Source organism: Pleomorphomonas sp. NRK KF1 (assembly GCF_023721755.1).
GTDB lineage: Bacteria > Pseudomonadota > Alphaproteobacteria > Rhizobiales > Pleomorphomonadaceae > Pleomorphomonas.
Map to the genome: position 1 here is coordinate 276585 of NZ_JAMDLH010000007.1, position 55382 is coordinate 331966.

At 64.5% G+C, this 55382-nt stretch carries 55 protein-coding genes; 26 read left to right on the forward strand and 29 right to left on the reverse strand.

From position 1 onward, the window contains the following. Window positions 1–311 precede the first annotated feature (311 nt). Entirely contained in the window at window positions 312–1250 is a 939-nt protein-coding gene (locus M4J39_RS18145; RefSeq protein WP_251729865.1) for a helix-turn-helix domain-containing GNAT family N-acetyltransferase, read from the forward strand. A gap of 75 nt (window positions 1251–1325) precedes the next feature. On the opposite strand, the gene M4J39_RS18150 is transcribed toward M4J39_RS18145, so the two are convergent. The 11 genes from M4J39_RS18150 to trxB form a co-directional block, all read right to left on the reverse strand. Then, window positions 1326–2501: an ABC transporter permease gene (locus M4J39_RS18150; protein WP_251729867.1), complete on the reverse strand. Its 1176-nt coding sequence runs from the start codon at window positions 2499–2501 to the stop codon at window positions 1326–1328. Between the two features lie 4 nt (window positions 2502–2505). Then, complete coding sequence (locus M4J39_RS18155) at window positions 2506–3648, reverse strand: ABC transporter permease (RefSeq protein WP_251729869.1); 1143 nt, start codon at window positions 3646–3648, stop codon at window positions 2506–2508. Further along, entirely contained in the window at window positions 3648–4355 is a 708-nt protein-coding gene (locus tag M4J39_RS18160) for an ABC transporter ATP-binding protein (RefSeq protein WP_251729871.1), read from the reverse strand. Before M4J39_RS18160 ends, M4J39_RS18155 begins: the two co-directional genes overlap by 1 nt. Beyond that, window positions 4352–5407, reverse strand: a complete 1056-nt coding sequence (locus tag M4J39_RS18165; RefSeq protein ID WP_251729873.1) for an efflux RND transporter periplasmic adaptor subunit — start codon at window positions 5405–5407, stop codon at window positions 4352–4354. Before M4J39_RS18165 ends, M4J39_RS18160 begins: the two co-directional genes overlap by 4 nt. Window positions 5408–5520: 113 nt before the next feature. Further along, a complete protein-coding gene (locus M4J39_RS18170; RefSeq protein ID WP_251729875.1) occupies window positions 5521–6540 on the reverse strand; it encodes an AraC family transcriptional regulator in 1020 nt (339 codons plus the stop codon). A 164-nt stretch (window positions 6541–6704) separates the two neighbouring features. After that, complete coding sequence (locus M4J39_RS18175) at window positions 6705–7907, reverse strand: pyridoxal phosphate-dependent aminotransferase (RefSeq protein ID WP_251729876.1); 1203 nt, start codon at window positions 7905–7907, stop codon at window positions 6705–6707. Window positions 7908–8053: 146 nt separating this feature from the next. Beyond that, on the reverse strand, window positions 8054–8356 hold the full coding sequence (locus tag M4J39_RS18180; RefSeq protein WP_251729878.1) for a type II toxin-antitoxin system RelE/ParE family toxin: 303 nt from the start codon (window positions 8354–8356) through the stop codon (window positions 8054–8056). Beyond that, window positions 8353–8613 carry a type II toxin-antitoxin system ParD family antitoxin gene (locus M4J39_RS18185; RefSeq protein ID WP_251729887.1) on the reverse strand — a complete coding sequence of 87 codons (261 nt, stop codon included), beginning with the start codon at window positions 8611–8613 and terminating at the stop codon, window positions 8353–8355. The genes M4J39_RS18180 and M4J39_RS18185 overlap by 4 nt, the downstream gene beginning before the upstream one ends. An 84-nt stretch (window positions 8614–8697) precedes the next feature. Further along, window positions 8698–10368 (reverse strand): methyl-accepting chemotaxis protein, encoded by a 1671-nt coding sequence (locus M4J39_RS18190; protein WP_251729888.1) that lies wholly within the window; start codon window positions 10366–10368, stop codon window positions 8698–8700. A 626-nt stretch (window positions 10369–10994) separates the two neighbouring features. Then, window positions 10995–11885, reverse strand: coding sequence for a LysR family transcriptional regulator (locus tag M4J39_RS18195; RefSeq protein ID WP_251729890.1), 891 nt, complete (start codon window positions 11883–11885; stop codon window positions 10995–10997). A 277-nt stretch (window positions 11886–12162) separates the two neighbouring features. Beyond that, window positions 12163–13125 carry a thioredoxin-disulfide reductase gene (gene trxB / locus M4J39_RS18200; RefSeq protein ID WP_251729892.1) on the reverse strand — a complete coding sequence of 321 codons (963 nt, stop codon included), beginning with the start codon at window positions 13123–13125 and terminating at the stop codon, window positions 12163–12165. Window positions 13126–13409: 284 nt separating this feature from the next. Between trxB and M4J39_RS18205 the strand changes: the two genes are divergently transcribed. From M4J39_RS18205 to M4J39_RS18255, 11 genes are all read left to right on the forward strand, one after another. Next, window positions 13410–13871, forward strand: a complete 462-nt coding sequence (locus M4J39_RS18205) for an Lrp/AsnC family transcriptional regulator (RefSeq protein ID WP_251729894.1) — start codon at window positions 13410–13412, stop codon at window positions 13869–13871. A gap of 139 nt (window positions 13872–14010) precedes the next feature. After that, entirely contained in the window at window positions 14011–15828 is a 1818-nt protein-coding gene (locus M4J39_RS18210) for an ABC transporter ATP-binding protein (protein WP_251729895.1), read from the forward strand. 144 nt (window positions 15829–15972) lie between these two features. Then, complete coding sequence (gene gmd, locus M4J39_RS18215; protein WP_251729896.1) at window positions 15973–17043, forward strand: GDP-mannose 4,6-dehydratase; 1071 nt, start codon at window positions 15973–15975, stop codon at window positions 17041–17043. A 1-nt stretch (window position 17044) separates the two neighbouring features. Then, entirely contained in the window at window positions 17045–17986 is a 942-nt protein-coding gene (locus M4J39_RS18220; RefSeq protein ID WP_251729898.1) for a GDP-L-fucose synthase, read from the forward strand. Between the two features lie 73 nt (window positions 17987–18059). Continuing rightward, window positions 18060–18944: a hypothetical protein gene (locus M4J39_RS18225; protein WP_251729899.1), complete on the forward strand. Its 885-nt coding sequence runs from the start codon at window positions 18060–18062 to the stop codon at window positions 18942–18944. A 132-nt stretch (window positions 18945–19076) separates the two neighbouring features. After that, on the forward strand, window positions 19077–20102 hold the full coding sequence (locus M4J39_RS18230) for a glycosyltransferase family 10 domain-containing protein (RefSeq protein WP_251729901.1): 1026 nt from the start codon (window positions 19077–19079) through the stop codon (window positions 20100–20102). Window positions 20103–20175: 73 nt separating this feature from the next. After that, window positions 20176–21288, forward strand: coding sequence for a glycosyltransferase (locus tag M4J39_RS18235; protein WP_251729902.1), 1113 nt, complete (start codon window positions 20176–20178; stop codon window positions 21286–21288). 74 nt (window positions 21289–21362) lie between these two features. Beyond that, window positions 21363–22184, forward strand: a complete 822-nt coding sequence (locus tag M4J39_RS18240; RefSeq protein ID WP_251729904.1) for a glycosyltransferase family 25 protein — start codon at window positions 21363–21365, stop codon at window positions 22182–22184. Window positions 22185–22232: 48 nt separating this feature from the next. Continuing rightward, window positions 22233–23084: an alpha-1,2-fucosyltransferase gene (locus tag M4J39_RS18245; protein WP_251729905.1), complete on the forward strand. Its 852-nt coding sequence runs from the start codon at window positions 22233–22235 to the stop codon at window positions 23082–23084. 188 nt (window positions 23085–23272) lie between these two features. Beyond that, window positions 23273–24106, forward strand: coding sequence for an FkbM family methyltransferase (locus M4J39_RS18250; protein ID WP_251729906.1), 834 nt, complete (start codon window positions 23273–23275; stop codon window positions 24104–24106). Between the two features lie 174 nt (window positions 24107–24280). Further along, entirely contained in the window at window positions 24281–25075 is a 795-nt protein-coding gene (locus M4J39_RS18255) for a DUF268 domain-containing protein (RefSeq protein ID WP_251729907.1), read from the forward strand. 4 nt (window positions 25076–25079) lie between these two features. On the opposite strand, the gene M4J39_RS18260 is transcribed toward M4J39_RS18255, so the two are convergent. The 7 genes from M4J39_RS18260 to rfaD form a co-directional block, all read right to left on the reverse strand. Continuing rightward, entirely contained in the window at window positions 25080–25892 is an 813-nt protein-coding gene (locus tag M4J39_RS18260) for a hypothetical protein (RefSeq protein WP_251729908.1), read from the reverse strand. A gap of 202 nt (window positions 25893–26094) precedes the next feature. Continuing rightward, complete coding sequence (locus M4J39_RS18265; protein ID WP_251729909.1) at window positions 26095–27177, reverse strand: glycosyltransferase family 4 protein; 1083 nt, start codon at window positions 27175–27177, stop codon at window positions 26095–26097. Then, window positions 27174–28286, reverse strand: a complete 1113-nt coding sequence (locus M4J39_RS18270) for a glycosyltransferase family 4 protein (protein WP_251729910.1) — start codon at window positions 28284–28286, stop codon at window positions 27174–27176. The genes M4J39_RS18265 and M4J39_RS18270 overlap by 4 nt, the downstream gene beginning before the upstream one ends. A gap of 3 nt (window positions 28287–28289) precedes the next feature. Further along, window positions 28290–29036 (reverse strand): glycosyltransferase family 2 protein, encoded by a 747-nt coding sequence (locus M4J39_RS18275; RefSeq protein WP_251729911.1) that lies wholly within the window; start codon window positions 29034–29036, stop codon window positions 28290–28292. Then, window positions 29033–30046, reverse strand: coding sequence for a lipopolysaccharide heptosyltransferase I (gene waaC / locus M4J39_RS18280; protein WP_251729912.1), 1014 nt, complete (start codon window positions 30044–30046; stop codon window positions 29033–29035). Before waaC ends, M4J39_RS18275 begins: the two co-directional genes overlap by 4 nt. Further along, the gene (gene waaF / locus M4J39_RS18285; RefSeq protein WP_251729913.1) at window positions 30043–31038 is read right to left on the reverse strand and encodes a lipopolysaccharide heptosyltransferase II; all 996 of its coding nucleotides are present in this window, start codon (window positions 31036–31038) and stop codon (window positions 30043–30045) included. The genes waaC and waaF overlap by 4 nt, the downstream gene beginning before the upstream one ends. After that, entirely contained in the window at window positions 31017–31964 is a 948-nt protein-coding gene (gene rfaD / locus M4J39_RS18290) for an ADP-glyceromanno-heptose 6-epimerase (protein WP_251729914.1), read from the reverse strand. Before rfaD ends, waaF begins: the two co-directional genes overlap by 22 nt. A gap of 119 nt (window positions 31965–32083) precedes the next feature. Here rfaD and rfaE1 point away from each other — a divergent pair, with 119 nt between their 5' ends. The 3 genes from rfaE1 to M4J39_RS18305 are packed head-to-tail and all read left to right on the forward strand — an operon-like array spanning window position 32084 to window position 34763. Then, window positions 32084–33544, forward strand: coding sequence for a D-glycero-beta-D-manno-heptose-7-phosphate kinase (rfaE1, locus tag M4J39_RS18295; protein ID WP_251729915.1), 1461 nt, complete (start codon window positions 32084–32086; stop codon window positions 33542–33544). Window positions 33545–33561: 17 nt separating this feature from the next. After that, window positions 33562–34137 carry an SIS domain-containing protein gene (locus M4J39_RS18300; protein ID WP_251729916.1) on the forward strand — a complete coding sequence of 192 codons (576 nt, stop codon included), beginning with the start codon at window positions 33562–33564 and terminating at the stop codon, window positions 34135–34137. Then, window positions 34134–34763 (forward strand): HAD-IIIA family hydrolase, encoded by a 630-nt coding sequence (locus M4J39_RS18305; RefSeq protein ID WP_251729917.1) that lies wholly within the window; start codon window positions 34134–34136, stop codon window positions 34761–34763. The genes M4J39_RS18300 and M4J39_RS18305 overlap by 4 nt, the downstream gene beginning before the upstream one ends. 6 nt (window positions 34764–34769) lie before the next feature. Here M4J39_RS18305 and M4J39_RS18310 read toward each other — a convergent pair whose 3' ends face one another. From M4J39_RS18310 to carB, 3 genes are all read right to left on the reverse strand, one after another. Then, window positions 34770–35555 (reverse strand): hypothetical protein, encoded by a 786-nt coding sequence (locus M4J39_RS18310; protein ID WP_251729918.1) that lies wholly within the window; start codon window positions 35553–35555, stop codon window positions 34770–34772. A 128-nt stretch (window positions 35556–35683) separates the two neighbouring features. After that, window positions 35684–36157 carry a transcription elongation factor GreA gene (gene greA / locus M4J39_RS18315; protein WP_251729919.1) on the reverse strand — a complete coding sequence of 158 codons (474 nt, stop codon included), beginning with the start codon at window positions 36155–36157 and terminating at the stop codon, window positions 35684–35686. Window positions 36158–36356: 199 nt separating this feature from the next. Further along, on the reverse strand, window positions 36357–39851 hold the full coding sequence (gene carB / locus M4J39_RS18320) for a carbamoyl-phosphate synthase large subunit (protein ID WP_251729920.1): 3495 nt from the start codon (window positions 39849–39851) through the stop codon (window positions 36357–36359). A 222-nt stretch (window positions 39852–40073) separates the two neighbouring features. Here carB and M4J39_RS18325 point away from each other — a divergent pair, with 222 nt between their 5' ends. Both M4J39_RS18325 and M4J39_RS18330 read left to right on the forward strand, forming a co-directional pair. Then, on the forward strand, window positions 40074–40559 hold the full coding sequence (locus M4J39_RS18325; RefSeq protein ID WP_251729921.1) for a GNAT family N-acetyltransferase: 486 nt from the start codon (window positions 40074–40076) through the stop codon (window positions 40557–40559). Between the two features lie 5 nt (window positions 40560–40564). Continuing rightward, the gene (locus tag M4J39_RS18330; RefSeq protein ID WP_251729922.1) at window positions 40565–40882 is read left to right on the forward strand and encodes a hypothetical protein; all 318 of its coding nucleotides are present in this window, start codon (window positions 40565–40567) and stop codon (window positions 40880–40882) included. 30 nt (window positions 40883–40912) lie between these two features. Here M4J39_RS18330 and M4J39_RS18335 read toward each other — a convergent pair whose 3' ends face one another. After that, window positions 40913–41143, reverse strand: coding sequence for a helix-turn-helix domain-containing protein (locus M4J39_RS18335; RefSeq protein WP_251729923.1), 231 nt, complete (start codon window positions 41141–41143; stop codon window positions 40913–40915). A 164-nt stretch (window positions 41144–41307) separates the two neighbouring features. Between M4J39_RS18335 and M4J39_RS18340 the strand changes: the two genes are divergently transcribed. Beyond that, window positions 41308–41763 carry a DUF5680 domain-containing protein gene (locus M4J39_RS18340; RefSeq protein ID WP_251729924.1) on the forward strand — a complete coding sequence of 152 codons (456 nt, stop codon included), beginning with the start codon at window positions 41308–41310 and terminating at the stop codon, window positions 41761–41763. A gap of 64 nt (window positions 41764–41827) precedes the next feature. On the opposite strand, the gene M4J39_RS18345 is transcribed toward M4J39_RS18340, so the two are convergent. The 4 genes from M4J39_RS18345 to M4J39_RS18360 form a co-directional block, all read right to left on the reverse strand. After that, window positions 41828–43135 (reverse strand): TRAP transporter large permease, encoded by a 1308-nt coding sequence (locus M4J39_RS18345; protein ID WP_251729925.1) that lies wholly within the window; start codon window positions 43133–43135, stop codon window positions 41828–41830. Between the two features lie 3 nt (window positions 43136–43138). Continuing rightward, complete coding sequence (locus M4J39_RS18350) at window positions 43139–43648, reverse strand: TRAP transporter small permease (protein WP_251729926.1); 510 nt, start codon at window positions 43646–43648, stop codon at window positions 43139–43141. A gap of 120 nt (window positions 43649–43768) precedes the next feature. Beyond that, window positions 43769–44770, reverse strand: coding sequence for a TRAP transporter substrate-binding protein (locus M4J39_RS18355; RefSeq protein ID WP_251729927.1), 1002 nt, complete (start codon window positions 44768–44770; stop codon window positions 43769–43771). A gap of 69 nt (window positions 44771–44839) precedes the next feature. Further along, window positions 44840–45700: a GntR family transcriptional regulator gene (locus M4J39_RS18360; RefSeq protein ID WP_251729928.1), complete on the reverse strand. Its 861-nt coding sequence runs from the start codon at window positions 45698–45700 to the stop codon at window positions 44840–44842. Between the two features lie 414 nt (window positions 45701–46114). On the opposite strand from M4J39_RS18360, the gene M4J39_RS18365 reads away from it, so the two are divergent. From M4J39_RS18365 to M4J39_RS18385, 5 genes are read left to right on the forward strand one after another with little or no spacing between them, the layout of a single operon-like run. Continuing rightward, window positions 46115–47254: an extracellular solute-binding protein gene (locus M4J39_RS18365; protein WP_251729929.1), complete on the forward strand. Its 1140-nt coding sequence runs from the start codon at window positions 46115–46117 to the stop codon at window positions 47252–47254. Between the two features lie 9 nt (window positions 47255–47263). Next, window positions 47264–48121: an ABC transporter permease gene (locus M4J39_RS18370; protein ID WP_251729930.1), complete on the forward strand. Its 858-nt coding sequence runs from the start codon at window positions 47264–47266 to the stop codon at window positions 48119–48121. Beyond that, window positions 48118–48987, forward strand: a complete 870-nt coding sequence (locus M4J39_RS18375) for an ABC transporter permease (protein ID WP_251729931.1) — start codon at window positions 48118–48120, stop codon at window positions 48985–48987. The genes M4J39_RS18370 and M4J39_RS18375 overlap by 4 nt, the downstream gene beginning before the upstream one ends. A 28-nt stretch (window positions 48988–49015) precedes the next feature. After that, window positions 49016–50089 (forward strand): ABC transporter ATP-binding protein, encoded by a 1074-nt coding sequence (locus M4J39_RS18380; protein WP_251729932.1) that lies wholly within the window; start codon window positions 49016–49018, stop codon window positions 50087–50089. Continuing rightward, window positions 50082–50981, forward strand: a complete 900-nt coding sequence (locus tag M4J39_RS18385) for a glycerophosphodiester phosphodiesterase family protein (protein ID WP_251729933.1) — start codon at window positions 50082–50084, stop codon at window positions 50979–50981. Before M4J39_RS18380 ends, M4J39_RS18385 begins: the two co-directional genes overlap by 8 nt. Before the next feature lie 193 nt (window positions 50982–51174). Here M4J39_RS18385 and M4J39_RS18390 read toward each other — a convergent pair whose 3' ends face one another. Beyond that, window positions 51175–51981 carry an inositol monophosphatase family protein gene (locus tag M4J39_RS18390; protein WP_251729934.1) on the reverse strand — a complete coding sequence of 269 codons (807 nt, stop codon included), beginning with the start codon at window positions 51979–51981 and terminating at the stop codon, window positions 51175–51177. A 130-nt stretch (window positions 51982–52111) separates the two neighbouring features. On the opposite strand from M4J39_RS18390, the gene M4J39_RS18395 reads away from it, so the two are divergent. Further along, window positions 52112–53023 carry a neutral zinc metallopeptidase gene (locus tag M4J39_RS18395; protein ID WP_251729935.1) on the forward strand — a complete coding sequence of 304 codons (912 nt, stop codon included), beginning with the start codon at window positions 52112–52114 and terminating at the stop codon, window positions 53021–53023. 5 nt (window positions 53024–53028) lie between these two features. Here M4J39_RS18395 and M4J39_RS18400 read toward each other — a convergent pair whose 3' ends face one another. Beyond that, the gene (locus tag M4J39_RS18400) at window positions 53029–53322 is read right to left on the reverse strand and encodes an XRE family transcriptional regulator (protein WP_251729936.1); all 294 of its coding nucleotides are present in this window, start codon (window positions 53320–53322) and stop codon (window positions 53029–53031) included. A gap of 28 nt (window positions 53323–53350) precedes the next feature. Then, window positions 53351–53551 (reverse strand): type II toxin-antitoxin system RelE/ParE family toxin, encoded by a 201-nt coding sequence (locus M4J39_RS18405; RefSeq protein ID WP_251729937.1) that lies wholly within the window; start codon window positions 53549–53551, stop codon window positions 53351–53353. Between the two features lie 287 nt (window positions 53552–53838). On the opposite strand from M4J39_RS18405, the gene M4J39_RS18410 reads away from it, so the two are divergent. After that, complete coding sequence (locus tag M4J39_RS18410) at window positions 53839–54111, forward strand: hypothetical protein (protein ID WP_251729938.1); 273 nt, start codon at window positions 53839–53841, stop codon at window positions 54109–54111. Then, window positions 54104–55327, forward strand: coding sequence for an MFS transporter (locus M4J39_RS18415; protein ID WP_251729939.1), 1224 nt, complete (start codon window positions 54104–54106; stop codon window positions 55325–55327). Before M4J39_RS18410 ends, M4J39_RS18415 begins: the two co-directional genes overlap by 8 nt. Window positions 55328–55382 lie beyond the last annotated feature (55 nt).

Below are 55382 nucleotides of genomic sequence, written 5' to 3' on the forward strand. Positions count from 1 at the left end.
CGCCGAAGCCGGGATTGAGGTGGGTGACGGGAGATGTCGTGGCGATTTCGTGGCGGGGTTAACACTTGGGCGGTGGAGCGCCGGTGGAGAAGATTGAGCGTTTTGGAATTCCGATTTCTTTCAATGACTTGCATGGTAAAGACCGCGTCGTCTGGTTAACGATCCGTAAATCCGAAGGGTCGCTTTTTCGGCATCTTTTCGGGGCCGAGGGGCGCTGCCGTCCGCTTGCCCGATCGCCCGGGGCGCAAGAGCGACCATTGCATTCTGCGACGATATGGTTGTACGATACAACTATATCGTCGGAGCTTGCCATGCATATCGACCTTGCCGTCATCGAGGACATTCGCGCCCTGTCGCGTGCCCTGGTTCGCGACTGGGGGTTCATGGGCGGCGCCTTCGCCGGCACCGATCTGTCGCCGTCGGCCGTCCATGCGCTGATCGAGATCGAGAAGGGCGGTCTCACGGCGCGCGACCTCGGCGGTCGCCTGCGCCTCGAAAAATCCAGCGTCAGCCGCATGCTGCGCAAGCTGGTCGCCTCGGGTGACGTGAGCGAGACGCCCGACGCCACCGACGGCCGCATCAAGCTGCTGTCGCTCACCAGCGAAGGGCGCGCGCGCGTGGCGGCCATCCACGCCTTTGCCCGCCGGCAGGTCGCGGGCGCCCTGGAGCGTCTCGGGGCGGGCGAGGATCGAATCGTGCTCGACGGGCTGCGGCTCTACAGCAAGGCCCTGGAAAGGCGAGCGGATGGCGATGGCGTTTCGGCGATCGAGATCGTCGCCGGCTATCATCCGGGTCTCGTCGCCCGCGTCACCGACATGCACATGCGCTACTACGCCCGGGAACACGGTCTGGGCCGGCGCTTCGAAGCTTTGGTGGCCGGCGGGCTCGCCGACTTCTGCCTGCGTCCGGACAATCCGCGCAACGGGATCTGGACGGCACGGCGGGACGGGATGATCGTCGGCTCGGTGGCGGTCGACGGCGAGGACATGGGTGAGGACGTCGCCCACCTGCGCTGGTTCATCGTCGCCGACGGTCTGCGCGGTGGCGGGGCGGGAAAGCGGCTGCTGGACGCGGCGCTGGCCTTTGTCGACGGGCACGGCTTTGCCGAGACGCACCTTGCGACCTTCGCCGGCCTCGACGCCGCCCGCCATTTCTACGAGTCGCGCGGTTTCGTGCTCGTCGAGGAGAAGGTCGGCGCGCAATGGGGGCGGGAACTGGTGGAGCAGCGCTTTGTTCGACGCTCAAAATGAAAAGGGACCGGAGCCGACGTCCGATCCCCGTACTGCCTCCGCGTCGTGCGAAGGTCCTTGGTTGCGACGCCCCGATCAGCGCCGCCGGGTGGCGGCGATGGCCGGAAGAGCGCCGCCGATCGCACCGATCGCCAGACCGAGAAGGGCGGCCATCGTCATCACGTCGCCGGTGACGGCGAGCTGGAACATCATGCGGGTGTTGTTGACGCCGACGGTGCTCGCCTGCCAGCCGTTGAAAAGGGCCCAGGACGCGGCGACGCCGATGGCGGCTCCGGCCAGCGACAGCAGCACCGCCTCGATCCAGGTCGAGGCGAAGGCTGCCATGCGGCCGAACCCCAGCGTCCGGACGACGGCGATCTCGCTGGCACGGTCGGCGACCGAACTCATCATCGTGTTGAGAGCCCCGGCGCCGGCGCCCACCGCCATCAGCAGCGCCAGAGGCCAGCCGAACAGGCGGATGAGGTCGGAGGTGCGGCCCGACTGGCCGGCGTAGAGATCGGTTTCCGACGTGATGACGAGCGGGGTCTCCGTGACGTCCGACAGGGCGTCTCTCAACGTCGCGATGGAAGCGGGGCTTTCGAGGCGCAGACGCAGCGTCTGCACCTCGCCCTGCCGGTCGAAGCCGGCGCGGACGGCATCGAGGTCGGCCCACAGCTCGGATTCGAAGGCGCTGCCGCCAGCGGAGAAATGTCCGCTCACCGTCCAGTCCACCGCGCCGAGACGCACTGTGTCGCCGACGCCGAAGCCGGGAACGTCGTGCGCCAGACGGTCGCCAACGAGGATTTCCCGACTGCCCCTTGCAAACGGCCGGCCGGCCGAGAGCGTGACCCCGTCGCGCAGCGAAAGGCCGGAGAGGTCCATCCCGCGCAGCGCCATGGTTTGCCCGAGGTTGTCTCCGGGGTGGCGGACATCGACCGGGACGACGATTTCCCGCGATGCGACCAGTTCGCCCGCCGCGTTGCGAACCAAGCCGAGATCGCTTCGCTTGGCCGCGATGGAGCGGACGACATCCGGCGGGATATCCGAGCCGGTTTCCTGGTTGGTGCCGCCGCCGAGGATGACGGCTACGGCGGAGGAGCCGGTTCCCTTCAGCGCCTGCTCGAAGCCCTTGGCCATGGACAGGAAGCCGGCGAGCACCATGACGACCAGCGCGATGGACAGGCTCATCGACAGGGAGATGGCACGGCGCCGGGGCAGGCTGAGCAGGTTGGCGCGGGTCATGACGAGGGTTTGTCTGATGAGGGAGGCCATGGGTTCACCTCGTTCGGAAGGCTGCGGTGACGGGGGTGCGCATCGCGTTGGCTGCCGGCAATGCGCCTGTGGCGAGACCGAGGCCCAGGATCAGCGCCAGCGCCTTGGCAAGCACGAGGAGGGAGAGCACCAGGCCGAGCGTCGGACCGGCGATCCCCGAGCCGAGCCTTGCCAACGCCAGGCCGAGGATGCCGCCGACAAGGAAGATCAGCAGCGTTTCGCCGAGAACGAGCGAAAGGATGCGCCGGCGCGAGACACCGAGCGTCTTCAACAGGCCGATCTCGAAGGTCCGCTCGCGGATGGCGAAGACCATGGTGTTGACGACGATCAGCAGCAGCGTCGTGAAACTGGCGCCGACCACCAGATCGATGATCAGGCCGACGTCGGCATATTGGCGGAGAAAGGCCTCGAGAAACTGCTTTTCCGACTGGGTGCGCGTCGGCGAGGCGGAGTTGGCGAACGCGGCGTCGATGCGGGCGACCAGCTCGCTGGTCGAGACGCCGTCACGCGGACGCAGGATGAAGGCGTCCACCGTGTCCTTGTCCCGCGCCCGCGCCGTGTTGATGTAGTCGTAGCGGCCGATCATGAAGTAGGTGTCGGTGCTGGCGTTTCCACCTTCGAAGATGCCGGCGATCTCGAAACGCCAGTCGCGGCCGCCGTCCTGTCGGGCCATCCGGAAGGCGGTGATGGCGACGTGTTGGCCGACGGTCCAGCCTTGCGCGTCGGCCAGCGCCCGGCCGACCAGCACCCGATCGCGCGCCGCGCCGAGCGACCCCACCAGCTCTGCCGTCAGGCCGAGCTCGCGACCGTTGATGGCGAGAAGCGCTGCCGGATCGGTCGCGGTCAGGCTGACCACGTTCTTCTCGACGCCGACGAAGCCGCGCAGGCGCGTGGTGTAGGTGACCGTCGCGACGCCGGGGGTGCTGGCGATGCGGGCCATCATGGCCTGCGGCATAGGGGTAGACCGACCGGCGGCGCTCATCACGCCGAGGATGTCGTCGCTGCCGCCGGCCGCACCCTGCGAGCCGGCGAGAAAGCTCGCCGTCAGTCCGTAGATCAGGAAAGCCACGGTGACGCAGACCACCAGCAGCAGGGTTCGAAGCGGCTTGCGCCAGGCGTTTCTCCAGGCGAGTCGAAAGAAGGTCATCAGGCGGCGCTCCGTTCCTCGACGAACTCACCCTTGTCGAGATGCAGGGTTCGGCTGGCGTGGCGGGCGGCTTGGGGATCGTGCGTCACCATGACGATCGTCTTGCCCATCTCCTTGTTGAGGAAGCCGAGCATGGCCAGGATCTCGTCGGCCGACTTGCGGTCGAGGTCGCCGGTGGGCTCGTCGCAGAGAAGAAGGCCGGGGTCGGAGACGATGGCGCGGGCGATGCCGACCCGCTGCTGCTGGCCGCCGGACATCAGGGTCGGGTATTGCTTTTCGCGCCCCGCCAGCCCGACGAGGTCGAGCACCTTCTCCGTCCGAATTCGCCGTTCCCTGGCGGAAAGGGGCTTGAGAAGCAGAGGCAACTCGACGTTCTCCGCCGCCGTCAGCATCGGCAGCAGGTTATAGAACTGGAAGACGATCCCCATGTTGTGGGCGCGCCACGCCGACCGGGCGGATTCGCCCATCTGGTCCAGCCGCTTGCCGCCGATGCGCAACTGTCCGCCGTCCGGGCCGTCTATGCCGGCGAGCATGTTGAGCAGCGTGGACTTGCCGGATCCGGACGGGCCCATGATGGCGACGAACTCGCCGCCGGCTATGGCAAGGTCGAGGCTTGAGAAGATCGACACCATCTCGGCGCCGATCCGATATCCCTTCCGGATGCCCTTCAGGTCGATGTAGGGGGGCTGGTCGTTCGTGTCGGTCATCGGTCCTTTGCTCCTCGTTGCGGATCGGTGGTGGCGAGGCGGATGCGCGCGGCCATGCCGGGACGCATGCCCTCCGGCGGCGCCTTGGGCAGGAGGCGCAGGCCGACCGTGCCCTTCTCGGGGGAGACGGAGGGAGAGACGCGCAGGACTTCGACCGCGAAGGGGCGGTCGGAAAAGCCGTCGAGCACCGCTTCGCCCAGGAGACCGGGCCGAAGGAGAGCCATGTTGGCTTCGGCGACGTCGGCCTCGATCACCATGCTGTTCGTGTCGACGATCGTCGCAAGGCTCAGCCTTTCCAGCGTGCTGTCGGCGCGGGCGAGCACCGTGTCGCCAACGTGGGCGCCGAGCCGCGTGACGACGCCGGCGATCGGAGCCCGCACCGTCAGGGCATCGATCCGCTCGCGGGCGATGGCGACGGAGAGCTTGGCCTTGTCCACGTCCTGCTCGGCCTGCGCCACGTCGTTGCCGGCCCGCGCCAAGGCGGTTCGGGCGTCCTCGACCTCCTGGCGGGAGAGGACGTTGGCCAGCGCTTCCTTGCGTTCCAGCGTGGCACGCGCCTGATCTGCGGTGATGCGCCTTGCCGCGAGCGCGAGCCTGGCCGATGCCTGGCCGATCCTCGCCTCATCAAGGGAGAACCGGGCGCCGGCGTCTTCGAGGACCACCAGCGGCTGGCCGGCCGCCACGCGGTCGCCGATCTCGATGGCCACCTGGGTGATCCGCCCCTCGTATTTGGCGAAGACCGTCGTGGAGTGCGGTGCGATCAGGTAGCCGGAGCCGGTCACTTCGTGGACGGGGACAGGTGGCGGCGCGCCCGTCGTCGTTGCGTCGGCCGGCTCCGTTCGCGTCTGGCTTCCACCGGTCGTGGCGGGGCTCTCCCAATAGGCCGAAGCCTGTGGCCAGAGGGCGATGGCAAGACCGGCGGCGACCGCGAGGATGACGCCGGACAGGAGGGCGAGCCGCGGCAGGCGGCCGGTGGATGCGGCGGGAGCATCCAGGGAGAGCGACCTCAGCGTCTCCGAGAGTTTGCGGTCGTGTTCGGTGAGCGTGTTCATGCCGCAAGCATGACCGGCCGGGCCGCGTTTTCGACCTCGAACGCCTTTCAGGACGGACTGAAACGCGTTTTAGTCCCTTGCGCCTATCCGCGGGTAAGCTGGTCTCGGGGGGCTCAGGTCGGCTTGGCCGTCTTGCTCCGCCAGGCCTGCGGCGTCGTGTCGGTGACGCGGCGGAATTCCCGGTTGAAGTTGGATTTGGTCAGGAAGCCCACGTCGAGCATGATCGCCGTCACCGGCTTGTCGGTCTCGCTCAGCAGGGCGCAGGCCTCGGCGATCCGGTAGTCGTTGACATATTGCGACACGTTCTTGCCCGTCGCCCGGTTGATCGCACTGGAAATCTGGCGAACCGGAATGCCGGCCTTGCGCGACAGTCTGTCGAGGTTGAGGTCGGGGTCGCGGTAGACGTGCCTGTCCTCCATCAGCGCCCCGACCCGCGCGATGGTCTCGTTGTCCTGTTCGGCCGGTGGCGGTGCCGGGACTGGCTCGGCGCTATCGGTGGGGGTTCGGCTTCGGCTGGCCGCAGCTCCGGCGATGGCGATGATGATCAGCGCCACCACGTTGCCGACGCTGACCAGCTGGGGCGTATGCCGCCCGCCGCTCAGCGCCAGATCGACGATGACGAGGATGTCGATCGTCGACGACAGCAGCAGGGCCGCCGCCGCGAAGATGATGGCGCGATAGGCCGGAACCGCGCCTTCGAAAGGCGCGATGCGGAGGGCGTCGGTTCCCGGGCGCATCAGAAGCAGGATGGTGGTCGCATAGCCGATGAAGATCGCGATGAGCGCCGCGTCGATGGCGTCCCGCCTGACAACCAGCAGGATCGCGACCCCCACGGCGGGCAGGGCGTGCAGGCCGATGCGTTGCCAGAGGCGGAAGCGGCTGCGACGAACCAGCTGCGCCACGCCGCAATAGGCCAGCGGCGGCACCGAGGCGGCGATGATCGGGGTGAGGTACGTGACCTCCCGCACGCCGTAGCCCCAACGCAGGCCGAGCAGCGTCGATTGCACGGCGCTCGCCAGGACGAGGATCAGAAAGGGCAGGTTGGCCGGTTCGCCATCGGTGCGCCGCACCACGGCGACCAGCAACACCACGAGCAGGATGGCGACGACGAATGGAAGCGGGATGAAGACCATGCCTGCGTCACGGGAAAGAGAGATCTTGCGGCGAAAGGCGACCGTAGCAGAGATTGTCGCGGGGCGCGACGGCGCGCCTCAGGGCGTGTCCGGCACGGTCCGGATGCGAAAACGGCCCGGCAATGCCGGGCCGCTCATTGAGGTCTCGGACCGCCGTCCGAAGCTTACGACAGCGAGGAGGCGAAGCGCTGGATGCGGATGCAGGCTTCCTCGAGGTCCTTGGTGGCGGTGGCGTAGGAGATGCGGAAGTTGGGGCCGAGGCCGAAGGCCGAACCCTGCACCACGGCGACGCCCTCGGACTCCAGGAGTTCGGTGACGAAGTCGTCGTCGGAGGCGATCGCCTTGCCGGCCGCCGTCTTCTTGCCGATCAGGCCGGCGCAGGACGGGTAGACGTAGAAGGCGCCTTCCGGTGTCGGACAGTGGATGCCGGTGGCCTGGTTCAGCATGGACACCACGAGGTCGCGACGCTCCTTGAACACCTTGTTGTTCTCGGCGATGAAGTGCTGCGGGCCGGTGAGGGCCTCAAGCGCCGCATACTGCGAGATCGACGAGGGGTTGGAGGTCGACTGCGACTGGATCGTGGCGATGGCCTTGATCAGCGCGGCCGGGCCGCCGGCGTAACCGATACGCCAGCCGGTCATGCAATAGGCCTTGGACACGCCGTTGACGGTGAGCGTGCGTTCCATCAGCGCCGGCTCGATCTGGGCGGGCGTGGTGAACACGAAGTCGTCGTAGACGAGGTGCTCGTACATGTCATCGGTCATGATCCAGACCTGCGGATGACGGACGAGCACGTCGGTCAGCGCCTTCAGCTCCTCGCGGGTGTAGGCGGCGCCCGACGGGTTGGACGGCGAGTTGAAGATGAACCACTTCGTCTTCGGGGTGATCGCCTTCTCAAGCGCCTCGGCGGTGAGCTTGAAGTTGGTCTCGATCGACGCCTCGACGAAGGTCGGGGTGCCGCCGGCGAGCAGCACCATGTCCGGGTAGCTCACCCAGTAGGGCGCGGGGATCAGCACCTCGTCGCCGGGGTTCAGCGTCGCCATCAGCGCGTTGTAGAGCACCTGCTTGCCGCCGGTGCCGACGGTAATCTCGGCCGGCTTGTAGACGAGGCCGTTCTCGCGCTTGAACTTGTCGACGATGGCCGTCTTCAGCTCTGGAATGCCGTCGACCGCCGTGTATTTCGTCTTGCCGTCGCGGATCGCCTTGATGGCGGCTTCCTTGATGTTGTCCGGTGTGTCGAAGTCCGGCTCACCGGCGCCGAGACCGATGACGTCACGGCCGGCAGCCTTGAGCTCACGCGCCTTGTTGGTGACGGCGATGGTGGCGGAGGGCTTCACGCGGGCAAGCGACTGGGCAAGGAAAGACATTGAAAGGCGTCTCCGAACGGTGAGGAGGTCAATCGTATCGGTTTAAATACGACCTCTTTGATCTATTGCGGTGCGCCCGGTTGCGCAAGGTCAAACCGCACCGTGGAGGCAGTCGCCGGCCTGAAACGTCCCCTTCGGAGGTTCCGTTACTCAGTCTCCCGGAACAGCATGCCTTCATAGTCCCGCGCGGCGTGAAGGACATGCAGGATCTCAACGGCATCGTCGTTGACGTGGTAGAAGATCAGATAGTCCCGATAAGGCCGGCGGCGCACACCGCTCAGTTCATAGCGGGGCACCAGCGGGAAGGCCTCGGGCGCGTTGGCGAGTGACAAACACTTTTCATGCAGTGTTCGGACGAAGGTGACCGCCCGAAGCGGATTGTTCTCGGCGATCCAGTCGCCGATTTCTTCCAGGTCTGCTTCCGCCTCGCCGGTAATGACGACGATCATTGCCCCTTGGCATCCGCCATCGACCGATACTTCGCCTCAAGGCGGTCGAACACTTCGTCCGCCGGCTTGACCCTCCCGGCCGCGGAATCGGCCTGGCCACGCCGGATCGAAGCATCAAGGGCGGCGAGCTTTGCTTCGCGTTCCTGCACCAGACGGACGCCCTCTCGCAGCACTTCGCTCTTGGAATTGTAGCGTCCGGTTTTCACTAGTTCGGCAACGAAGCCTTCCAGACTTCCAAGATCGACACTCTGCGCCATGGCGATGGTCTCCACGCGTCCATCATGACACGGGCCAATAACTATTATCAAGCCCGAGGTGAGGGACCGGCGAGACTCCGCCGATCAGGCGGCGCGGATGCCGTCGAGCAGGGCCTTGAACTGCTCCTTCAGCTTCGTCGCGTTGTCGGCCAGCATGTGTGCGGTCGACTGCATCTTGTCGGCGCCGGTGCCGGTCTCGGCGGCGTTGCGATAGACGGTCTCGACGCGCTGGACGACGCCGTTGGTGCCGCTCGCCACTTCGGAGATGGAGCGGGCGATTTCCTGCGTCGCCGCCTGCTGCTCCTCGGCTGCGGCCGCCACGTCGTTCGAGGCGGTGTGCATGCGCTTGATGGCCTCGCCGATGCCCTTGATGTTGCCGACGGCGTTGTGCGTTGCGGCCTGCAACTGGTCGATCTGGGCGGAGATCTCCTCGGTGGCCTTGGCCGTCTGGCTGGCGAGCGTTTTCACTTCCTGGGCGACGACGGCGAAGCCCTTGCCGGACTCGCCGGCCCGAGCCGCCTCGATGGTGGCGTTGAGGGCAAGAAGGTTGGTCTGTTCGGCGATGCCCCGGATCAGCTGGACGATGTCGCCGATGGTCTGGGAGCCGCTGGCCAGCGTCTGGACGTCGTGATCGGTGCGGTCGACCTGACCCACCGCCTCGGCGGCAAGCCTGGAAGCCGTCAGGATGCGGTCGCCGATCTCGCGGGCGCTGGTCGCCAGCTCCTCGGTGGCGCCGGCCACGGTCTGGATGTTGTCGGTGGTCTGGCCGGCGGCCTGCGACAGTTCGCCCGCCGCGTTGCTCGTCTCGCCGGCGCTGCCGGACATGGCGATGGCCGTCGCCTGCATGTCGGTGGCGGCGACGGAGAGCGAGGAGACCAGTTCGCCGACCTGGCGCTCGAAGTTGGCGGCGATCTCTTCCATCATGCGGCGACGCTCAACCGCCTGTTCGCTGTCCCGCCGTTCGGCCTCGCGTTGCAGGCGATGGCGCTCGGCAAGATCGTTTCGGAAGCTGGTGACGGCGCCGATCATGGCGCCGATTTCGTCGCGGCGGTCGGCGGCGGGCAGCTCGACGGCGAGGTTGCCGCCGGCCATGCGGTGCATGGCGTCGGTGATGGCGACGATCGGCCGGGCGATGCCGCGATTGGCAAGCAGCAGGCTGACGCCGATGCCCACGAGGATGGCCGCGGCGGCCGTGGCCATGAGGACGATGGCCGAGCGATCGGCCTTGGCCGTGGCGTCGGCGCGGGCGGCGGCCATCTTCTCCGAGGAGTAGGTGCTGTAGACCTTCACCTTGGCCGTGACGTCCTTCTGGCCGTCCAGCGCCTTGGCGAGCGCCGGCGCGATGGCGGCCGGGTCGCCGGCGGCGGCCACCTCGACCATGGCGTCGATGGCCTTGAAATAGGCCTGAAGCGAAGCACGAATATCCGACAGCTGCGTCTTCTCGGCGGCGTCGGCGACCGCTTCGAGCTTGGGCAGGCGGTCGAGCATCTCGGCCGAGCGCTTGGCGGCCTCGGCCTTGAAGTCCGCCGCCTTCTCCGGAGCGAGGGCCAACTGGTAGGTCATGCGGCTGATGGCGATGATGTCGACGCGCAGGTCCATTGCCTCGCGGGCGGCCTCTTCCGAGCGTCCGACGTCGGCGTAGGTCTCGGTTGTCGACTTGAGCTCGGCCCAGCCGAGGATGGCGATGGCCACCGCGACGAGACCGACCAGAAGCACGACGGCCAGGATCTTGCGGGCAATGGAGATGTTCTTCATCGGCTGGCGCCTTCGGTCGATAGAGTTCGGCGGATGGAACGATGATTGCCGAAGATGTCTAATTCGAGGTTAATCAATAGCTTCGGAGAACAACTTCTGCGGCTAACCTTCTCTTGGATAAAGGCGGGATCGACTTCCCGAGGCCGTGGTTCGACCCGGCGGTTGGCAGGCGCCGGTAATCCGGGGCTGCTCGATGCCAGAGGCGGGGAGAGGCGGGCTTTTGAGGGCAAAAAAAAGCCGGGCGTGAGCCCGGCTATTAAGTTTTGGAATGCGGATCGCAGGGACGATACCGCACCTTCCAGAGGGGAACAGCTGAAGATTCGCTTTCGCCGGGAGGATGGCGAGGGAACCAACACATCAGCTGAGGTCTATATGCACCCGCGCCCGGTGCAAAACAAGGAGGCAAACTGCAAATCTGCTATGCAATATCCCGGTTATTTTGCCCAAACCGTAACATCCTCGTGAAGTCTTTACGGTTTGTTGGTGTTTTCCATTAGGGGGAAACGCGAGTATTGCACGAGGCGCACAACGTTACGTGGGGTTGTTCGCCGAACCGAATGTCGTCCGCCCTGCGCGCGCCGAGGCGGCGGCGACTGAGTTAGCCGGGACGGGCTTGCAGACGATCCTCAGTAGGACCAGCGCTGGGCCTTGGACACCAGGAAGTCGCGGAAGGCGTGGACACGCGCCGAGTTCCTGAGTTCGTCGGGGTAGACGAAATAGGTGTCGTAGGACAGGAGATCGACCTCGGGGATCAGCTGCTGCAGCCCTGAGTCCTCCTCGACCAGATAGTCGGGCAGAAGGGCGATGCCGACGCCGCGCTGCACCGAATGCTTGATGGCGACGAGGTTGTTGACGCGGAGGGCCGGCAGGCGCGGGTTGTCGTAGGGGCGGCCGACGCTTTCGAGCCAGTTCATGTCCCTGAGATAGTTGGGCGCGGCGACACCGAAGGTGATGATCCGATGCTCGTCGAGATCCTCGATGGTCTTCGGGCTGCCGAAACGCTTGATGTAGGCGGGCGAGGCGAACAGGTGGAAGTGCACCGTGAACAGCTTGCGCTGGATGAGGTCGGGCTGTGTCGGCTGGCGCAGGCGGATGGCGACGTCGGCCTGCCGCATGGCGAGGTCGAGCTCGTCGTCGTTGAGGATGAGCTGCAGCTGGACGTCGGGGTAGAGGTCGACGAACTCGTCGACGCGCGAGGTCAGCCAGGTCGAGCCGATGCCGACGGTGGTGGTGACGCGCAGCGAGCCGGAGGGGCGTTCGCGGCTGTCGGTCAGCCGGCCCTGCACGTCCTCGAGCTTCAGTAGCACGTCATGGGCGGCGCGGTAGAGCAGCTCGCCCTGTTCGGTGAGGATGAGGCCGCGGGCATGGCGGTGGAACAGCGGTACGCCGAGATCCTGTTCGAGGGCGCTGACCTGACGGCTGACGGCGGACTGGCTCATGTTCAGCGTGTCGCCGGCGTGGGTGAAGCTCCCGGCATGGGCGGCGGCATGGAATATTCTGAGCTTGTCCCAATCCATCGCTACCCCCTTTGCCGCCCCCTTGATGGCGCTGGCCGCTGTCGGCCATCGCTTGCTCGTATCGGGCAGGGGCCGGTCTAGCGGGCCGGCCTTGCCGCGTCCTTGTTCTACCGCATTCGCTTGTCCGAAAAGTTTGGCGACTTTTCGAACGGGCTCGTCATTTCTTCCTATGACACCCATTTATCCGAAAAGTGTGAAAACTTTTCGGGCTCATGTTTCTACCTTGGCGCATCCGCGTTCTGGTGCAAGCCCTGAAATGCGTCGCCCTGCCAGTTGGTTACGCAACCTTGGTATCAGTTTCGAGGGCGCCGACGTAGCGTTCGGCCTCCAGCGCCGCCATGCAGCCCATGCCGGCTGCCGTCACCGCCTGGCGAAAATGCTCGTCGGTGACGTCGCCGGCCGCGAAGACGCCGGGCACCGAGGTGGCCGTCGAATCGGGCGCCGTCCAGATGTAGCCCGACGACTTCATGCGAACCTGACCGGTGAACAGCGAGGTGGCCGGTGCGTGGCCGATGGCGACGAAGACGCCGTCGGCGGCGATGTCGCGCACGTCGCCCGTGACGACGTTCTTCAGGCGGACGCCGGTGACGGACGGCGGGAAGCCCTCCTTGCCCAGCACCTCGTCGACGACGCTGTTCCAGACCACCTCGATCTTCGGGTGGGCGAACAGGCGGTTCTGCATCACCCGCTCGGCGCGGAAGGCCTCGCGGCGGTGCACCACCGTGACCTTGTCGGCGTGGTGGGTGAGATAGAGCGCCTCCTCGACGGCGGTGTTGCCGCCGCCGACCACCACCACGTTCTTGCCGCGGTAGAAGAAGCCGTCGCAGGTGGCGCAGGCGGAGACGCCGAAGCCCTGGTACTTCTGTTCCGACGGCAGGCCGAGCCAGCGGGCCTGGGCGCCGGTGGCGATGATCAGCGCATCCGCCGTGTAGGTATCGCCGGAATCGCAGGTGAGCGCGAAGGGGCGCTTGGAAAGGTCGACCGTGGTGACGATGTCGGAGACGAGGCGGGTGCCCATGTGCTCGGCCTGGGTGCGCATCTGCTCCATCAGCCAGGGCCCCTGGATGGCCTCGGCGAAGCCCGGATAGTTTTCGACGTCGGTGGTGATGGTGAGCTGGCCGCCCTGCTGCAGGCCGGCGATCAGGATCGGCTCCAGCATGGCGCGGGCGGCATAGATGGCGGCGGTGTAGCCGGCCGGGCCGGAACCGATGATCAGGACCTTGGTGTGGGTGTGCGTCATGCTCGTCTCGTTTCGTTCGCCGGCCCCGCGAGGCGGGTGGCAGGGCGCCGGTCGGCGGCGTCCGGAATCGATGGAATGGTAGGTGTCCGGCTCCCCGGTTTCAAGGCGGTGGAGCATCGGCGGGGCCAGGCGCGGTGCGTCGTCCCCTGCCGAATGGCCCCAGCCTTCAGGCGGCGTCCTTATAATATGTGTTCGTGCGCCTGAAAGATGCTTTCGCGGCGGCGACCGGAACGGTATGTTCCGGACCGAAGCGAGGGCCTTGCGAGTCCTCCGGAGGATGCGACATGAAGGCCCGTCTCGACGCCATCGACTGGAAGATCCTGCGCGAGTTGCAGGCCGACGGGCGCATGACCAACGTCGAGCTGGCGAGCCGCGTCGGCATCTCGGCGCCGCCGTGTTTGCGCCGCGTGCGGGCGCTGGAGGAAGCCGGCGTCATCCAGGGCTACCGCGCCCTGATCGACGAGAAGACGCTGGGCTTCGACGTGACGCTGTTCGCCTTCATCTCGCTGACCTCGCAGTCGGAGGCGGAGATTCTCGGCTTCGAGGCGCGGGTGAAGAACTGGCCGCTGGTGCGCGAGAGCTGGATGCAGTCGGGCGAGATCGACTTCATCCTGAAATGCGTCGCCCCCGACCTCAAGACCTGTCAGAACTTCGTGATCGAGCAGCTGACGGCGACGCCCAACGTCGGCCAGGTGCGCACCAGCCTGACGCTGAGGCAGATCAAGAACGAGCCGGTGGTGGTATAAGCGTTCGCCGCGCGGTTGACAGGCGCCGTCGGGCGTAGCATGTCCCGGCGACTTGTGTTGCCGCCCAGGCAGACGGGCCGGTTTCCCGGCCCCGCGGGCGGATGCCTTGGCCCTGGCGGGCCAGACCTGGAGTGTGCACTTGGATTTCCTGAAGGGCCGTTTCGCCAGTCTCCTCGGGCCGGATCAGAAGCTTGGTCCGCTGGTGCGCCTTTTCCGCTCCAACTTCCGCCCCTATGCCGGTCGCTATGCCTATGCGCTGGCGATGATGCTGATCGTTTCGGCGGCGACGGCCGGCAGCGCCTACATCATCAAGGAGATCATCAACAAGATCTTCATCGACAAGAACGAGGGGCTGATCTTCACCATTGCCGGCGTCATCGTCGGCATCTATCTGATCAAGGGCTTCGCCACCTATTTCTCGTCGATCACTCTGACCAAGATCGGCAACAGCATGGTGGCGCGGTTGCAGCGGCAGCTCTACGACGCCGTGCTCCGGCAGGACATCGCTTTCTTCCAGAGCCACGCGCTCGGCGACATCATGGTGCGCATCTCGCAGAACGCGGGCGCGGCGCGGCAGGCGATCGACCTCATCGTGATGAGCCTCGGCCGCGACCTGTTCACGCTGATCTCGCTCGTCGCCGTGATGGTGATCCAGAACCCGGTGATGTCGTTTCTGTCGCTGCTGATCGCCCCGCCGGCCATTTTGGGCGTCACCTACCTGCTCAAGAAGGTGCGGACGGCGGCCCGCAAGGAGGTGATGACTTCGGCGCAGATCGTCACCATCGTGCAGGAGAGCGTGCAGGGCATCCGAGTGGTCAAGTCCTTCGGCCTGGAAGACCGGCTGCGCGCCGCCTTCAACGTGGCGACGACCAACGTCGAGAAGCTTTCCAACCGCATCGCCATGCTGGGCGCCCGCTCCAGCCCGCTGATGGAGACGCTGGGCGGTTTCGCCATCGCCTTCGTGGTGATGTTCGGCGGCTACCAGATCGTCCACTACAACGCCGACCCCGGCGCCTTCTTCTCCTTCATCACGGCGCTGCTCTTGGCCTACGAGCCGGCCAAGCGCCTCGCCCGCTTCAATCTCGACCTCGAAAAGGCGCTGGTGGGCGTGCGCATGATGTATGAGGTGATGGACCTGGTGCCGGAGCTGCAGTCGGCGCCCGACGCGGTGGAGGCGACGTTCGACCGCGCCATCGTGACGCTCGACCGCGTCGACTTCGCCTATGGCGAGGCGCCGGTGCTCAAGGGCCTCAGCCTGACGGCGCCGGAGAACTCGGTGGTGGCGCTGGTCGGCCCCTCGGGCGCCGGCAAGTCGACGGTGTTCTCGCTGGTGGAGCGCTTCTACGACCCGACGGCCGGCGCCGTGCTGATCAACGGCACCGACATCCGCCGCTTCACCGTCGAATCGCTGCGCCGGCACGTGGCGCTGGTGACGCAGGACACCTTCCTGTTCGCCGGTACCGTGGCCGCCAACATCGCCGACGGTCGGCCGGAAGCGAGCCGCGCCGAGATCGAGGCGGCGGCGCGCGACGCCAACGCCTACGACTTCATCATGGCCATGCCTGGCGGTTTCGACGCGCTGGTGGGCGAAGGCGGCGGCAACCTCTCGGGCGGCCAGCGCCAGCGCATCGCCATCGCCCGCGCCATCCTCCGTCAGGCGCCGATCCTCCTGCTCGACGAGGCGACCTCTGCCCTCGACGCCCAGGCCGAACGCGACATCCAGGAAGCCCTCGCCCGCCTGATGAAGGGCCGCACCACCTTCGTGATCGCCCACCGCCTTGCCACCGTCCGCGATGCCGATATCATCTACGTCATGGACAAGGGCGAGGTGGTGCAAAAGGGCACGCATGAAGAGCTGATGGCGGAAGGTGGGCTTTACGCGCACCTGAGGGCGTTGCAGTTCCGGGAGGGCGGAGAAGCAAGTCGCGCTGGAGTGACTGATGCATTCCCGGCGTAACGCGCTGGTCGCGCGATCCGATGTTCAGTTGTCGGATTCCTAGGAGAACCTGGCACGCTGTTGGCGCCGTCGGCGAGGAACGTTCAAAGGGGTGCTTGCGTCATCGTGATGACAGCCCGAGGCCCTGGGTAAGGAGTTAGGTGAATGCCCGTGGACAAGAAAGTTGCGCTCGTTACTGGTGTAACCGGCCAGGACGGTGCCTATCTTGCGCAGCTCCTGCTGGACAAGGGTTACATCGTCCACGGCATCAAGCGTCGTTCGTCGTCCTTCAACACGGGGCGCATCGAGGGCATCTATCAGGATCCGCACGTCGAAAATGCCCGCTTTCACCTCCACTATGGTGACATGACGGATTCGACCAACCTGATCCGCATTGTCCAGGAAACGCAGCCTGACGAGATCTACAACCTTGCGGCTCAGTCGCATGTGCAGGTCTCCTTCGAGACGCCGGAATACACGGCCCAGGCCGACGGTATCGGCACGCTCCGGCTTCTCGAAGCCATCCGCATCCTCGGCATGGAACAGAAGACGCGCTTCTATCAGGCGTCAACCTCCGAGCTTTATGGCCTCGTTCAGGAAGTTCCGCAGCGTGAGACAACGCCCTTCTACCCGCGCTCGCCTTACGCGGCCGCCAAGCTTTACGCCTACTGGATCGTCGTGAACTACCGAGAGGCCTATGGTCTGCACGCTTCGAACGGTATTCTTTTCAATCACGAGAGCCCGCTCCGCGGTGAGACGTTCGTTACCCGCAAGATCAGCCGCGCCGCTGCCGCCATCCGGCTGGGCAAGCAGGAAAAGCTCTATCTCGGCAACCTCAGCGCCAAGCGCGACTGGGGGCACGCTCGTGAGTATGTGCGCGGCATGTGGTTGATGCTGCAGCAGGACCAGCCGGACGACTACGTGCTCGCCACCGGTGCGACCACGGAAGTTCGCCAGTTCGTCACCTGGGCCTTCGAAGATGTCGGCATTCACTTGGAATGGCGTGGCGATGGTGTTGAGGAAAAAGGTATCGATAGCCTCACGGGTAAGGTGATCGTCGAGGTCGATCCGCGTTACTTCCGCCCGACTGAGGTCGAGCTGCTAATCGGTGATCCGACCAAGGCACACACCAAGCTCGGCTGGAAACACGAGACGAGCGTGCGCGAACTCTGCCGCGAGATGGTCAACGAAGATCTCAAGGTGATGCAGACCGCGACCGTGATGAAGGAGGCCTGAGATGGCGTCCTACGATCTCATGGGCAAGAAGGTCTGGGTGGCCGGTCATCGCGGCATGGTCGGCTCGGCCATCGTCCGCCGGCTTGCCTCGGAACACTGCGAGATCCTGACGGCCGATCGCAGCGAGCTTGACCTAAAGGATCAGGCCGCGGTTCGAGGCTGGGTCGACCGGCGCAAGCCCGACGCGGTGTTCGTGGCCGCCGCCAAGGTGGGCGGCATTCTCGCCAACAATACCTATCCGGCGGATTTCCTCTACGACAACCTGATCATTGAGGCCAACGTCATCGAGGCGTCGTTCCGGGCCGGCGTCGAGAAACTGTTGTTCCTCGGATCATCCTGCATCTATCCGAAGTTCGCGCCCCAGCCGATCGTCGAGAGCGCACTGCTTACCGGCGAGTTGGAGCCTACAAACGAATGGTACGCGATCGCCAAGATCGCCGGCATCAAGCTCTGTCAAGCCTATCGCAAGCAGCACGGCGCCGATTTCATCTCCGCCATGCCAACTAACCTCTACGGCCCCGGCGACAACTACGACCTCAACTCCAGCCACGTGATGCCGGCGCTGATCCGCAAGGCGCACGAGGCGAAGCTGCGTGGCGACAAGGAAATTACCGTCTGGGGCACTGGCAAGCCGCTTCGCGAGTTCCTGCATGTCGATGACTGCGCCGACGCTTGCGTGCACCTGATGAAGGGCTATTCGGACTCTGAGCATGTGAACGTGGGCTCGGGTGAAGATCTTTCCATCCTCGATCTCACGAAGTTGATTTGTAAGGAGGTGGGATTCAAAGGCGACCTTGTTCACGACCTGAGCAAGCCGGATGGAACTCCAAGGAAACTGATGAGCATAGAGAAAATCATCGAGACCGGCTGGCGTCCCAAGATATCCCTCGCAGAGGGCATCGCGTCAACGTACGCATGTTTTGTCCAGGCGGGGCTCCAGTGAGATTTGCAGCGTCGATTATGCCTGCACATACTCGCTGCCAACCATGCGATGGGCGCGAAGGGAAGAGGTGACTATGCGAGGACTTAAGCGTCTTCTGCGCAAGCATGGGCTGCCGCAAAAGGTCGGCCCTAGAACACTTCTTCAATTGGTGAAGCTTCCCCGAAATACGTTCACGAGTTGGCTATACTGCAAATTTCAGGCGCGCGGACTGCAGAGCTTCCTGGCTGCTCTTGATCGAGAGGGGCGGCGGAAAGTGCTCTGTGTTATTTCATTCAACCTGCCATGGGCAGTGGATTTGATGATCCGAAGCTGCAGCCGTTTCTTGCCGGATTGGCAGTTGGCCATCTTCGATAACTCAAATGACAAAGCGGCGCGGGCGGAAATCTCGGCAATTTGTGCAAGATATAATACGCCGTATCTGGGCTTGCCTAAGAACCCCGAGTGGAGCCCAAATCGCTCGCACGCGCTTGCGCTAAACTGGGTATACAGGAACATTATCTCGGTGGTGCGTCCGCTCCGCTTCGGCTTTCTGGACCATGATTGTTTTCCGATTGCTCCTCCATCCATAGACGCACGGCTTGATGAGCAGTTGGCATATGGCGACCTCCGTCCTTCAAAAATAGTGGAGGGGGTATGGAATCTATGGGCCGGCTATATGTTTTTTGACGGTGCAGTTATCGAGCGATTTCATCTCGACTTCAATCACGATCAGATGCGGCGCCTGGACACAGGGGGGCGAAACTGGGCTGGCCTATACAGGCATCTGCCCAGAGAGAAAATGAGTTTCGCAACCTCTTCGGGAAAAACGATTCTCTCTCATAATCTGGATGTCAGCTATGCACTTCAGTGCCTCGACTTGTCCTTCTGCCATGTCGGTGGTGCGTCTTATGATCATTCTGATGCGGTTGGTCATGAGTACGTTTCGTCTGTCCGTGACTTCTTAGAAAATATTTCGTGAGGGCGTGCTTTGCTCCGCGGGGAAACTTCTCTCGCACAGCCAATTCTTTCGAATCATGCTATTGACTTACAAGGTCTTGTATAGTTAATCGCCTTGCGGGCACCTACCAACAACAAGCTGAATGAAAATAGCATGACCCGAGTCGCTCTTTCCACCCAACACGACAAGGCGCCCTTTCTTCGTCAGACGCCCAACGGCAATGGGCGGTGGGGGGACTTTGTCTTCCAGATGGTACCCTCACAAGATCTCCAGCGTGGCTATAGCCGGGCGGTGGGCGACGATTGGCTTGTCGTTTATGATAATCCCCATGATCCAGTGGAAACCGACCTGCCTCGTTCCCGGCGCGTAATAGTCATTACGGAGCCACCTGGGCTGAAGAATTACTACGATGGCTTCCTGAAACAGTTCGGAGTCATGCTGTCTCCCTTTCCCGTTCCCGGTTTTGAAGGGCGGTTCATTCAAACCGATGTTGGCTTGCCATGGCATATTGGTCTGAACTTTTTGGATCCGTCTTATCCGGTGCCGTCACGTTGGACGTTTGAAGAACTGGAAGCGATGCCCGTTGGCGAGAAACAGCATCGGCTGTCCGCGGTCGTATCAACAAAAAGCAAGCTTCCTCGACACCGTCGGCGTGTCGAGTTCGTGTTAGCGTTGGCGGAGCAGATGGGGGACCAGTTTTGTCTGTTTGGACGCGGCTTCTCACGTATTGAGGACAAAGCTGAAGCCATTCTGCCTTATACCCATCATCTTGTGATAGAGAACAACACAGAAGATAGCTTCTTCACGGAGAAGACCGCTGATGCATATCTCGGCTGGGCGCTCCCGATCTTCTCCGGTTGCAAGAACATAAATGACTTTTTCCCGGAGGACTCGATGATCTGCTTCGACCTTGATTCCCCGGACGCCGTTGAGAGAGTTGTTGCTGGCTTCGAATGCCCCATCAATCAAGATCGGCTTGCAGCGATAGCGGAGGCGCGTCGTCGCGTGATGCACGAGGCCAATCTATTCTCGAAGCTTGCCGATGTCCTCGGGGGCATGGACGCGCCTCCTCCCATCCGGGTTCACGCAGTGGTCCTTCCGAACAATGACTTCAAGAATGCTCGTCGGAGGCTAAAGAGGCGACTCTGGCTTTTGGGTAGAGGATTTATACGGCCGTGAGCTTACTCGATTATGCTTCGCTTGAGCCGGAACGCATGGATTTCGTCGATATGAACTCCGCAGGGGGGCGGAAGTGAGGTTTCTTTTTTTCATTCCCAACCTGGCTGGAGGCGGAGCTGAACGGGTTGTTCTGACTGTGGCAGGGACCTTGGCGGAGCGCGGACACAAGGTTAAAATACTGGTGGTAGAATACGTTGTTGCTTATGACGTGCCGCGCGGCGTCGTCGTGGAGAGCCTTCTCCGCCCCGGCAAGAGATTCAGCAGCGGCCTGCTTGCGAAAATCGGCCTGGCGTTTCGGTTGCGTTGGCATCTTTGGAAGATGTTCAAGGAGCACCCCGCTGACCTTCATGTGGCGTCCTTGCCGTTCGCCTACGAGATTTGCCACTTGGCGCGTGTCGCCGGTACCGTTTTTCATGTTCATAACACTCTGTCTGTCCCTCTCGGCCGGTTGGCGCTTCGTCGACCGCAGAAGGCCGCGAGGCAGCGGGCCAGGCTGGTTCGGCAGTTTCGCGAGCGCCATCTAGTGGCGGTATCTCGTGGGGTGGCTCAGGACTTGTCGCGTGAGTTTTCCGTTCCGGCTAATAATATCGATATTGTTTATAACCCATTTGATCTTCAGAAAATTATGATAATGGCAAACGGAGCGGATGCTGATATCCCTCATGATAAGTTTATATTGTTCGCTGGAAGAAACAACTCCCAGAAGAGGATAGACTTGCTGATCGAGTCCTTCTCGATGATGGAGGGGGATGAGAAACTAGTGCTTCTAACCGAAACGGACGACCGGCTTAAGAGCTTGATCTCTTCTTCTCCACGGACTGACTCGATAATCGTCGCTGGATTTAGGTCCAACCCCTACGCATGGATGGCGGCAGCCGAGTTGCTCGTCTTGTGCTCCGATTGGGAGGGTTTTGGCAATGTGTTGGTTGAGGCGCTGGCTTGTGGCACCAAGGTGGTGTCAACCGATTGCCCGTCTGGGCCATCAGAAATACTGATCGGGGATTTGTCGGCCAACTTGGTGCCGGTGGGAGACGCTGTTGCATTGGCTCGTCGCATGCGGGCGGTTCTAGATGAGCCGCGTATCGGAGTAACCGATTTGTCACGATTCTCCGTTGAGGCGGCGGCCACCGCTTTTGAGCGACTTGCTGAGGCCGCGTCTGTTTCTCGTTGCGCAAATACAGCCTGATTTCGAGCGACGCTTTCCTTATCGTCTCGTTCCCGCTAGACAGTGCGTGCATGAAGGGAGAGCGGTTCGGAAAGATGAAGGGCTACGTCATCAACTTAGATCGGTCTGTCGAGCGCCTCACTCTCTTTCGGGAACGAGCAGCGAGAGTCGGCCTCAACTTCGAGCGGTTTCCGGCAATTGACGGGAAGCAGCTTTCGGACGATGTCGTAGATTTCTGGCAACAGCGCTCGAGAATATGGGGGCCATTGTTGCCCACGGAAGTCGCCTGCTTTCTATCCCACCGTGGCGTCTGGCAGAAGATTGCTTCTGGCTCCGATCCATGGGCGATGGTGGTCGAGGATGACGTGGTTTTCTCTCCGGACGCCGGTGAGGTGCTCTCCTCTTCCGATTGGTTTCCTCAAGGTTCTCATGTCGTGAAATTTGAAACCATGGGGAATCGGGTCGAGCTCTCAGCACGAGTGTATGCCCGAAAGGACGGGTATAAGTTGCGACGCTTGAAGGATGACCATATCGGTGCCGCAGGATACATTCTCGACAGGGAGAGCGCACAGTTTCTGGTGGAATGGACGCGTGACCGCTGTGAGCCCGCTGACAAACTTCTCTTTCACCCGTCGCAGCTTTCATCCGCCGGCTATCCCATTCTTCAAATGACGCCGGCTCTCTGCATGCAGGATTTCCATTTGCTCACGAAGCAAGAGCTTCAGGTCGCAACCAGTTCGATTGGACCGATTCTCAACCGGCGCCAGGGGCAGCCTCCACGTGATCGTCGGATGGGTTCTCGCCTAGTGCGGGCTCTGCGCAGAATTCTGAGGGATGTTGGCCGTATTGGCCTGCGCCTTTCAGGCATATCCGTGTTCGAGAAAATTAGGGTCCCTTCCTATCCGCCCCAGCGTTGAATTTTCTGTCCAGGTCGGTTTCCCAGTCTACTTATGGATGAAATACTCATGATCGTGACCCGTATCCACGGTGGGCTCGGAAACCAAATGTTCCAATATGCTGCTGGAAGGCGTGCGGCCATCTCTGCGGGAGTATCTCTGGGAATTGACCTTACTGCTATGGCAGATTACGACAAACGCATATATGGGCTCAACCAGTTTGTCCTAACGCCCAACGCAAGGCCGATCGACGGAAAAGCCTTTTCCAAGGGAAGGGGACTCGTACATCTTTGGCGTAAGGTCACAAAGACGTACCGAGATCGTCGCGAGAGAGGTTTTCGATTTGATCCGGATATTCTGAACCTAAAACCTCCGGTTCGTCTTATCGGTTACTGGCAAAGCGAAAAATATTTCTCCGATGTGGCAGACACGATCCGGGCAGACTTTGCCTTGGTGCGTCCGATGGCATCCAAGCGACAAGCCGTGCTAGATCGAATTTCGGCCTGTAATTCCATATCCGTTCACGTCAGGCGGGGTGACTATGTAAGCGTTCCGAAGTATGCGAGTATATTTGGAACATGTACTCCCGAGTGGTATCGACGCGCTGTCGCTATTGCGTCCGAAGGGCTGACAGACGTGGTCTTTTTTGTGTTCTCCGACGATATGCAATGGGCGAAGGAGAACTTGGGCCTGCCAGGCAGGGTCGAATGGGTGGAGCCTCTACCCGATAAACGCGACGCCGAAGACCTTTACCTCATGGCTGCATGCCGCGCTCACGTGATTGCAAATTCTTCCTTCAGTTGGTGGGGGGCTTGGCTAGATCCGCGTGAAGACTCTCGAGTTGTGGCGCCTTCCCGTTGGTTTTTGTCGGACAATTTCGATGCTCGCGATCTGGTTCCTGAACGCTGGGTTCGACTTTGACGGGTATCTCGAGCACCTATGTTTTTACCAACGGCCTGACTAACTTGTAGGGTTGGTTAGCGTTGAGCGAGTTTAGGCGTGTAAGATAACAGGATGGTCGGGATCTGCGGTAGGCTGGTCGGAGCGGACAAGTAGCAGTGAACGGGAAATACGGTTGACGAGGTCACTGCTTCGGCGGATAGTTTGTAATGAAACAAATGGGACTGCGTAGCGTCATGTTGGCACGGATTAGAGATAGTATTCTTAGAAAAATACTCCGTCGACTAGATTTTGATGAGGCAATGTACTTTTCAAAATACCTGATGCTGCGGCAAGGTTTCGGATCTGGTGGGGCGGCCCAAAAAGGTGGGGAGGCTGGGATCCTAAAGCTAATCTCGCGACGGGACCCTGTTGTCTTTGACGTTGGTGCCCACGTCGGCGAGTATGCGGCTATGGTTCTCGAAAATCTGCCATCGGCAACCGTTTACGCCTTTGAACCTTCCGACGCGCACTTTGCAAGATTACAGAATGCCCTTTCGGGTGACTCCCGCGCCAAGCTTTTTAATGTCGGGTTGGCCGAGAAAGTGGGGCGTCGAAACTTGTTTAAAGCCAGCGAAGTGTCTGGACTGGCCTCCTTTGCTCAGCGTCGACTCGATCATTTCGATATAAAGATGGATCTTGTTGAAGATGTCACCGTGACGACCGTGGATGAGGTGGTGGCAGAGATTGGAATTGCCAAAATTGATCTGCTCAAAATTGATGTTGAGGGATTCGAAATAGACGTCCTAAAGGGAAGCGTCAATTCACTTGCCTCTGGCATTATTGACTTTGTCCAATTTGAGTTTGGTGGAACCTATCTGGATACGCATACCAATTTTCAGGATATGTTTTACCTTTTTGAGAGGTATGGAATGGTGTTGGGCATAATTAAGCCAGACGGTTCCGTTCATGTAATAGATAGGTATAGAGAGATTTACGAATACTATAATGGTGCATCGAATTGGATCGCGGGAAACCGTGATCGCCTCTCTGCGTTGGCTTGAACACTGCCGTCAATCGTTGCGGAACCGTTCGACGTAATAGTGAGTTCTAGGACTTTTGTTCGTCGTGTTGTTTTCACTGTGTTAGATGTGGCGGTTCTACGTCTCGCTTGTGATCTGAGTATCTTATTGTTGGTCAACGTTCGGCGTCGGTCCGCCTCCGAGGGGTATTAGCTAATGAGTGGTCGTCTTAGCTTCAGGAAGTATCTGAAATTATCCGGATTGGACTTCCGCAAATTCTTCCGCTCTTGGGCGCTATGGTCTATTTACCGAGCTAATCGAAAAGCTTTTTTCAAACAAGCCAAAACGTCGAGCCATTTTTTTTCTACCGGAAGCGCTCTTCCGTGCCTTTGGGATCGTATGGATAAAGGGGGGATCGCGCGAGGCCAGTATTTCTTTCAAGATCTTTTGGTGGCGAGACGGATCTATGAGAGAAGACCGACCTCACATGTTGATATCGGGTCCAGAGTTGACGGCTTCGTAGCCCATGTCGCTGTTTTTATGAAAATACTCATTTTCGACTTGAGAGATGTCGATAGCACGGATGTAAATATTGAGTTTCAAAAGCGGGACATAATGCTTGATGACCCGAAGTGGTGGGATTCGGCTGAATCGTTGTCGTGTCTGCACGCGCTTGAACACTTTGGTTTGGGGCGCTATGGCGATTCCATTGACTTCGAAGGGCACGTTGTCGGGTTTAGAAACATGGCCAAGATGTTGAAGCCTGGTGGAGTTTTCTACTTCTCGGTCCCAATCGGAGCCAAGCAGCGTATTGAGTTTGACGCGCACCGCATTTTCTCATTGCCGTATCTTTTGTCGCTAATCGGCGATAACGGTCTCTCGGTTGCGGATTTTCACTATATTGATGATAAAGGACTTCTACATGCTAACGTCCCGGTCCACTCTGACGATGCCTCTCTCACGTTTAATTTGCGCAATGGTTGCGGGATATTTGAGCTCAGAAAGAGCTGACGTTTTATTCAATTTCTGATTTAAATATTTTCCATCGCTTGTGTTTCCGTCTTAAAATGAGGTAGTTTGTATTGAATAGGCTGAACTGTATTGTCTTTACCCTTTTGGACCTGTTGCGGAGGACTAGGAACGGCTTATCCATGATCGTGTCGAGATCGAATTCGCTTGCATTCAAGACTGCGACGTTTTTCCAATCCCTTGCAATTGCAGTAAGGCAAGCCTGATCATGACGATGTTCCTGAAATGTTGAGTCATTTGGCATTGTAGAGGGTGAGTCATCGAGGTAACGATACTCGTTCTGACAGCATAGGTTGAACCACCGAGACACGAACTCTCTGCTCCGCGGACCAATTTTTATGCCAATCACCCCGCCCATAAATTGATTATGCCCTCGTACACCAGGGAACAGGTGCAGTAGGTCGCCTTTTGTCCATGATTCCGCGGGTAAACCTAGTTCAAATATTAGTATATCTCTATCTTCTATCATTGAATTGTAGTAATCAAGTCTCCTTTTGCCGAATTTATTGACCTCGCAGCCGACGTCAATATAATATAATATGTCCCCATCGGGAATTTTTTTCATTTGTTGAATTAGTATGTATGGCTTCCAGAGCCAGTACCCATAGCCCTTTGGATTTTTCTCTATAAAATCACCGTGACTCTGCCAGAAGGATTCCTCTCTTCTGATATCAATATCGCTCACCGTTGTTACTGATGAGAAAAACTGAGATCTCTCGGCTTGACGACTGCGGCTCTTGAGCGCCTTCCTGAACGAGGGGCGTCCTCCACCGAATGTTAGGTAGTGAATATTAGGCATTACTGTATCCGTGCGACTCGACCTAGCGATGCATACCACGTTTCCGGTAATTTCGAGGATCACCGTTGTCCTTGCCCTTTTTCCAGTCGAAGGGCGGCTAGTCTCGTAAGAAAAATGGGGAGCATGAGCGCAGGGTCAAAATGCAATTCCCTGTGCTGTTATGGATGGGCGTTCCTCGCTATTTGGAAGAGCCGATTGGTCTTTAACGTTCAACGAATCTCCCCCCAACAGCCCGATACATCCCCTCCAGCGAGTGCCGCTCCACCGCTCGGTCGCGTCGAATCACAGGCGTCGGCGCCGCCGCAGGCGCGGCCGCCAGCGCCCTCGCCAGCTCCCCCGAATCCTTCGGCGACACCAGCGTCACGCCGGCCAGCCCTGCCGTGCACTCGGGGATGCCGCCGATGGGGCAGGAGATGATGGGGAGGTCGACGGACATGGCTTGGAGGACGGCCTGGGGGATGCCTTCGTTGGCGTAGCTTGGCAGGACGAAGACGTCGAGGGCGCGCAGCCAGGGGACGACGTCGGACTGGCGGCCGGCCATGGTGACGCGGTTGGCGAGGTTGAGTTCGGCGATTCGGGCCTTGAGGTTGGTTTCCTGCGGGCCGTCGCCGACGATCACCAGGTGGCTGTTGGGCACGCCTGTGGCCGCGAAGGCGTCGAGGAGGTAGGCGTGGCCTTTCCAGGAGCGCAGCGTGGCGACGATGCCGAAGATAAAGGCGTCTTCCGGCAGGCCGAGGGCGCGGCGGGCTTCGTGCTTATCGCCCGGCGAGAATCGGTCGGTGTCGATGCCGGTGGGCACCGAGGCGACGCGCTCTTTCGGCAGGAAGCCGTCGGCGGTGAGCTGTTCGACGATGGCCTCGCCGGTGGTCATCACGAAGTCGCAGCCGTGGCGGTAGATCCAGCGGCTGGCGAAGTTGCGCGGCACGTTGGCCGAGATGTGGCGGGTGCGTACCACACGCGGCCGGGGCTTGAGGCCGAGGCGGGCCAGCGCCACTACCCAGGAATCGATCGACGAGTGGGTGTTGACCACATCCGGCCGCATGTCGGCGAGAAGGCGCCGCATGGCGTGCACGGCGCCGAGGCCCTTGCTCCGGAGCGGCATGGCGATGGCCGGCACGCCATAGGCGGGAGCCGCCTTCAGGATCTCGGAGGTGGGATTGGCAGCGATCGTTACCTTGTGGCCGTGCTTGATGAACACGGCGGCCTCGGTCAGCACGCGGATCTCCTGGCCGCCCCAGCCCTCGGACGCCTCGGTGTGCAGGATGGTGAGCGGTCGGTCGGTCATTGGAAGTCCCGGTAGAGGTCGCGCCAGCGGTTCGTGGCGGCGGTGAGGTCGAAGCGGGTGGCAAGTGTCCGCGCTTTGTTGGCGCGGGCCGGCAGGTCGGCGATCACCGTGGCGAGCGCAGCGGAAAGATCGTCGGCGTCGCGGCTGGCGACGGCGCCGGCGCCGGTTGCCGCGATGTGCGAGGCGATGCCGGTGTCGGGCGTTACCACGGCCGGCAGACCGGAGGCGATGGCCTCTAGCGCCGCGTTGGGCATCGGGTCGTAGAGCGAGGGCAGGGCGAAGAGGTCGGCGGCGGCGTAGACCGGCCTGACGTCGTCGAGGCCGCCGAGCAGGCGGACGCGCTTGGCGAGGGCGAGCCGGTCGATGCGCTCGGCCAGCGCCTTGGCCCGGCGGTCGCGGCCGGCGATCAGCAGATGGGCGCCCGCAAGGCTGGGTGCGCGCAGCGCCTCAACGAGCTTGAAGGCGCCCTTGCGCTCGAAGCCGGAGCCGACGAAGGCGATCACCGGAGCGTCGTTCGGCAGACCGAAGCTTTGGCGCGCGGCCGCCTTTTCCTCAGCGCTTGCCGGCCGGAAGCGGTCGAGGTCGACGCCGTTCTCGATGACGCGGAGGCGCTGTTCGGGGACCTGGAGCCAAGTGCGCAGCTCGTCGGCGACCAGCTCGCTGTTGGCGACGAACAGCGTGCGTCCGTCGGCCACCATGCGGCGCTCGGTGTCCATCACCAGGCGATGCATGGGGTCGAATTTGAGGGCTAGGGCGCCGAGCGGGCCGCGCTCGCGGCCGAGCCGGTCGACCCAGGCGGCGTGCACGCCGTCGCCGGCCCGGAAGATGTCGGCGCCCACCAGCCGCTCGTGGCTCTGTACGAGATCGAAGCCGCCTTCGGCGATGAGGTCGCCGACCGCCCTCTGGAAGTGGCGGTTGCGGCCGGCGCGGGTGAAGCCGCCGCGCGCCACCTGTCGCCGCTCGAGGCCGGATGCGTCGCCGCCGGCCCAGTCCTCGGCGATCACCGTCACGCTCTCGCCGGCCGAAATCAGCGCGCCGGCGGCGGTCAGGATGAAGCGCTCGGCGCCGCCGTGCGGATCGAATCGCTTGCGGATGATGGCGAGCCGCATCGCTCAGCGCTCCCAGCCGACGGCGAGATAGCGCCAGAAGGTCTCCTGCGCCTTGGTGGCGGCGGCGGCGAAGCCGCGCGCGCCGTCGAGAAAGCCGGCTTGCAGGATGTAGTGCTTGAAGAAGGCGAAGACGCAGCGGACGATGGCCGGGCCGAGGCCGCCGCGCTTGCCGCGGGCACGGCGCACGCTGGCCGAGGCCAGGGCATAGCGGCGCTGCTTGTCGAGCACCTCGTCGATGCCGCGATAGCTCAAGTGATCCATGGCGGCGGCGAGGTCGGCCACCTTGCCGTCGACGATCAGGCTCTCGTGGACGATATCGGTCGAGAAGCGGGCGCGGTCGCGGCGGGCGAGGCGCAGCACGCGGTCGGGCGACCAGCCGCCATGGCGCATGACTTGGCCGAGGAACTGGTTGCGACGGTCGATGCGATAGCCGTCGGCGGCCGGCGCCGCGATGGCGGCGCGGATCTCGGCGGCAAGGTCGGGCGGAATGCGCTCGTCGGCGTCGATCGACAGCACCCAGTCTCCGGTGGCAAGGTCGAGCGCCCGCTGCTTCTGCGGTCCGAAGCCGGGGAAGTCGGGCGTCTCCAGCAGCGTGGCGCCGGCGGCGCGGGCGATCTCCTGCGTGCCGTCGCGGCTGCCGGAATCCACCACCACGATCTCCTGGCAGAAGGCGAGCGAGGCGAGGCAGTCCGGCAGGTCGCGCGCTTCGTCCTTGACGATCAGGATGGCGCTGAGGCGGGGAGCGGTCATGGCGCGTCTCCCAGGAGACTGTGGAGGCTTTGGAGCACGCGCGGCGGCGGCAGGCTGTCGACGCAGGGCTGCACGGTGCCGGGCGGCACAAGCGGGCAGTCGCGCTTGCGGCAGGGGGCGCAGTCGATGGCGGCCTCCAGCACGGTGGCCCGGCGGCCGGCGACGCCGGTGAGGCCCGGCTTGGTGCTCAGGAAGAGGGCGACGGTCGGCCGGTCGAGGGCGGCGGCGAGGTGAGTAAGGCCGGTGTCGCAGCCGACCACGGCGCTGGCGCGGTCGATCAGGCTGGCCACCTCATCGAGTGGCGCGCGCGGGATCAGCTCTGTGCCGGGCGCCCCAGCGGCAATGGCGCGGGCGGTGGCCTCCTCGGCGGCGTCGGCATAGGTCACCTGCGGCCGCAGCCCTTGGGCGGTCAGCGCATTGGCGAGCTCGATCCAGCTTTGCGTCGACCAGCGCTTGCTCGCCCATGTGGTGCCGTGCAGCAGGACGACGGTGGGGTCGGGCTCGCCTGCTCCCCTGGCGATGCCGTAGTCGAGGGTGGCAAGGTCCGGCTCGTAGCCCAGGATGGCGCTGAACAAGAGGCGCAACCGGTCGATGGCGTGGCGGTCGCGGGCAATGGCGTGGCGCTCGCCGTAGAAGCGGGCGGCCAGCGGCTCGCGGGCGCTCGCCGCGTCGAGCCCGGCGACTTTCGCACCGGCGATGCGGGCGACCAGCGCGCTCTTCAAGAGCCCCTGGGCGTCGATGACGAGGTCGTAGCGCTCGGCGCGGATCGACCGGATCAGGGCGCGGGCGGCGCGCCAGCTTTCGGCCTTGAACGGCGCCTTGCGCCAGGCGCGCAGGCGGATCTCGTGGACGTGGCGGACGCCGGGATGCAGGCGAACCAGCGGCGCGAAGGCAGCCTCGACGCACCAGTCGACGACGATGTCCGGCCGTGCCTTCAGCGCATCGGTCAGCGCCGGCAGGGCGTGGACGACGTCGCCCATCGACGACATCTTGACGACCAGAATTTTCATGAGGGGACCGCCAGCAGGCGGTCGGCCGCCCCGGCGACGGCGTCGACGCCGAGCTTTTTCAGGCAGTCGAGGTGGCCGAGCGGGCATTCGCGCTTGTGGCAGGGCGAGCAGGCAAGGTGCAGCGAGATGAGCTCGCGCCGGTCGGTTAGCGGCGGCGTGTTGTCGTAGGAGGTGGAGCCGTAGACGCCGACCACCGGCACGCCGACGGCGGCGGCGACGTGCATCAGGCCGCTGTCGTTGGCAACCGCGATGCGGGCGGCACCCAGGAGGTCGATGGCGTCCTCGAGGCGGGTCTGGCCGGTGAGGTCGATCGCCTCGGGCACCAGCGCGGTGATCGCCGCGCCCACCTCCCGGTCTTTGGCCGAGCCGAGCAGGATGGTCTTGAGGCCGCGGTCGGCGAAATGGCGGGCAAGGCCGGCGTATTTGTCCTCCGGCCAGCGCTTGGCCGGGCCGAACTCGGCGCCCGGCATCAGCGCCGCGTAGCCGCCGGCTTCAAGGCGATGGCTGGCGAAAAGGGCGGCCTGATTGGCGGCGTCGATGGCAAGATGCGGCTGCCGGAAGGCGCCCCCGCCGGCAAGCAGGTGGAACATTTCCGCCGTGCGTCGCTTGCGCTCTTTGGGCAGCGGCACGATGGCGTTGAGGAGGCCGTAGCGCATCTCGCGCCGGAAGCCGACGCGGGTGGGGATGCCGGCGAAGAATGGCACCAGCGCCGACTTCCAGCTGCCGGGCAGCACATAGGCGCGCCCGTAGCGGCCGGCGAGGGAGCGACCGACCCGGAAGCGTTCGCCAAGGCCGAACTCGCCGGGCTTGAAGGGGGCGTCGATGCGGTCGCGCGCCTCCGGCATGCGGCTGATCAGCGGCGCGGCCCAGGCCGGCGCCATCACGTCGATCGGCGCGGCCGGGTAGAGCTCTTTCAGTGCCGACAGAAGGCACTGGGCCATGACCATGTCACCGACCCAGCGCGGCCCGATTACGAGGATGCCTTCAGCCATTCCATATACTCTTTCACCCCGGTCGCCACGTCGCGGAAGGCGCCATTGTAGCCCACCCCGCGCAGCCGGCTGAGGTCGGCTTCGGTGAAGCTCTGGTAACGCCCCTTGAGATGCTCGGGGAAGGGAATGAACTCGATGGCGCCCTGGCCGAGCGATCCGATTACCGCCTCGGCGACGGCGCGGAAGGGCTCGGCCCGGCCGGTGCCGCAGTTGAAGATGCCCGACACGCCGCGCTTCCAGCACCAGAGGTTGACGTCGGCGACATCGGCCACATGGACGAAGTCGCGCCGCTGCTCGCCGGGGCCGTAGCCGCCATAGGCGTCGAACAGCTTGGGGTTCTCGCCGGCCTTGACCTGGTTGAACAGGTGGAAGGCCACCGAGGCCATGCTGCCCTTGTGGCCCTCGCGCGGGCCGTAGACGTTGAAGTAGCGCAGGCCGACCACCGGCGAGTGCTCGGCGGCGGTGAAGACGTTGCGCCGCACGTAATCGTCGAACAGCTTCTTGGAATAGCCGTAGACGTTCAGCGTCCGCTCGAACTCCGGCTCCTCGCGGAAGGTGTCGCCGCCGCCATAGGTGGCCGCCGAGGAGGCGTAGAGAAAGGGAATGCCGTTGCGCAGCGAATAGTGGAGCAGCGCCTTGGAGTAGGCGTAGTTCACTTCCATCACATACTTGCCGTTCCACTCGGTGGTGGCCGAGCAGGCGCCCTGGTGGAAGATGGCATCGATCTCGATCACCTCGTCGCGCTCGACGCGGGCGAGAAAGGTGTCCTTGTCCTCGTAGTCGGCGATGGCGAGGTCGGCGAGATTGCGGAACTTGGTGCCGTCGGTCAGGTCGTCGACGACGAGGATGTCGCTCCGTCCCTCGGCATTGAGAGCGGCAACGATGTTGCTGCCGATCATTCCGGCGCCGCCGGTGACGATGATCATGCGGTTGTCCTCAGCAGGGTGGCCCCTCGGGGCGCGGTCGGAAAATCTGGTAACACTTTTCGGTGCGATGCTCTAGAAGGAGTGCGACTGTCCCCAAGAGGAGCCTTGCACGCGCTGAAATGCCCGACGCCGGTCTTTCCTATCATGCCGCCGTATCGAAGTTTTCCGCGCTGACCGTGCTGGTGGCCGGCGACTTCATGCTCGACCGCTTCGTCCACGGCAAGGTCAACCGCGTGTCGCCGGAGGCGCCCATTCCGGTGCTGAGCCACGGCCGCGACGACGTCATGCTGGGCGGGGCGGGCAACGTGGTGGCCAATGTCGCCGCGCTGGGCGGCCGGGCGGTGCCCGTGACGGTGATCGGCGACGACGAGGCCGGCGCGCAGCTCAGACGCCTGTTCGATGCCCGCCACATCGGCCATGACAGGATCGTCTCCAGCGCCGCGCGCAGCACCACGCGCAAGACGCGCTTCGTGGCCCAGCAACAACAGCTTCTCCGCTTCGACGAGGAGGTGGTGTCGCCGCTCACGGCGGCCGACCGCGCGGCGGTGCTCGCCGCCTTCGCCGCCGAGCTGCCGCGCGCCGACATCGTCATCCTCTCCGATTACGGCAAGGGCGCGCTGGCGGACGGCGTCGCCGCCGAGCTGATCGCGCTCTGTCGCGCCGCCGGCAAGCAAGTGCTGGTCGATCCCAAGGGCACCGATTACCGCATCTATCGCGGCGCCACCGCGGTGACGCCCAACCGCAAGGAACTCGGCGAGGCCACAGGCCTTGCGACCGGCTCGGATGCCGAGGTCGAGGCGGCTGGCCGCCTGTTGCGCGAGACCTGCGGGCTCGACTTCGTGCTCGCCACCCGCAGCGAGGAGGGCATGAGCATCGTCGAAGCGGAGCGGACGCTGCACATGCCGACCAAGGCGCGGGCGGTGTTCGACGTCTCCGGCGCCGGTGACACGGTGATCGCCACCTTCGCCCTGGCGCTCGCCGCCGGCTGCGCCACCGGCATGGCGGCCGAGATCGCCAACGCGGCGGCCGGCATCGTCGTCGGCAAGCCGGGCACGGCCCAGACCGACCCGGACGAACTGCTCGGCAGCTTGGCGGCGGCCGGCCGCTCGGACGGCCCGGCGGATCGCGACGCCATCACGCGCCTTGCCGCCGCCTGGCGGGCCGAGGGCCTGAGGGTGGGCTTCACCAACGGCTGCTTCGACATCCTGCACGTCGGCCACGTCGCCCAGCTGGAAGACGCCAAGTCGCGCTGCGACCGGCTGATCGTCGGCCTCAACACCGACGCCTCGGTGAAGCGCAACAAGGGCGAGGGGCGCCCCGTCAACAGCGAGGACGACCGGGCGCGGCTGCTTTTGGCGCTGAAGGCGGTGGACGCGGTGGTGCTGTTCGACGAGGAAACGCCGCTCGACCTCATCAAGGCGGTGATGCCGGACCTCTTGGTAAAGGGCGCCGACTACACGATCGACCGGGTGGTGGGCGCCGATTTCGTTCTGAGCCGAGGCGGCAAGGTGCATCTGTCGCCGATCGTCGCCGGGCGTTCGACCACGGCGACGCTGAAGAAGATCGTTTCGCTGGGATAACGGAAAAGGGGAACGGCATGGCCGGACTGCAAGATTACCTTCAGACGTCCATCGACGGACTGGCCGCCCTGCGGGATCACGACCTTTCCGGCGCCATCGAGCGGGCGATCGACATCATCGTCGCGGCGCTCTCCGCCGGCAAGCCGATGCTGGTCTGCGGCAACGGCGGTTCGGCCGCCGACGCCCAGCACATTGCCGGCGAACTGGTCGGCCGGTTTCTGAGGGAGCGCAAGGCCTACAACGTCATCGCGCTCGGCACCGACACCTCGGTGGTGACGGCCTGGAGCAACGACTATTCCTTCGAAAGCCTGTTCGCCCGCCAGGTGGAGGCGCACGGCTGCAAGGGGGCGGTGCTGCTCGCCATTTCGACATCGGGCAACTCCAAGAACGTGCTGGCCGCCGCCGAGGTGGCGCGCCAGCAGGGCATGACGGTGATCGCGCTGACCGGCGAGGGCGGCGGCAAGCTCGCGCCGCTGGCCGATGTGCTGCTCGACGTGCCCTCGCGCTTCACGCCGGTGATCCAGCAGGGCCATCTCTGCCTCTATCACTATCTCTGCGGCGCCATCGAGGAACGCCTCGTGGGGATGGCATGAGCCGTCGGGCGATCAACGACCCGCGTTGGCCGGGCGCAGATCCCGGCCTCTGGATCGAGGCAGCGGAAGACGCGGTGCGCTTTGCCGGACGACCGGCGCTGTTTCTCGACCGCGACGGCGTCATCAACGAGGATACCGGCTATCCCTCGCGGCCCGAGCATATCCGCATTCTCGAGGATATCATCGAGCCGATCCGGCGGGCCAATGCGACCGGCTGGCCGGTGGTGGTGGTCACCAACCAGTCGGGCGTGGCGCAGGGCCTGTTCGGCTGGGACGATTTCGCCGACGTCACCGCCCATATCGACGCGGAACTGGCGACGCGCGGTGCCCGGCTCGATCTGGTGCTGGGCTGCGGCTACTACGGCCAGGGACGGCCGCCGCTTGACGTCGCCGATCACCCCATGCGCAAGCCGAACCCGGGCATGTTCGTCGAAGCGGGGCGGCTCACCGGCCTCGACTTCGGGCGTTCGCTGATGGTGGGCGACAGAGAGAGCGACTTTCAGGCGGCTATGGGGGCGGGGGTGTCGAAGCTGTTCTCGCCGGCCGCCGATTGCATCGGCCTGCGGCTCGGACCCTTGGCCGAAGTGGTGCGGCCGCTCGCCGAGGCGGCGGAACTGATCGGCTGAGCGGTATCAGTTGCCGAGAAGGCGCATGCGGTAGCGCAGCATGGAAAGATTGAAGCGCGCCGCATAGCTGAGGTCCGACAGGCGGCTGCGCAAGCTCGTGGCGGTCGTCTTCTGCCAAACCGACAGCGAGCCGCTGCCATCGTCGGCCGCAATGTAGCTTTTCCTGAGGTTGTGCGACTTGCGCCAGAGCGTTCCGATGTCGATGACGTCGGCCGGATCGCCGGCTTGGCCATGGAAGGCGATCCTCGGCAGGTTGGCGGCTCCGCCAAAGAACAGCCCGCGAATCTGCTTTTCCGGGTCGGCCTGGTCGTTCATCCGGCTCGCAAGGTCATGTGCGGCGGCCGACGTCATGAAGAAGGGGTTGAGCGAGAACTCGCCCGTGGACGGCGACGGCGAATAGCGGCGCAGATAGAGGCGCAGGATGTCCGCTTCGCCCCCGAGGAGCATACGGGACACGCGGTCGACGTTGATCGGGCGGTTCAGGAACCAGTCGTCTTCTAGGTGGAGGAAATAGGGCGCGTCGACTTCGTTCCACACCCACCTCACCGCGCGAGCGAAGCCGCCAGTCTCCGGCGTGTTGACGCGCGCCTGTCCTCGGCTGTCGTAGGTGTTCAGAAGCCGCACCACATCGTCGCGCGAGGCGGTATCCGAACCGAGCGGGTCGACGTTGGCGATGATGCGCAGGCTGTCGTAGTAGCGAAAGCAACGTCTGGCAAAGCTGCGCAACGTCAATGCCAGCACCGCCGGTCGGGTGATGGCGGTAATGCAAACGGTCAGTTCTCTTGCGGCCACCCCAGAAGCCCCCCGCGGCGGTATGGCGAACCATAGCCGAGGTGCCGGACTATTGCATCCACCCTCTTTCAGGGCGGTGGATAAAGGGGCGCGCCCAGCGCCGTCTGGACAGGACGCGCCTTGTTTTGTCAGCGGAAAACGACGTCGAGGATCTCGTACCCCCTCGCGCCACCGGGGGCGGCGACTTCGACCTGGTCGCCGACCGACTTGCCGATCAGGGCGCGGGCGATGGGGGAGGAGATGGAGATGCGGCCGCCCTTCACATCGGCCTCGGCGTCGCCGACGATCTGGTAGGTCTTTTCTTCCTCGGTGTCCTCGTCGACCAGCTTCACCGTGGCGCCAAACTTCACCGTCTTGCCGGTGAGCTTGGCGACGTCGATGATCTCGGCGCGCGACAGCATGTCCTCGAGCTCGGAGATGCGGCCTTCGTTGTGGCTCTGCTGCTCCTTGGCGGCGTGATATTCGGCGTTTTCGGAGAGGTCGCCATGGGCACGCGCTTCGGCGATCGCCGCGATGATGCGAGGCCGCTCCTCGGATTTGCGCCGCTGCAGCTCGCTCTCCAGAGCGGCATGTCCGCCGGCGGTCATCGGGACTTTGTCCATCGGTCTCAAGGCCTTTCAAAAAATCACAGCGCCCGGCGCCAAAGGCACCGGGCCGCGATGTTTCCTGTGTCGCCGTGGTGAAGCTCCTCCCGGAACCCTGTCGGCAACTCTGTGACACGGGCATGCCACCCTGCCTAACCGCTTTTACGAGGAGTTTGCAACTCCTCTGCGGTCAGCATGGCGACACGCCAATTCCGTCCTACCCGGCCTGGCCGAAGTAGGATTGCAGCGGGCGAACCTCGCGAACGCCGGAGGACCAAGCCCCGATGCCGCGCGCCGCCGCGATCGACCCCGCCAAGGTGGTATAATACGGGACTTTCTGCAAGAGGGCAGCACGGCGCAATGAACGACTATCGGCAAGCGCCTGCGCGCCGTCGGTCGTGTTGAAGACGAGCTGAACCTCGCCATTGTTGATGGCGTCGACGCAATGCGGACGTCCCTCGCGCACCTTCTTGGTGAGAATGGCGGGAATGCCGTGCTCGACCAGATACTCGTGCGTGCCGGCGGTGGCGATCACCTTGAAGCCGATCTCGACGAGACCACGCACCGAATCGAGGATGCGGGGCTTGTCGCCATCGCGCATGGAGACGAACAGCGTGCCGGCGGTCGGCACCTTGGTGCCCGAGCCGAGCTGCGCCTTGGCGAAGGCGACCGAGAAGTTGCGGTCGAGGCCCATGACCTCGCCGGTCGAGCGCATCTCCGGGCCGAGCACGGTGTCGACGCCGGGGAAGCGGGCGAAGGGGAACACCGCCTCCTTGACCGCCACGTGGCCGAGCTTCTCCTCCTTGAGGGAGAAACCGTCCAGCGTCTCGCCGGCCATGACGCGGGCGGCGATCTTGGCCACCGGCTTGCCGATGGTCTTGGCGACGAAGGGCACCGTGCGCGAGGCGCGCGGGTTCACTTCGAGGATGTAGATGGCGCCGTCTTTCACCGCATACTGGACGTTCATCAGGCCGACGACGTCGAGCGCCAGGGCGAGCTGGCGGGTCTGGCGCTTCAGTTCCTCGACGGTGGCGGCCGGCAGCGAGTAGGTCGGCAGCGAGCAGGCCGAGTCGCCCGAGTGGATGCCGGCCTCCTCGATGTGCTCCATCACGCCGGCGACGAACACCTCCCTGCCGTCGGAGAGGGCGTCGACGTCCACCTCGATGGCGTCCGAGAGGTAGCGGTCGAACAGCAGCGGGCTCTTGCCGAGCACCATGTTGATCTGGCCGGTCTTGTCGTTGGGGTACTGCGCCTTGACGTCGGCCGGCACCAGCGCCGGCAGCGTGCCGGAGAGGTAGGCGTCGAAGCCCGCCTCGTCGCGGATGATCTCCATGGCGCGGCCGCCGAGGACGTAGGAGGGGCGAACCACCAACGGGAACTTCAGCTCGTTCGCCACCAGGCGCGCCTGCTCGATGGAATAGGCGATGCCGTTCTTGGGCTGCTTGAGGCCGAGCTTGTCGAGGAGGCGCTTGAAGCGGTCGCGGTCTTCGGCGAGGTCGATGGCGTCGGGCGATGTGCCGAGGATGGGGATGCCGGCCCGCTCCAGCGTGTCGGCCAGCTTCAGCGGCGTCTGGCCGCCGAACTGGACGATGACGCCGGCCAGCGTGCCGTTCTGCTGCTCGACGCGCAGGATCTCCAGCACGTCCTCGCCGGTCAGCGGCTCGAAGTAGAGGCGGTCGGAGGTGTCGTAGTCGGTCGACACGGTCTCCGGGTTGCAGTTGACCATGATGGTCTCGTAACCGGCGTCGCTGAGCGCGAAGCAGGCGTGACAGCAGCAATAGTCGAACTCGATGCCCTGGCCGATGCGGTTGGGGCCGCCGCCGAGGATGACCACCTTCTTGCGGTCGGAGGGCTGCGCCTCGTCGGCCAGCTTGCCGGCGAACGGCATCTCGTAGGTCGAATACATGTAGGCCGTCGGCGAGGCGAACTCGGCGGCGCAGGTATCGATGCGCTTGTAGACCGGGTGGACGCCGAGCGTCTCGCGCAGCGCCTTCACCTCTTCGACCGGCTTGTGGGCGAGCTCGGCAAGGCGGGCGTCGGAGAAGCCCATCGCCTTGAGGCGCGTCAGCCAGCCGGCCGTCTCGGGCAGGCCGCTCTCGCGAATCTTGGCCTCGGTTTCGACGATGCCGTGGATTTCGCGCAGGAACCACGGGTCGATGTGGGAGATGTCGTAGATCTCGTCGAGCGTGAAGCCGCGGCGCATCGCCTCGGCCACGTGGCGCAACCGGTCGGGCGTCGGCGTGCCCAGGGCGGCGCGGATGGCGTTGCGCTCGTCTTCCGGCGCGCCCGGCACTTCGATCTCGTTGAGACCGGAGAGGCCGGTTTCGAGGCCACGCAGGGCCTTCTGCAGCGATTCCTGGAAGGTGCGACCGATGGCCATCACCTCGCCCACCGATTTCATGGCGGTGGTGAGATTGGGCTCGGCGCCGGGGAACTTCTCGAAGGCGAAGCGCGGGATCTTGGTGACGACGTAGTCGATGGTCGGTTCGAAGGCGGCCGGCGTGGCGCCGCCGGTGATGTCGTTGGCCAGCTCGTCCAGCGTGTAGCCGACGGCGAGGCGGGCGGCGACCTTGGCGATCGGGAAGCCGGTGGCCTTGGAGGCCAGCGCCGAGGAGCGCGACACGCGCGGGTTCATCTCGATGACGATCATCCGGCCGTCGGCCGGGTTGATGGCGAACTGCACGTTGGAGCCGCCGGTCTCGACGCCGATCTCGCGCAGCACCGCACAGGCGGCGTTGCGCATGATCTGGTATTCCTTGTCGGTCAGCGTCAGCGCCGGCGCCACGGTGATCGAATCACCTGTATGCACGCCCATCGGGTCGACGTTCTCGATGGAGCAGATGATGATGCAGTTGTCGTCGCGATCGCGGACGACCTCCATCTCATACTCCTTCCAGCCGAGCACCGATTCTTCCACCAGCACCTCGTTGGTGGGCGATGCCTCGACGCCGGACATGACGAGGTCGTAGAGCTCCTCGATGGTGTAGGCGATGCCGCCGCCGGTGCCGCCCATGGTGAAGGACGGGCGGATGATGGCCGGCAGGCCGGTCACCTTGTAGGCCTTCAGCGCCTGCAGGCGGGCGGTGAGGTTGTACTCCTCGCGACGGGCCTTCTCGTCGGCGGCCCACTCACCCTCGAAAGCGGCGAGCGCCTTGGCGCGGGCGTCGTCCTCGGGGTGGGCGGCGATGGCGGCCGAGCGGCGTGCCTCGTATTCGGCGCGGAACTGCTGCTTGAGGGCGGAGGTGTTGACGAAGGCGGCCTTCGGCGTGTCGAGGCCGATGCGCGTCATCGCCTCGCGGAACAGCTCGCGGTCCTCGGCCTTGTCGATGGCCTCGGCGGTGGCGCCGATCATCTCGACGCCGTGCTTGTCGAGCACGCCCATCTTCTTCAGCGACAGCGCGGTGTTGAGCGCCGTCTGGCCGCCCATGGTGGGCAGGAGGGCGAGGCGGTCGTTCGGCCGCTCCGCCCGTTCGCGCTCGATGATGCGCGCCACGATCTCCGGGGTGATCGGCTCGATGTAGGTGGCGTCCGCCATCTCCGGGTCGGTCATGATGGTGGCCGGGTTGGAGTTGACGAGGACGATGCGGTAACCTTCCGCTCGCAAGGCCTTGCAGGCCTGGGTACCCGAATAGTCGAACTCGCAGGCCTGACCGATGACGATCGGGCCGGCGCCGATGATGAGGATGGTGTCGATATCGGTGCGTCTGGGCATCTTCACTCGCGTGTAAACGCGGCCGGTGCGCGGGGCACCGACCGGGGCGGGCAGCAAGAAGGGTGATCGTCGTTCGGACCGTTGCCGGGCTTATAGATGAAAAGAGCGCGGTCGCAAACCCCGCTGCGGTTCGAATTGGCGGCTTTGTTAGGCAGGTTTGAAAATGGCGCCCGGCCGATGGGGCGGGCAAAAGGGGATGGGGCGGTGGAGACAGACGTTTTGATGATCCGGCGTATCGGCGCCGACGATGTGGAGGCGTTCCGGCGCATTCGCCTCGAAGCGTTGCGCGAAGAGCCCTCGGCCTACGCCAGCAGCTACGAGGACTCGGTCGCCCTGACCGATGAGGACTGGCGGAACCGAATGCGCGAGCCGGTCTTCCTGGCCTTCCGGGCCGACGAGCCGGTGGGGCTGGCCGGCCTCGTGCGGCAGGGGGCGAGCAAGATGGTCCACCGCGCCAGCATCGTCATGGTCTACGTGCGCAAGAGCCAGCGCGGGACCGGCGTGGCCGACGGCCTCGTCGATGCGGTCATCGAAGAGGCGCGCGCCATGGGGATCGTGCAACTGGAACTCGCCGTCACCGCCGAGAACTTGTCGGCGGTTCGCTTCTATCTGCGCAAGGGCTTCGCCGAGATCGGCCGCGTTCCCGGCGCTCTGATGCATGAGGGGCGGGAATTGGATGACAGCTTGATGGCGCTTCGCATCGGGTGATTGAAATGGCCTACGGCAAAGATAAATACCGTTCCCGAAGGAACAGGGCGCGAGTGCGCGACCTGCTGATGAGGGAATGGGACCCCATCGGGGTGTTCGGCATTGAGGAAGCCTCGGACGAGTACGACGCTTATGTCGGTTCCGTCTATGTCATGGCCATGGACGAGCGAGCGGCAGCACACGACATCGCGGCCTTCTTGCTCGACATCGAGACGCGACACATGGGTCTGGCCCCCGGCGATCAAGCTCGTGCTCGTCGAGTCGCAGAAATGCTGGTCGCCATGGTTCCCCAGTTCGAAGCTGAACCGGATGAGCCATCGTGACGGGTCCACGCGAAAGCTGCTGCGACGACCCTACCCAGCCGCCTTCGACTCGCCCGATTCCCGGCCGTCGAAATCGCGGATGCCCTGGCTGATGGCCCAGCAGGCGAGGCGGACGTGCTTGGGGATCGGCACTCGCCGCCCGCCGCGCTCGCCCCGCTCGTAATACTGGATCATTCTTCGCTTGAGGCCGAGGTGTTGCGCCGCCTCGTCCTGCGTCAGGCCCTGGCTCTGCCGCCAGGCGCGAAACGTCTCTGCGTTCATGCCGCTTTCATGTCCTCACAACCCGAAGGAGAAAGTGCATCAAACCGGGCGATTTGTCCACCGCGCCAAAAGCCAAGCCGGCAAGGAATCGCCACACCACTCCTGCTGCCATGAAACGACAGTGGGGGGCTTTAGGTTCCATGTCGGGAAACCGGAGGCCCCATATGGACGCCCTCGAAGACTTCATCATCCGCGCCAAGGCGGCCACCTATGCCGGCGACGGCGCACCGGCCGTCAGCTGCCGGCCCGGCTCGCACGATCTCTCCTTCGCCGACGGCGATTTCCGCTATCTCGACAGCTATTTCGGCGGCACCGACTTCTCCGGGCAGGAGGTGGTCTGGCAGGGTGACCGCCCCGTCTGGGCCATGGGCTACCACGGCCGGGTGCTGCGCGACGACCTGATCACCGGCGCGGAGGCCGGCGCCACCATCAAGGCGGCGCTCACCACGCTCTACGGAGAGCGTCGCTTTCTCGGCGGCTTTCGCTTCCGCCGCGATGGCCACGACTACATCGACATCGGCGACGGCGACTATCGGGCCTTCTTCGGCTTCGAGGAGATCCGGGTGCGGGACGTCCGCGCCTACGGGTTGCGCTACTTCGGCGGACTGATCCGGGATTGACGAAGGCTCGCCGGCCCTGCCGTTGCGGGCAAGGCCGGCGAGCGGTTTCCTCGGTCGCGTCAGCTTACCTCACGAACCCCGCCGCCTGCGGCAGCGCCAGCGACAGCGCGGGGATGAAGGTCACCACGAACAGCATGGCGACCAGGACGAGGAAGTAGAGCAGCAGCGGCTTGAACACCTCCTCGATCCTGAGCTTGGCGATGCGACAGCCGACGAACAGGATGGGCCCGACCGGCGGCGTGATGGTGCCGATGCACAGGTTGAAGACCATGATGACGCCGAAATGCACGGGGTCGATCCCGAGCGAGGTGGCGATCGGCAGGAAGATCGGCGCGAAGATCAGGATGGCCGGGGTCGGGTCCATGACGCAGCCCAGAAGCAGCATGATGGCGTTCATCATCACCATGATGAGGATGGGGTCGTCGGTGAAGCCCAGCAGCGACGTGGCGATGATGTTGGGGATCTTGGCATAGGCCATGATCCAGCCCATGACGGCGGAGATGCCGATCATGAAGATGATCATGCCGGTGGTCTTGGCGGTGTCGAGCAGGAAGCCCGGGATCATGTCGACGGTGATGGTCCGGTAGGCAAAGGACAGCACCAGGACGTAGATCACCGCGATGCAGCTCGCCTCCGTCGGCGTGAAGATGCCGGAGATGATGCCGCCGACGATCAGCACGATCAGGAACAGCGCCGGCAGGGCCTCCATGGTGACCCGGAAGTTTTCCTTGAACCGGCCCATGCCCTGCGCCTTGTGCCCGGCGCGGCGCGCATAGATCAGGGCCGGAATGATGCAGGCCAGACCCCAGAGGATGCCGGGAATGTAGCCGGCGAGGAACAGGGCGGCGACCGAGGTGCCGCCGCTCGCCAGCGAGTAGATGATGAAGGTGTTGCTGGGCGGGATGAGCATGCCGGAGGGGGCGGAGGCGATGTTGGCGGCGGCGGCCGCCGCCGGATCGTAGCCGTCGTCCGTCTGCTGAGGGCCGATGGCGCCGCCGATGGCCGCCGCCGCGGCGACGCCGGAGCCGCTGATCGAGCCGAACAGCATGTTGGCGACGATGTTGGTCTGCATCAGCGCGCCGGGAATGAAGCCGATCAGCGCCTTGGCGAAGTTAATCAATCGTCGGGCGATGCCGCCGTTGGTCATGATGATGCCGGCGAGCACGAAGAAGGGGATCGCCAGGAGCGAGAAGCTGTTGACGCCGGTGAAGATGCGCTGGGCCGCCGTGATCGCCATCCGGTCGAAGGTGAAGATGGTGGCCATGGCGAGGACCGACCCGATGCCCATGCTGATGCTGATCGGCACCCCGATGGCGAGGAGGATCGGGATGCTGATGAGCATGATCAGCCCGATGTCTGCTGCGTTCGGCATCGGTCAGCCCTCCGTCGGCGCGCGATCGCCTGTCATGGCGGCCTTCAGCCGCTGGCCATCGCAGATGATGTTGTAGATGCAGTAGAAGCTGGAGAAGACGCCGCAGATCGGCAGCGCCAGGTAGATCTGGCCGGTGCTGAGGTAGGGAATGGCGGCATTGGTCTGGCGCATGGTCCGGATGACGGCGTCCCATCCGCCGACCACCAGAATGGCGACGCAGAAGCCCAGGATCAGGATGCTGGTCAGGATCTGGAGCGACAGCCGCCACCGGACGGTCAGCGCGTCGCAGAGCAGCCCGATGTTCATGTGGCCCTTCTCGCCGAACAGCAGCGCCGCCGAGAACAGCGTCAGCCAGACGAACATGATCTTGGCCAGCTCTTCCGACTGGGCGCCGGGGCTGCTGAAGAGATAGCGGCTGGCCACCTGCCAGGTCACGACGACGGTGAGAAGTCCGCACAAGAGAATGCAGCAGAAGGCAAGGATCTGGTCGACCCTTCGCTTGATCGTTTCCATTGGTTCCACCCCCGTCCCGGGACCGGCGGCGGCCCGGGGTTCCGGGGCGCCTGGAGTTTGCGGGCAGTCCCCCGGCCGCCGTCCGCCGCTGGGGCGAGACGGCCGGGGGGCTTCACAGGATCAGCGCAGCGCTTCGATCTTCTGGTAGATCGTCTTGGTGACGTCGGAGGTCAGCTTGCTGTCGACCAGCGGCTTCACCGCGGCGCGGAAGGCATCCATGTCGACGTCCTCGCTGAACTTGCCGCCGGCCTTTTCGGCATCGGCCCGGGCCTGGGCGGCGTCGGCCGCGAAGGCGTCGAACTCGTAGTCGAAGGCCTTGGCCAGCTCTTCGGTGACGATGGTCTTGATGTCGTCCGGCAGGCCGTTGAAGAGGTCGACGTTCATGACGAGATAGTCGGGGATCATCAGGTGGCGCGTGTAGGAGTAGTACGGGGCCACTTCGACGTGCTTGAGCGAGGAGTAGACGATCTCGTTGTTCTCGCCGCCGTCGAGAACGCCGGTCTGGATGGCGGTGTAGACCTCACCCTGTCCCATGGCGATGCCGGCGCCGCCCATCTGCTTCAGCATCTGGACGTTGGTGTCCGACTGCATGACGCGGATCTTCTCGCCGGCCAGATCGGCGGGCGTCTTGACGAAGCGGTCCTTGAGATAGACCGAGCGCGCGCCCGCGGTGAAGGAGCCGAGCACGATCACGCCCTGGTCGGACACCGACTTGTAGAGGTCGCCGACGATCTCGGGGTTGTTGAGGACCTTCTTCTGCTCGTCGATGCTGTTGAAGAGATAGGGCAGGTTGAACACCGAGAAGTCCGGGTTCCAGCTTTCCAGGAGGCTGGCGGCGGCCACCGACATGGCGAGCGTGCCGGTCTGAACCATCTCGACGGTTTCCTTCTGGGCGCCGAGCAGCTCGTTGGGGAACACCTCGGCCGTGTACTCGCCGTTGGTGCGGGCCTTGAGGCCCTCGGCGAACATCTGAAGCGCCTTGAACTGCGGATGCGTCTCGGTCTGGTTGAAGGCGATCTCGAAGTTCACGGGGGCGGCCGACGCCGCGCCGATCCCGAAGGGAAGGGCCGTGGACAGCGCGATGGCTCCGGCGACGACTGAGAGATAGGAAGCGTATTTCATGGGTTTCCTCCGTCTTGTTAAGTCGGTTTCAAGATCGTCCGCCGGCTCGGCGAGCCGGCTCGACGTCGTTCAAGCGCCCTCTCGGCTCTTGATTTCCATGTGCCCCGCTAGCGAGGCGATATCCGATGCGTCGATCTGGCTGCCCACGGTCATCGCCGGGACGACCGCTGGAGAGGACGATCGTCTGCCCCAGCGAACCTGCGCGTCTTCCAGGTTTCCGGAGAAGTAGTCCGGGCCGATCTCGCGGATCTTGGCCAGGCTGGCGCCGAGCCAGTCGAGGTGATCGCCGATGACCGACGCCGCCTTCTCCGACTGGCCGGCGCCGATGGCGTCGACCAGCTCGACATGTTCGGCCAGCGCCCGTTCCATGCGGTGCGCCTGCGGCAGCGTCAGCCGGCGGAACCGGTCGAGCTGCACCTTGATGCCTTCGACGAAGCGCCAGATGCCCGGCAGGCCGGCGGCCGCCATGATCGACCGGTGCAGCGCCTCGTCCTCGTCGTGAAAGCCGTCGATGTCGTTCGACCGCAGCGCTTCCTTCTGCCGCTCGACGATGGCGCGCAGCTTGAGGACGTCGCTCTTGGCGGCCAGTTCGGCGGCCATGCGCGCCGTCATCTGCTCGATGGCCTTGCGGGCGAGGATCGCCTCGGGGAGCTCGTCGGCCGGGATGCGCGAGACGATCGTCCCCGACTTGGCGATGATGTCGATCAACCCCTCCTCGGAGAGGCGCAAGAGGGCCTCGCGCACGGGGGTGCGGCTGACCTGGTAGGTCTGGGTGATGTCCTTCTCGGCGATCGGCTCACCGGGGCGGCGGCGCATCGAGATGATGTCGTCGCGCAGATGGAAGTGGATGAGCTGGGCGGAGTTCATCACACGGGTCGGGCTGGCCGGCCTGCCAACACCCCATCCGCCTGTGATCAATCCATCCGACATACCGCTTCACTCCGCCAACTTCGATCGCCTGCCTCATCGTTCTTGCATATCTAATATATCAGATATGCTTGCCTTCACATCCGGTAGACTCCGATCGCGACTTAAGTCGAGGTTCGGCGGGCGTTCGGGCTGGAAAAGGGGAATTTTCGGCGCGTTCGGCATGTGAGCCAGTTTGCGACCACGGCTGCGCCAACACCTTTGCCGGCGATGCTTGCGTCCGGTACTTGCGCCACTCCGGCGGATCGATCGGAGATTGATAGCGCTTTCACTTTATCGCCGGATGGCGGTCAGAGTTCACGGAACCGCCGCTCAAGCGTCATCGAAACGATAACCAGGCCCCCTAGCGTCCACTCCCGAACCGTTCATCCCCACAAGGAACGGACCGCTTGCACACCTGCTCATCGGGAGACTGTCATGAACCGTCGTGAATTCCTCATGGCCGGCGCGGCCGCCGGCCTCGTCGCGTCCACGCGTTTTGCCGCCGCCGCGACGCGGCTCGACCTCTACACCGCGTCCGACGCCAACATCTCCGACTTCTTCAACAACGTGGTCAAGCCGGCCTTCGAGGCGGCCAACCCCGGCCTTGAGCTGAACGTCGTCATCGCCCGCCCGGCGGCGGCGCTCGACGCGGTGGTGCAGCGCGCGTTCGCGGCGCTTTCCACCAAGTCCGACCCGCAGCTCGACATCATCGAGCAGTACGAGCCGATGCTGCCGAACGGTGGTATCGAGGCGGGCCTGTGGACCGACTTCCAGAAGGCCGGCCTTGCCAACTATGGCGCGGTCAACAAGCTGGCGATCCAGACCGCCTACGGTCTTCCCTATCGCGGTTCGCAGGTGCTGCTCGCCTATGACAGCACCAAGCTGCCGCGGGACAAGGCGCCCAAGACCTTCGCGGACCTCGCCGCGTGGATCAAGGCCAACCCTGGCCAGTTCATCTACAACCGTCCCGACAAGGGCGGCTCGGGCGGCAACTTCATCAACCGTGTCGTACACGAGGTGTCGGGCCGCGATCCCCTGAAGTTCAAGGTCGACAACTACACGCAAGCCTCGGCCGACGAGGTGCTCGCCAAGGCCTGGGCCGTGCTCAACGACCTCGCGCCGTCGCTCTACGAGAAGGGCGCCTACACCTCCGGCAACTCCGCCTCGCTGCAACTGCTCGCCCAGGGCGCGGTGACCATGATCCCGGCCTGGTCCGACCAGGTGCTGCAGGCGATCGCCAAGGGCGTGCTGCCGGAGACCACCGGCCTCGTGCAGCTCACCGACCTCGCGCTGTGCGGCGGCTTCTCGCAGGCCGTCGTTCCCACCAACGCCGCCCATCGCGACGCGGCGCTAAAGTTCGCCGATTTCATGCTGAGCCAGGAGATGCAGACCGCCGTCATCGAGAAGCTCGGCGGCTTCCCCGGCGTCGACTGGTCGAACCTGCCGAAGGCGCTGCACGACAAGTATGCCGACGTCATCCCGTCCTCCATCCCCACCTTCCCGTCGGGCGAATGGACCAAGGCGGTGCAGGACGGCTGGTACCGCAACGTCGCCCCGAACATCTCGCGCACCTGACCTGCCGCGATGATCGCCGCGCTCCGCTCCGGCATGATGGGAGGGAGGCTTTCGGGCCTCCTTCTCGTCGCCCTTCCGGTCGCCCTGCTGATCTGGCTGGTGCTGTGGCCGGTGCTGCAGGCCATGGTCGGCACCGTCTATTTCCCCGGCACCGGCTTCAGCACCGCCTCCTACGCCTATTTCTTCACCGACGACTACAGCCTGCGCAATCTCTGGCTGACGCTATGGGTCACCGCGCTCACCTCGGTGCTCAGGGTGACTGTCGCCATGCCGATCGCGCTCTACCTGCGTTTCCGCACCGGGTCCGTCGCCGCGCTGGTGCAGGCGCTGGCGCTGTTTCCGATGTTCGTGCCGTCGGTGCTGGTGGCCTACGCCTTCATCCGCGTGCTCGGCCCCAACGGCATCGTCGATACCGTCCTCGTGGCGCTGCATCTGCCCAAGCTCATGAGCCCCTATCTCACGCCGGCCGGCCCGATCATCGGCCTCGTCTGGGACGGGTTGCCGCTGACGCTCCTGCTGCTGCTGTCCGGCCTCGGCCGCGTCTCCATCGCCTCGGTGGACGCCGCCCGCGACCTCGGCGCCGGCAGCTGGACGCTGTTCACCCGCATCATCCTGCCGCGCATCCAGAGTTCGATCATCGTGACGCTGGCCTTCAACGTGCTGGGCTTGTTCTCGGCCTTCACGCTGCCCTTCCTGCTCGGCCCCGCCTCGCCGGAAATGATGGGTCCCTACATGCAGCGCACCTTCTCCGACAACGCCGATCCGCTCAACGCCACCACGCAGGCGGTGATCACCTTCGCCTTCTGCGCCGCCTTCGGCCTCATCTACGTGCGCGCCATCGCCAAGGGCAGAAAGGGACCGGCATGACCGATCTCGCTCCCGTTTCGCCTTTCGATGCCTCGCCGTCGGCGGTCGGGCGGATCGCCCGGCGCGCGCCGATCGACTGGACCGGCATCGCCTTCCTCGTCGGCCTCGCGGCGGTCATCCTGCTGCCGCTCGTCGTCACCGCCGTCTGGGCCTTCGCCGAAGTCTGGCGTTTTCCGGCCATCGTGCCGCAGCGCATGGGCCTCGGCTACTGGCAGGAGACGCTGTCGCGCACCGACGTCTGGCAGGCGCTGTGGCTGTCGCTCCGCATCACCACGACGGTGACGGTGATCTCGGCGGCCATCTGCTTTCCGGCCGCCTATGCCTTCGCCCGGCTGGATTTCCCCGGCCGCAACATGCTGTTCCTGGCCTTCCTCTCCGTGCAGGCCTTCCCCAAGTTCGGCCTGATCATCGCCACGGCGACGATCTTCCTGACGCTCAATCTCATCGGCACCTTCTGGGGCGTGGTGCTGATCCAGCTCGTCGGCACGCTGCTCTACATGATCTGGATCCCGGTCTCCGCCTTCCAGGGCGTCGACCGGCGGCTGGAAGAGGCGGCGCGCGACGTCGGCGCCTCGCCGATGCGGGTGTTCTGGTCAATCACCCTGCCGCAGGCGGCGCCGACGCTGTTCGCCGCCATCCTGATCACCTTCGTCAACACGTTCTACGAGACCGACGCCGCCTGGCTGATCGGCCTGCCCAACGTGCGCACCATGCCGATGGTGATGATCGCCTTCATCAACAACGCCCTCGAAGTCCAGTATGGCGCGGTGTTGTTCGTCTTCCTCTGGGTGCCGTCCTTCCTGCTCATGCTGGCGGCCCGCCGCGTGATGGGTGCCGATGCCTTTGCAAAAGGCCTCGGTGGCTGAACACCCACGCTTTTCAAGGACATTTCCAATGGCTCAGGTTCGTTTGACCGGCATCGCCAAGGCATTCGGCAAGGTCACGGCGCTCGACGCCATGGACCTTATGATCGACGACGGCGAGCTCGTCTGCCTGCTCGGCCCTTCGGGGTCGGGCAAGTCGACGCTGCTTCGCCTCATCGGCGGCTTCGAGACGCCGAGCGAGGGCACCATCGCCATCGACGGCGTCGACGTCACCCACCTGCCGCCGGAACGGCGCCCCACCGCCATGGTGTTCCAGAGCCACGCCCTGTGGAGCCACATGACCGTTCACGGCAACATCGCCTTCGGGCTGAAGCTGCGCCGCCTGCCGAGGGCCGAGATCCGCGAGCGCGTCGAGAAGGTGCTCGATCTCGTCGGTCTTGCGGGCTATAGCGCGCGCCTGCCGAGCCAGCTCTCCGGCGGCCAGCAGCAGCGCGTGGCGCTCGCCCGCTCGCTGGTGATCGAGCCGAAGATCCTGCTGCTCGACGAGCCCTTCGCCAGCCTCGACCAGCACCTGCGCGAACGCCTGCGCGACGAGGTGCGCGACATCCAGCAGCGCCTCGGCATCACCGCCGTGTTCGTCACCCACGGTCAGGACGAGGCGCTGGCCATCTCCGACCGCATCGTGGTGCTGGCCGACGGCCGCATGCAGCAGGTCGGCCGACCCGGCGAGATCTACGCCGAACCGAAGACCGCCTTCGTCGCCGGCTTCATCGGCGCCATGAACATGCTGGACGGCACGCTCGCCGACGGCGAGATCGCGGCCGGCGGTCTGCGCCTTGCCGCCGAGGGCAGCGGCGCGGCCCGCCTCGCCATCCGCCCCGAGGACATCGCGCTCTCCGAGCCGGAGGAGGGACGCACGGTGACGGTGCGCCGGATGATCGACTTCGGCTCGCATGTGGTCATCGACAGCACGCTGGTCGATGGCACGCATCTGCGCATCCAGACCGACAAGACCATCCGCGTCGAGGCCGGCGAGCGCGTCGGCATCCGCGTCGAGCGGTGGACGGTGTTCGCGGAGGGCGAAGCGCCGCGCCGCTACAGTTCCGACACGGTGCGGCCCTTTCGCGAGGCGCGCTATGCTTGATCTCGACTCGCCCGGCCTCGACCTATACCGCGACGGCCATCGCACCCGCCTCAAGTGGCACATGGGCCGGCGCGTCCGGTCCGACGTGCCGTTCACGCCCAGCCGCACGGCCGAGGCGATGGCGCTCGGCGCCAGTTTCGAGGTCGACCTCAACCGTCACGCCGGCGCCGGCTTCGCGGTGCTGCATGACGAAACGCTGGATCGGGAGACCGACGGCCACGGGCAGGTGATCGCGGCGGAGCCGGACGCGCTCAGGCGTTTGAAGCTGCGCCGCCCCTCGGGCGAAATCACCGACGAGAAGGTGCAGTTGCTCGACGATCTCGCGGCGCTGGTGCGGGCCGGCTCGGCCCATCCGGAAACGCTGATCCAGCTCGACCTCAAGGTGGGCGCCGACGTGATCGACGAGGAGAGCGTCGAAGCCTTCGCGGCGACGCTCTCGGGCATCGCGCCAAGGTTCATCCTGTCGGGCGGCGACCGCGTGGCGGTAGGCCGGCTCGGCCGGGCGACGGCCGGCCTCAACCTCGGCTTCGATCCCTGCAACGAGGGAACGGTGGGCGAGATCGAGGCGGGCGCCGATCTCCAGGCCTTCGTGGCCGATGCGCTGGCGGCCCTGCCGGAGGCGAGCCTCATCTATCTCGATTATCGCGCCGTGCTCGCCGCCGACAGGCGTGGCGTCGACCTGATCGCCGCCTTCCACGCGGCAGGCAAGCGCATCGACGCCTACACGCTCGATCTCCACCACCCCGGCGCCGACGACAGCCTGACGCGGCTGATCGAACTCAAGGCCGACCAGATCACCACCAACGAGCCCGACGCGGTGGCGCGGCGAGCGGCCGAGCTGGGATTGGCGGAGCCGGGAATCGACGTCAGGGTAAAAGGGCGTTCCGGCTAGAGTGACCACCTATATCGGCGTCTCGTTCCATCCTGTCTGAGGTCCTGGCCTGCGCCAGGATGACAGCCTGATAGGGACGGCCGCTCGGCCAAGTATTTGTTCCAAAACTATAAGACTGTCATCCTGGCGCAGGCCAGGACCTCAGGCCGGAAGGGGCAATCGGCGACTATAGCGTTCGCTCTCCAGGCTTCCGTCACCCCCTGAACCGCTTCACCAGCCAGGGGTGAACCGCCGGCGTCGCGGCGAGCACGGCGCCGGTTCTCGGAATGGCGTTGCCGTCGAAGCCGCTCACCACACCGCCGGCCTCCTCGACGATCAGCACCGAGGCGGCGTAGTCGTGCGGCGACAGGCCGTCTTCGAAGAAGGCGTCGTGGCGGTTCGCCGCCACATAGGCAATGGAGAGCGCCGCCGAGCCCATCCGCCGCATGGTGGCGGCGTGGTCCATCACCTCCATCAGGATCTCGCGGTAGCGGGCGACGTGCATCGACTTGACCTGGCCGGGGATCGGCAGGCTGGCGCCGATCACCGCGTGGTCGATGTTGCGGTCGTCGCGGACCTTGAGGCGCACGCCGTCGAGGAAGGCGCCCTGGCCGCGCTCGGCATGGAACAGTTCGTCGCGCATCGGGTCGTAGACGACGCCGGCGTCGATGCGGTCGCCACGCAGGAGCGCGATGACCACGCCGAAGAAGGGGATGCCCCAGGCGAAGTTGGTGGTGCCGTCGATGGGGTCGATCAGGAAACGCGGCGCGTCGGGGCCGTGGTCGCGGTCGCCGGCCTTCTCCTCGCCATTGATCGACCAGTCCGGATAGGCCTCGGCGAGCGCGGCGGCGATGGCAGCCTCCACCGCCACATCGGCGGCCGTCACGTAGTCGCGCGCCGCCTTCTCGTCGACCTTCGCCTGGCCGCAGGCGGAGAAATGCCGGCGGGCGATGTCGCCACCCAGGCGGGCGGCGGCGATCATGGTGGCGATGAGCGGGGAGGGGGCGACGATCTGGGACATGGTCGGAACTCGACTCGGGCTGAGAAAAGAGCGCCCTACATGCGCCGAAGAGACGACAGTTCCATGTCGGCGGGACTGGAACTCACCGCTCGCTCTGCTGTTATATTGCCTGACCAACGGAGGGCCGGGCATGCTGTGGAAGGGGCGCCGCCAGAGCGGCAACATCGAGGACATGCGCGGCAGAGGCGGCGGCTTTTCAGGCGGCGGCCTACGCTTTCCGGGTGGCGGCTTCCCCGGCGGCAGGCGGCGCGGCGGCGGCGGGCTTTCCATCGGCGGGCTGATCGTCGTCGGCCTCGTGCTGTGGTTCCTCGGCATCAACCCGCTGGTGCTGCTCGACGGCGGCATGGGCGGGTCCGGTTATAGCGGCTCGACGGCCATCGAGCGGCCGCGCGGCGGCGAACCCGACGAGATGCGCGACTTCGTCGCCACCGTGCTCGGCGACACCGAGGATACCTGGACGGAGATTTTCAAGGCGGAGGGCAAGCGCTACGAGGCGACGCCGCTGGTGCTGTTCTCCGGCCAAACCCAGTCGACCTGCGGTTTCGCCAGCGCGGCAAGCGGGCCGTTCTACTGTCCCGGCGACGGCAAGATCTACATCGACCTCGCCTTCTACGACGAGCTGCGCCAGCAGTTCGGCGCGCCCGGCGACTTCGCCCAGGCCTATGTGATCGCCCACGAGGTCGGCCACCACGTGCAGGACCTCGTCGGCCTGTTACCGGCCTTCAACGAGCGCCGCCGGCAGCTCGACCCAGCCGACGCCAACGCGCTGTCGGTGCGGGTGGAACTGCAGGCCGATTGCTACGCCGGCATCTGGGGCCATTACGCCGAGAAGAAGGGCATCCTCGAACGCGGCGACCTTGAAGAGGCGCTCAACGCCGCCACCCAGATCGGCGACGATGCCATCCAGAAGCGGACCCAGGGCTATGTGGTGCCGGAGAGCTTCAACCACGGCTCCTCCGCCGCCCGCAAGCGCTGGTTCAAGATCGGCTTCGACACCGGCGACATGGAGTCCTGCGACACGTTTTCCGGCAAGCGGCTGTAAGGAATTCAGGCGCGCGTCTTCTCGGAAAGATCTGAGAAGTTGTTGATCTTGACCGCGTGATCGGGGAACCGCGCAACAATCTCCAGCTCACCGCCCATCGCTTCGATGAAGCGACGAAGGGTGCTGACATACATGTCGGCGCGCTTCTCGATCTTGGCGACCGACCCCTGATTGATCTGCAGCGTCTGGCCGATCTCCTCCTGGGACAGTCTCAAGGCCCGCCGAACCTCTGCAAGGTTCATCTCAGCGTCGAGCTGCGCGGCCAACGCCTCGGCTTCGGCGCGGGCTTCCGGGGTCATTCGAGAACGAAGCTCCGCGAAGGAACGCCTACCGGCCATCAGGATTCTCCTTTTCCAGTTCGGCCAGATGCTCGTCATAGAGATTGTCGGCCACCGGGATCATTCGTCCGTAGAAGCGCTTGTCGCCCGTCTTGTCTCCACCGATCAGCAGGATCGCCGAGCGACGTGGGTCGAAGGCGTAGAACACCCGCAATGGCTTGCCACCGCTTTGCACGCGCAGCTCGCGCATATGGGCGTGACGCGATCCGCTGACCCCGCTCGAATAGGGAACGGCAGGTTTGGACCGCGCTGCTCCAACTTGCGAACATGGGCGTCGATGCTGACTTGCTCGGATGTGGTGAGCGTATCCCACCATCTCCCGAATTCTTCGGTGTATTCGATCAGCCAATGTATGGAGGAATATTATTCCTTTTAAGGACTGTTTCAAGTGCTTCATATGAGGCTGGTTGTCCATCAGTTGACGTTGGTTGGGTCCGTTGGTACATAGGTACACATGTACTAAACTTGAGGGCAACAATGACCGGCATGGTGGTGGAGCGGGTGCAGACGGGCATCCGGATTGAAAAGCGCATCCTGAAGGTGCTGAAGGCGTTGGCCGAGCATGGCGACATCACGCTCGGCGATCTGGTCGAGGGCATCGTGCTGCACGCCTTCGAGGGCAAGACGCCGTTCTCGCCGGCGACGCTGGAGGTGATCGCGCAACTGAAGGCCATCTACGGCCTCGATCTCGACGCCGGCGCCAGCCACAAGCTGACCGAACGCGGCGAGGGGGAGAGTGGCCGTGACTGACGCGACGCTTCATCTCCGGCGGAGCGGTTTTCCCTTCGTGCTGGCCACCGCCTTTCTCGACGCGGCCGGCTTCGGCATGGTGCTGCCGGTTCTGCCGGCGCTGATCGCCTCGCTCACCGGCGACGGCATGGGCGCGGCGGCCGTCGAGGGCGGCCGGCTGACCTTCGTTTACGCGGCCATGCTGTTCCTGGTCTCGCCGCTGATCGGCGGCCTGTCCGACCGCTTCGGCCGGCGGCCGCTGCTGATCCTCGCCGTCGCCAGCTTCGCGCTCGACAACCTGATCTGCGCGCTGGCGCCGTCGCTCGCCTGGCTTTACCTCGGCCGCATTCTCTCCGGCATTTCCGGCAGCACGGGGCCGGTGATCGGCGCCTATGTCGCCGACACCACTGCGCCCGACGATCGCGCCGCCCGGTTCGGCCGCGTCGGCATGGCCTTCGGCGCCGGCTTCATGCTGGGGCCGGCGCTGGGCGGTCTTGTCGGAGAACTGTCGCCACGCGCACCCTTCCTGGTCGCCGCGCTGCTGGCGCTCGTCAATGCGGGTCTCGGCTGGGCCTTCCTGAAAGAAAGCCTCCCGGTCGAGCGGCGTCGGTCGCTGGATCTCGCCAAGGCCAATCCCTTCGGTGCGCTGCGCTTCATCGCCGGCGCAGCCGGCATCGGCCTGTTGATCGTCGTGCTGGTGCTGATGCAGGTGGCGCACGACTCGCTGCCGGCCGTCTGGACCTTCTCGCTGAAGGAGCGCTTCGGCTGGGGCGAGCGGGAGATCGGTCTGACGCTGACGCTGGTCGGCGTGGTGATGACGGCGGTGACCGGCTTCGTCGTGGGCCCCACGGTGAAGCGTTTCGGCGAGCATAGCGCGGCGATGGTCGGGCTGGCCGTGGCCGGCGTTGGCTTCCTGGGTTTCGCCTTCGCCACGTCGGGCACGGCGATCACGCCGTTCATCGCCGCCTTCGCCTTCATCGGCATCGTCGGGCCGTCGCTCACGGCGATGATGAGCCGGCGCGTGGCGGCCGACCGGCAGGGCGAATTGCAAGGGGCGATCGGCGCGGTGAAGGGTATCACCATGGCGCTGGCGCCGATCCCGATGACCGAGCTGTTCGGCTATTTCACGTCCGACGCTGCGCCAATGCGCTTCGCTGGCGCGCCGTTCCTTCTGTCGGCGGTGCTGATGGCGATCGCGCTGGTGGTGGTCGGGATGGACCGAAGGGTGCGTCGCTGATTCGGAAAGAAAAACAGTTATATAAGCTGTCTTCCTCTGCCTGCGCAGAGGATCT

Excerpts from the sequence above, each read along its gene's own strand:
- M4J39_RS18145 (WP_251729865.1), top strand. The coding sequence starts at position 312 with ATGCATATCGACCTTGCCGTCATCGAGGACATTCGCGCCCTGTCGCGT.
- M4J39_RS18150 (WP_251729867.1), bottom strand. The coding sequence starts at position 2,501 with ATGGCCTCCCTCATCAGACAAACCCTCGTCATGACCCGCGCCAACCTG.
- M4J39_RS18155 (WP_251729869.1), bottom strand. The coding sequence starts at position 3,648 with ATGACCTTCTTTCGACTCGCCTGGAGAAACGCCTGGCGCAAGCCGCTT.
- M4J39_RS18160 (WP_251729871.1), bottom strand. The coding sequence starts at position 4,355 with ATGACCGACACGAACGACCAGCCCCCCTACATCGACCTGAAGGGCATC.
- M4J39_RS18165 (WP_251729873.1), bottom strand. The coding sequence starts at position 5,407 with ATGAACACGCTCACCGAACACGACCGCAAACTCTCGGAGACGCTGAGG.
- M4J39_RS18170 (WP_251729875.1), bottom strand. The coding sequence starts at position 6,540 with ATGGTCTTCATCCCGCTTCCATTCGTCGTCGCCATCCTGCTCGTGGTG.
- M4J39_RS18175 (WP_251729876.1), bottom strand. The coding sequence starts at position 7,907 with ATGTCTTTCCTTGCCCAGTCGCTTGCCCGCGTGAAGCCCTCCGCCACC.
- M4J39_RS18180 (WP_251729878.1), bottom strand. The coding sequence starts at position 8,356 with ATGATCGTCGTCATTACCGGCGAGGCGGAAGCAGACCTGGAAGAAATC.
- M4J39_RS18185 (WP_251729887.1), bottom strand. The coding sequence starts at position 8,613 with ATGGCGCAGAGTGTCGATCTTGGAAGTCTGGAAGGCTTCGTTGCCGAA.
- M4J39_RS18190 (WP_251729888.1), bottom strand. The coding sequence starts at position 10,368 with ATGAAGAACATCTCCATTGCCCGCAAGATCCTGGCCGTCGTGCTTCTG.
- M4J39_RS18195 (WP_251729890.1), bottom strand. The coding sequence starts at position 11,885 with ATGGATTGGGACAAGCTCAGAATATTCCATGCCGCCGCCCATGCCGGG.
- trxB (WP_251729892.1), bottom strand. The coding sequence starts at position 13,125 with ATGACGCACACCCACACCAAGGTCCTGATCATCGGTTCCGGCCCGGCC.
- M4J39_RS18205 (WP_251729894.1), top strand. The coding sequence starts at position 13,410 with ATGAAGGCCCGTCTCGACGCCATCGACTGGAAGATCCTGCGCGAGTTG.
- gmd (WP_251729896.1), top strand. The coding sequence starts at position 15,973 with ATGCCCGTGGACAAGAAAGTTGCGCTCGTTACTGGTGTAACCGGCCAG.
- M4J39_RS18220 (WP_251729898.1), top strand. The coding sequence starts at position 17,045 with ATGGCGTCCTACGATCTCATGGGCAAGAAGGTCTGGGTGGCCGGTCAT.
- M4J39_RS18225 (WP_251729899.1), top strand. The coding sequence starts at position 18,060 with ATGCGAGGACTTAAGCGTCTTCTGCGCAAGCATGGGCTGCCGCAAAAG.
- M4J39_RS18230 (WP_251729901.1), top strand. The coding sequence starts at position 19,077 with ATGACCCGAGTCGCTCTTTCCACCCAACACGACAAGGCGCCCTTTCTT.
- M4J39_RS18240 (WP_251729904.1), top strand. The coding sequence starts at position 21,363 with ATGAAGGGCTACGTCATCAACTTAGATCGGTCTGTCGAGCGCCTCACT.
- M4J39_RS18245 (WP_251729905.1), top strand. The coding sequence starts at position 22,233 with ATGATCGTGACCCGTATCCACGGTGGGCTCGGAAACCAAATGTTCCAA.
- M4J39_RS18250 (WP_251729906.1), top strand. The coding sequence starts at position 23,273 with ATGAAACAAATGGGACTGCGTAGCGTCATGTTGGCACGGATTAGAGAT.
- M4J39_RS18255 (WP_251729907.1), top strand. The coding sequence starts at position 24,281 with ATGAGTGGTCGTCTTAGCTTCAGGAAGTATCTGAAATTATCCGGATTG.
- M4J39_RS18260 (WP_251729908.1), bottom strand. The coding sequence starts at position 25,892 with ATGCCTAATATTCACTACCTAACATTCGGTGGAGGACGCCCCTCGTTC.
- M4J39_RS18265 (WP_251729909.1), bottom strand. The coding sequence starts at position 27,177 with ATGACCGACCGACCGCTCACCATCCTGCACACCGAGGCGTCCGAGGGC.
- M4J39_RS18270 (WP_251729910.1), bottom strand. The coding sequence starts at position 28,286 with ATGCGGCTCGCCATCATCCGCAAGCGATTCGATCCGCACGGCGGCGCC.
- M4J39_RS18275 (WP_251729911.1), bottom strand. The coding sequence starts at position 29,036 with ATGACCGCTCCCCGCCTCAGCGCCATCCTGATCGTCAAGGACGAAGCG.
- waaC (WP_251729912.1), bottom strand. The coding sequence starts at position 30,046 with ATGAAAATTCTGGTCGTCAAGATGTCGTCGATGGGCGACGTCGTCCAC.
- waaF (WP_251729913.1), bottom strand. The coding sequence starts at position 31,038 with ATGGCTGAAGGCATCCTCGTAATCGGGCCGCGCTGGGTCGGTGACATG.
- rfaD (WP_251729914.1), bottom strand. The coding sequence starts at position 31,964 with ATGATCATCGTCACCGGCGGCGCCGGAATGATCGGCAGCAACATCGTT.
- rfaE1 (WP_251729915.1), top strand. The coding sequence starts at position 32,084 with ATGCCCGACGCCGGTCTTTCCTATCATGCCGCCGTATCGAAGTTTTCC.
- M4J39_RS18300 (WP_251729916.1), top strand. The coding sequence starts at position 33,562 with ATGGCCGGACTGCAAGATTACCTTCAGACGTCCATCGACGGACTGGCC.
- M4J39_RS18305 (WP_251729917.1), top strand. The coding sequence starts at position 34,134 with ATGAGCCGTCGGGCGATCAACGACCCGCGTTGGCCGGGCGCAGATCCC.
- greA (WP_251729919.1), bottom strand. The coding sequence starts at position 36,157 with ATGGACAAAGTCCCGATGACCGCCGGCGGACATGCCGCTCTGGAGAGC.
- carB (WP_251729920.1), bottom strand. The coding sequence starts at position 39,851 with ATGCCCAGACGCACCGATATCGACACCATCCTCATCATCGGCGCCGGC.
- M4J39_RS18325 (WP_251729921.1), top strand. The coding sequence starts at position 40,074 with ATGATCCGGCGTATCGGCGCCGACGATGTGGAGGCGTTCCGGCGCATT.
- M4J39_RS18330 (WP_251729922.1), top strand. The coding sequence starts at position 40,565 with ATGGCCTACGGCAAAGATAAATACCGTTCCCGAAGGAACAGGGCGCGA.
- M4J39_RS18335 (WP_251729923.1), bottom strand. The coding sequence starts at position 41,143 with ATGAACGCAGAGACGTTTCGCGCCTGGCGGCAGAGCCAGGGCCTGACG.
- M4J39_RS18340 (WP_251729924.1), top strand. The coding sequence starts at position 41,308 with ATGGACGCCCTCGAAGACTTCATCATCCGCGCCAAGGCGGCCACCTAT.
- M4J39_RS18345 (WP_251729925.1), bottom strand. The coding sequence starts at position 43,135 with ATGCCGAACGCAGCAGACATCGGGCTGATCATGCTCATCAGCATCCCG.
- M4J39_RS18350 (WP_251729926.1), bottom strand. The coding sequence starts at position 43,648 with ATGGAAACGATCAAGCGAAGGGTCGACCAGATCCTTGCCTTCTGCTGC.
- M4J39_RS18355 (WP_251729927.1), bottom strand. The coding sequence starts at position 44,770 with ATGAAATACGCTTCCTATCTCTCAGTCGTCGCCGGAGCCATCGCGCTG.
- M4J39_RS18360 (WP_251729928.1), bottom strand. The coding sequence starts at position 45,700 with ATGTCGGATGGATTGATCACAGGCGGATGGGGTGTTGGCAGGCCGGCC.
- M4J39_RS18365 (WP_251729929.1), top strand. The coding sequence starts at position 46,115 with ATGAACCGTCGTGAATTCCTCATGGCCGGCGCGGCCGCCGGCCTCGTC.
- M4J39_RS18370 (WP_251729930.1), top strand. The coding sequence starts at position 47,264 with ATGATCGCCGCGCTCCGCTCCGGCATGATGGGAGGGAGGCTTTCGGGC.
- M4J39_RS18375 (WP_251729931.1), top strand. The coding sequence starts at position 48,118 with ATGACCGATCTCGCTCCCGTTTCGCCTTTCGATGCCTCGCCGTCGGCG.
- M4J39_RS18380 (WP_251729932.1), top strand. The coding sequence starts at position 49,016 with ATGGCTCAGGTTCGTTTGACCGGCATCGCCAAGGCATTCGGCAAGGTC.
- M4J39_RS18385 (WP_251729933.1), top strand. The coding sequence starts at position 50,082 with ATGCTTGATCTCGACTCGCCCGGCCTCGACCTATACCGCGACGGCCAT.
- M4J39_RS18390 (WP_251729934.1), bottom strand. The coding sequence starts at position 51,981 with ATGTCCCAGATCGTCGCCCCCTCCCCGCTCATCGCCACCATGATCGCC.
- M4J39_RS18395 (WP_251729935.1), top strand. The coding sequence starts at position 52,112 with ATGCTGTGGAAGGGGCGCCGCCAGAGCGGCAACATCGAGGACATGCGC.
- M4J39_RS18400 (WP_251729936.1), bottom strand. The coding sequence starts at position 53,322 with ATGACCCCGGAAGCCCGCGCCGAAGCCGAGGCGTTGGCCGCGCAGCTC.
- M4J39_RS18405 (WP_251729937.1), bottom strand. The coding sequence starts at position 53,551 with ATGCGCGAGCTGCGCGTGCAAAGCGGTGGCAAGCCATTGCGGGTGTTC.
- M4J39_RS18410 (WP_251729938.1), top strand. The coding sequence starts at position 53,839 with ATGACCGGCATGGTGGTGGAGCGGGTGCAGACGGGCATCCGGATTGAA.